The following is a 57,482-nucleotide window of genomic DNA, read 5'->3' as shown; positions in this document are numbered from 1 at the left end:
TTGTTCGCGTCGATGCCCACGGCATAGGTCAGGTCGGTGAAGCCGTGGCGCGCGAAGTAGGCGGCCTCGGCCACGGTCGACACCGTGAGCCCGCCGGGCTGCTCGCGCGTGGCGCGCCGCGCCACCTCCGCCGACTTGGCGGTCTTCAGGTGCGGGCGCAGCGCCACGCCGTGGCGCGCCGCGCGCTGCGCCATCGCTTCGCAGTTGCGTTCGAGCACGCCGACGTCGAGCAGCAGCGCGGGCGTGGTGAGTTCGGCCAGGGGCGTCATCGGCCGGTTCCGGAGGCGATCTGCGCCATCACGCCGTCGATTTCCTCGGCCACGCGCTGCACGAGCGGCGGCAGCAGCACCAGCGTCATGTGCGCAGCGCCTTCGATGCAGGCCAGGCGGCGTTGCGTCGACAGCGCCGCATGCGCTTCCTGGAACTCGGGCCAGCGCTGCTGCACCGCCGCAATGGCCGGGTCGGCGCCGGCCGGCAGCGGCTGCTGCTTCGCCCACAGCACGGCCAGCGGACGCGCGCCGAAGTCGGGCGAGGCCGCGGCCTGGCGCGCGACGTGCGGCAGGCCGCGCACTTCGGCCACCATGGTGTCGAGCGCTTCGGGCGTGTAGGTCGCCTTCATCTGGCGCAGCACCTGCGGCATGTCGGCGAACAGGGCCTCGATGGGCGCCTGCTCCGGCGGCGGCGGGCCGCCGGCCTGGAAGTCCGCGCGCTTGACGCGCTCGGCCGCGAACTGCGATTCGGGCGGGTACTCGTACATCGCGAACTGGTCGGGGTGGCTGGCATCGAGCATCACGACACCGGCGACCTGCTGCGGATACAGGCCCGCGTAGACCCGGTTCAGCAGGCCGCCGAGCGAATGGCCGACGAGCACGATCGGACCCGTCACGCCGGCGGCTGCGAGCAGCGCGTGCAGGCGGTGCGCGGTCCGCTCGCCGTCGAAGGGCGCGTCGTCGGCTTCGCTCCAGCCCATGCCGGCGCGGTCGTAGCTGATCACCGGGTGCTTGGCCGCCAATGCCTGCTGCAGGCGCGCATAGGTCGGCGAGGCGCAACCGCCGCCGGCTTCGATGACGAGCGTGGCCTGCGCGGCGCTGGCCGGCACGGGGCCGCTGCGCTGCAGGTGCATGGCGCGGCCATCGATGGTGTAGAGCTCGCCGGGCGCGGCCATGTGGTGCGGGCGACCGGGCTGTTCCACGCGCGGCCAGTAGTCCAGGTCGCGCACGCGGTACGGCAGGTTGGCGAAGTCGGTGCTCAGCGAGGCCGGCGTCGACACGTACAGCACCGACTTGGCCAGGGGCCCGAACTCCGCGTGGAAGTGCTGCGCCGACTTCACGATGACCAGCTTCTTGGCCGTGAGGTCGATGCCCAGGCCCGTGAAGAGGTCGGCGCCGATGACCTGGTTGCGCTTGCTGATGAGCACGATGTCCACGCCGTCGGCGGCCTGCACCCACACGCACGGGCCCATGGGCGTGCGCACGCCCGACAGGCCGCCCTGCGAGTGCGCCTCCACCACGTTCATCACGGTCACGTGCAGGTCGATCGGGTCGCCCGAGGCCGGGCCGCACTTGCCGCCCAGGCGCAGCTCGAAGCTCGCGCCCACGCCCGCGTCGCGGCACAGCTGCACCGCGCCCAGGTCCCACACGCCGCCGAAGGCCACGTCGCCGATGCCGCGCTCGACCACGGCGCGCAGCATGAAGGTGCTGTCGCTGGTGGCGCCGCCGCCGGGGTTGTCGGCGGTGTCGGCGATGACGACGGGGCCGCCCTGCACGGCCATGGCTTTGGCGAGCGTCTCCTCGATCGAGAGCGAGGGCACGCCGGTCTCGTGGCGCAGGTCCCAGAAGCCGCGGCCGAGTTCTTCGGCGAGCTTGGCGGCCAGCGCGGGGTCGTTGTCGGTCACCACCCACAGCTTGGCGCCCGACTCGGGCACGTCGGCCCAGGGGAAGCCATGGCCCAGCGACACCGAGAGCACGCCCGGCAGCTTCTCGGCGTCCTGCATGCGGCGCACGAAACCGGCCATCGGTTCGCGCGTGGTGTGCCACTTGCCGACCATGCGGCAGTCGTGCACGGCGGTCACGGGCTTCACGCGGCCCTGCGCGGTGTCGACCACGATGCGGATCAGCTCGGTCAGGCGCTCGAAGGCATCGGTGTGCGGATATTCCTTGTAGCAAATGATGGCGTCGGCCGTGTTCACCATCTTCTGCGTGAAGTGGCAGTGCAGGTCGAGCGACACGCCGATGGGCACGTTCGGCCCGACGATCTCGCGCACGCGCGAGATCACGTCGCCTTCGCAGTCGTCGTAGCCGTCGGCCACCATCGCGCCGTGCAGCACGAGGATCACGCCGTCGACCGGGCCGGCCTTGCGCAGGTCGTCCAGGATCTCGTCGCGCAGGCGCTCGTACACGCTGCGCACGGTGCGCCCCAGCGGCTGCGCAAAGGCCAGCAGGCTCTCGACCGTTTCATGGCCTTCGGCGGCCAGCTGCCGGCGCACCTCCACCGCGTACAGGCCGTAGCCGGTGGCGTCGCGCGTGCTGGCGTCGCCGCGGAAGATGCCGTATTCCTCGTAGCTGCCCAGGCCGGTGGGGGCCGAGACGAAGGTGTTGGTCTCGGTGGCGAACAGGGTGGTGAAGAACTTCATGCGCGGGGCTCCTGGCGGGCAAGGTGGATGTTTCGCGAGCGCGTGGTGGCAAACAGCAGTCCCACGACCCGGCCGCCCTTGCGCTCCACGTTGAGAACCGATTTGCCCAGCTGGGCCAGCACCGGGTCGACCGAGGCGAGCGTGGCCACGTCGGCCGACAGCGGCGTCAGCACGCACGCGTGCTGGCCGTGGCGCCCCTGCACCGTGAGCTGCAACCGGCCGTCCACCAGCACCATCCGCGCGGTGGCGTCGAGGTCGGGGCTGGTGTAGTCGCCGCACAGTTCGTCGGCGAGCGACGCGGCATCGGGCGCGGTCTCGGGCAGGCGCTCGAAGCGGCGCGGCTGGCCGCCTTCGTGCAGCACGAAGGCATCGGGTGCGCGTTGCGGGTCGATGTCGGTGGTGTCGATCACGAGGTCGTTCGTCGGCAGGTCCTGCAGGCCCAGCCAGAGCTTGCCGTCGCCCTGGTTCAGGGGCCTGGCCTCGCCGGCCTGCCACGACAGCGCCAGCTTGCCGGCCACGTCCGCAAAGCCCAGCAGGCCGCCGGTGGAGGGGGCGTGGTAGCGCTGGCCGGGCAGCGCGGGGAAGGCGCTGGCCAGCGGGCGCACCTCGGGCGGCGCGAGCGCGTCGCCCAGCAGCAGCTCGATCACCTTGAGGGCCAACGCCGACGGCGAGACCGGCGCGCCGTTCACCATGGCGATGATGTCCAGCCCGTGGCTGGGCACGCTGATCATCTGCGACTGCGCGCCGAGCACGGCGCCCGCGTGGTGGACGATCTCGACGCCGCGGTACGGGTGGCGCGCGAGGCCGAAGCCGTAGTTCACCTGCGAGCCCGACGACAGCGTGGTGGGCGCCGACAGCAGGGCCCAGCTCTTGGCGCTGCCCACGATCTTCTCGCTGCCGTGCATGTGGGCGAGCCAGCGCAGCATGTCGTCCGCCGTCGACACCAGCGAGCCGCCGCCGTCGAGTTCGCACGGGTACAGGCCGCGGCGCCAGCCGCCGCCGGGCGCGGGCATGTACAGGCCGGCCATGCCGGGGACCACGTCCAGGTCGGTCACCACCGACGAGGTGTCGGCCATGCCCAGCGGGTCGAACAGGCGCGCCTTCAGGAAGTCGTTGAAGCTCTTGCCGCTCACGCGCTCGACGATCTTGGCCAGCAGGAAGTAGCCGCCGTTGCTGTAGACCATGTGCGTGCCGGGCTCGAAGTTCAGCTCGCTCTGGCGCGCCATGGCGGGCAGGCCCGGGCCGGGCAGCGTGAACGTGAGGCCGTGCGCAATGGCCCACAGCTCGTCGTGGCCGCGCCAGCCGCTGGTGTGCGTGAGCAGGTGGCGCAGCGTGGGGCCGTTGGCGCTCAGTTGCGGCAGCTCGGGCAGGTATTTCTGCACCGGGTCTTCCACGTCGAGCAGGCCGTCTTCGGCCAGCAGCAGCACGGCCATGGCCGTGAAGTGCTTGCTGGTGGAGGCGATGCGCATGCGCGTGGTCGGCGTGAGCGCCACGCCCATCTCCAGGCTGGCCATGCCGACGGCGCGGCGGTACAGCAGGCGGCCATGCTGCGCGATGGCCAGCACCAGGCCGGGCGCGTCGCTGCGGTTCAGGGGCGCCACCAGCGCGTCGATGGCGGCCAGTGCGGAAGCGGTGTCAGGAAGAGAGGCTGAAGGGTGTGGTTGTGACATGGAGGAACAACGAACGATGAAAGGGGGGAGCGGAATCTCGACGCAGCAGGCTCAGTTCGGCTTCGCCTCGCGCATCAGGCGAACGAACGGGCCTTCGGCGGCGCGCAGCACCATGGCGCCCAGGCTGCCACCGACCAGCGTGGTCACGACGATGGACACCGCCAGCCCGTTGGGCATCGACTTGAGGGCGTCCGACAACATGCCGACCACGAGCGGCCCCACCACGCCGAAGGGCAGGCTGGCCAGCGTGAGCATGGCGATGGTGCGGGCGCGCAGGTGCGGCGGCGCCGCGTCCTGCAGCACGTTGGGCAGCAGCACCGCGCTGCCGATGAGCGGCACCACCAAGAGGCCCAGCAGCGCGAAGTTGTGGTTGGCCGAGCTCGTGAACAGCAGCAGCGTCGACATCAGCGCCGCCGAGAGATTGCCCAGCATGATCAGCCGCAGCGCCGCGGCCGGCCCCATGCGCGGCTGCACGTAGCGCATCGACAGCACGCCCAGCAGGCCGCCGGCCACCGTGCCGCACAGGAAGGCCAGGCCCATGCCCTGCCCCATCTGCACCGGCGTGACGCCGTAGGTGCGCGCCGTGAGGATCGGCAGCCAGGTGCCCAGCGAGCTCAGGCCCACGCTGGTCAGGCCCACGCCGACCACCAGGCCCGCGAAGGTGCGCCAGTGCTGGCGCAGGTGCTGGCGCAGGGTCGTGGCGCCCGGCGCGTCGGCGGCCGGTGCCCCGGGCTTTGCCTTGGCTTCCAGTGCGCCGCCGCGCGGCGTGCGTCGGATCGACAGCACCAGCAGCGTCACCGGAATGCCGGCGCTGGCCAGCACGAAGAAGGTCAGGCGCCAGGCTTCGAGCTGCTGCATCGCGACGGGCAGCCAGGGCCGCAGATCGTCGGTGAGGTGCACGATGGTGCCGCCCAGCAGCGCGCCCAGCGCACTGCCGAAGATGGCCGACAGCGCGAACACCGCATTCGCCAGCACCCGCTGCGCCCGCGGGAACAGGTCGGGGATCATGCTGTTGGTGATGGGCGTGAGGCCCGCCTCGCCCACGCCCAGGCCGACGGAAGCGACGAACAGCACGCCGTAGTCCATGGCCGTGCCGCGCATGGCGGTGGCGGCGCTCCACAGCACCACGCAGGCCGCGAGCACCACGCGCCGGTCGTAGCGGTCGCTGAGCCAGCCCAGCGGCAAGGTGGCGATGCCGGTGAACAGCACGATGCCCGCGCCCTGCAGCAGCCCGAGCTGCGTGTCAGAGAGCGACAGCGTCTGGCGGATCGGCTCCGTCAGCAGCGTGAGGATGACCTTGTCGATCGAGCCCAGCACCGTCGCGATGATGAGCACCGCCAGCGCATACCAGGCGCTGGTGGGCGCCTTGCGGGTCGTTTCCAGGGCCGCAGGGGCGGCCGCATCCAGCGGCATCGGTGCCGCGAACGGTGGGAGGCCCGACATGTCAGAACGGAACGTTGACGTTCACGCCGATGGTGCGCGCCGGCACGAGCGCCGCGGTCACCAGGTTCGGGTTCGCGTTGAGTCCGGTTTCGATCGACACGATGCCGCGCTTGTTCGTCAGGTTGCGCACGTAGGCCGAGACGCTGAAGCGCTTGAAGTCGATGCCCGCCTGCAGGTCGACCAGCGTGTAGGCCGGCATGTTGATGCTCGGAATGGCCGTGCTGCCGCGGTAGCCCGCATCGCGCTTGCCGGTGTAGCGCGCGCTGATGCCGACGTAGGCCGGGTGGTCGGCGAGGCTGAAGTTGCGCGTCACGCCCAGCGTGGCGGCAAAGCGCGGCGTGTGCGGCAGGCGCGCGCCGGCCTTGGCGCCCAGGCCCTTGGCATCCTCGGTCAGGCGCGCATCGACGGCCGCGGCATTGGCGGTGAAGCGCCATTCCTTGCTGGGCTTCCAGTTGAGCGTGACCTCGCTGCCCTTGATGCGGGCCGCGCCCGCGTTGGTGACGAACACGAAGGCGCCGCTGCGCGTGGGCTGCTGCACGCCGGTCCACTCGATGTCGTACAGCGCCGCCTCCAGCGACAGCGTGCGGTCCAGCAGGTCGGCCTTGTAGCCCAGCTCGTAGCTCCACAGCGAGTCGGAGTTGTACATCGGCTGCACCACGTTGCGGTCGGTGTCGGCCTTGAGCACGTTGGGACCGCCGGGGCGGTAGCCGCTGGCCGCGCGGAAGTACATGGTGCTCGTCTCCGACAGCGTGTACTTGGCGGCGGCCAGGTAGGTGGTCGGGCTTTCCGACGAGGTGCCGGCGGCACTGGCGGCGACCGACCCGACGAGCTGGCCGGTCTGGCGGCTGGCGTACTTCTGGTTGTTGCGCGCCAGGCGCACGCCGCCGGTGAGCGAGAACCTGGGCGTCACGTTCCAGGTGACGTCGCCGTAGGCCGCCTCCTCGCGGTAGCGCGAGGACTGCGTCGAGGTCAGCAGGCCGAGGCTGCGGCCCCCGATCAGGTTGGCGTCCATGACGCCGTTGTTGCTGCCGCGTTCGCGGTTCAGGTACAGGCCCGCCAGCCACTCGATGGTGGTGCCCGAGCGCGAGGTCAGGCGGAACTCCTGGCTGACGCGGTGCTGCTCCACGGCGCTGTTCACCGGCACCGAGGCCACCGGCACGCGCAGCGCGCTCAGCAGCGGCCCGTAGCGGCCGGTGACGTCGACGACGTTGTTGATCTTCACGTCCTGCGCGGAGGTGATCGAGTTCAGGCGGGCCCAGCCGAAGTCGTATTCCACGTCCAGTCCGAACAGCTGCGTGAGGTTGCTGTACGACTCGTTGGCCGACAGCTGGCGCGTGCGCTCCCGCGTCCAGGGGCGCAGCGTGCGCTGGTCCATGTCCTCGAAGCCCAGGCCCTTGCGATGCACGTCCTGCACGGTGCCCGTGAGGCGCACCGTGAGTTCGCGCGTGGGTGTGAGCAGCAGCGAGACCCGGCCGCCGTCGGTGTGGCCGCGGTCGATGTTGCGCCCGCGCGCCAGGCCCGTGGCGTCGTAGCTGCCGCCGAACTGGTCGGTGAAGGCGGCGAAGCGCACGGCCGCCACGTCTTCCTTGAGCGGCACGTTGAGCACCGCGCCGGTCGTGAAGCCGGGGCCGCCGCCCTGCGTCCACGAGGTGCCCAGCTTCACCGAGCCCGCGAACTCCATGGTGTCGGGCTGATTGGTCACGTACTTGAGCACGCCGCTCATGGCGCCGGCGCCGTACAGCGTGCCCTGCGGGCCGCGCAGCACCTCGATGTGGCTGAGGTCGAGCATGCCCATGTCCAGCGGCGTGTTGCCGCCGCTCGCGCCGGCCGAGCTCAGGCCGGTGGCCACGTCGTCCACGTACACGCCCACGGTCGCGATGCCCTGCACCGGGCCGGTGGTCAGCCCGCGCATGGTGAGCGTGCCGCCGACGCTGCCGCTGCTGGTGAGGTTCACGCCCGGCTGCTCGGCCACGTAGTCGGCCAGGTTCTTGGCGCCCGCGCGTTCCAGCGCCTGCGCCTTCATCACGTTGACCTGCATCGGGATCTCGCGCACCGGCTCGCGGCGGCGCGTGGCGGTGATGGTGACGCTGTCGAGCGACTGCGGCGCCTCGTCGGCCTGCGGCTTGGCAGCAGCGGCGGCCGTGTAGATCACGATGGCGCCGTCGTCACCGCGGCGCGTCTGCAGCGGCGTGCCTTCGAGCAGCCGCGCCAGCGCGTCCTGCGGCGACAGCGCGCCCTTCACGCCGCGCGTGGCCACGCCCTTCACGTCGTCGACCTTGTAGAGCAGCTGCACGCCGCCCTGCGCGATGTAGGCGTCGAGTGCGGTCTTGAGATCGCCACCGCTCACGTCGAAGCCCTGCGGCGGGGCCTGCGTCTGTGCGTGCGCGGCCATGCCGCTGGCCAGCGCCCACGCGCCGCCGATGACCCAGGGGCGCAGTGCGCCGTACGTTCGCTTCTTCTTCTGGGGCGGCAGGCCGGTGCGGGGCGCGGTGCGATTCATTGTGTGTGTCTCCAGCGTGGTTATTTGTTTGGGTACCCACTGAGACGAATGCCCCGTCACATTCCGGTAATTTACGGATTCGAAATTCTGATTTCGTTGCCGCTCTCATGCGCGGCAAGACCGAAGCCCTGCTTGAGAAGCCCCACGAAGCCGCTCATGTTGTTGGCATCGAAGCTGCCGCCGATGCGCACCTGCGCAATGACCGGGTCGGCGATCACCAGCTTGCGCAGGTTGTAGCGGTTGAACTGCGCGGCCGCGTCGCCCAGCGTGGTCTGGTCGAACACGAGCTTGCCTTCGCGCCAGCTGAGTTCGTCGTCGACCTGCTTGGGTGCCTTGGACATCACGAGCACGTTGTCGGCATGCGTGACCGCGGCCTGGTTGCGCGTGAGCACGGTGGGCTCGGCGCTTCGGGCATCGGGCTTGGCCGCGGCGATCTGCACGCGCCCTTCCTCCACCGTCACGTTCACCTGCTCGCCCTGGCGCCGCACGAGAAAGCGCGTGCCCAGCACGGTGATGCGGCGGTCGCCGGCGATGACGACGAAGGGATGGTTCTTGTCGTGCGCGATGTCGAAGTAGGCCTCGCCCGCGTCCAGCCACACCTTGCGCCCGCTGTCGTTCACGGCCGTGCGCACCTGCGTGGCGGTGTTCAGCGTGAGCTTCGAGCCGTCGGACAGCGCGACCGACTGGCGCGCACCTACGGCCGTGGCGTAGTGCTGGCCGCGTTCTTCCTGCGTGTACTGCCAGCCGAGCCAGGCGGTGCCGGCGGCGGCCACGAGCACGCCGGCGGCGATGCGTTGCAGCGAGAAGCGCGACAGGCGCGGGGCCGGACGTGCGGCCTGCGGTGTGGGTGCCGGCGCCGGCGTGGGCAGGGGAATGGGAATCGCCGGCGTGCGCAGCGCGCCCAGCCGGTCGCCGCGCTCCCACGCGCTGGACAGCCGCAGCCAGGCCACGCGGTGGGCGATGGAGGCGGCGATCCAGGCGTCCAACTGCTGCTGGTCGGTGTCGGTCCAGTCGCCGCTGTCGCGGCGGGCCAGCCAGTCGGCGGCCAAGGATTCAATGCGCTGGGCTTCGCTCATGGTGAGAGCCTCCGCTCGTTCTGCGCTCGCCCGAAGGCCTTGGTGTCCAGCTGCACGCCGCCCGACAGCAAGGCGTCGGCCAGGGCGCGCACGCCGCGCGAGACCTGGCGCTCGACCGTGTCCTCGGTGATGCCCAGCTGCGTGGCGACCTCGCGCTGCGAGAGCCCGTCGATCTTGCGCATCTCGACCACGCGGCGGCACTTGGAGGGCAGCGCGTCGAGCGCCGTCTGCAGCAGCCGCAGCTCGCCGCGGCCGGCGGCGTGGCGTTCGGGCGTGAGCTCGTCGGCCGAGAAATCGAGCGCGTCGAGGTCGGCAATGATCTCGATGGAAACGATCTGCGCGCGCCGGGCGCGGTCGATCAGCAGGTTGCGCGCGGTGGCAAAAACGAAGGGCTTGACCTGGTCGGGCATGGATCTGGAGGCGGACTCGTAAATGCGCACGTAGACGTCCTGCCGCAGGTCGGGCACTTCGGCGTCGTCGCGCCAGTTGCGGCGAAGGAAGCGCGTGAGCGCGGCTTCCATCGGCAGCACCTCGCTGACGAACCAGGCATCCAAGTCACTGAGAACCACGAAGCGCTCCTGGAAATTGAAGGGCCGACACACAAAGCGGCAGGTCGCCGGGATTGGCGACAGACAGTGAGACGAACGGCCCGAAGATTTCCGGTAACGCGCGAAGGCCCGCCGGCGAAATTTCCTTGAATTCCCGTGCCCGGCGGCGGACCCGGAAATTCTAGAAGGCCGGGCCCGAGGGCTTTTCCCCCTTGCCCCGTTACCGGAAAGTGCGCTCGAACTCGTCTCACCGGGGGCAGAAGAAAAACCAATTCGCGGAAAACAGACCGACATGATTCGAATCCGGAGGCAGCCCCCCACCTTCCTTGCCCTCTTGCTCACCCGCCCCCGCCTTGCCCTCGTGGCCGCCGCCGGCCTGCTGGCGACGGGGCTGGCCTGCGCCCACGCGCGGGAGTTCGACGTGAAGGGCGGCGAGCTGCGGCCCGCGCTCGACGCCTACATCGCGCAGTCGGGCGTGCAGCTCATCTACAAGATGGAAGACGTCAAGGACCTCTCGACCCGGGGCATCAGGGGAAAGGTCGCCGCCGACGCGGCGCTGGAGCGCCTGCTCGACGGCACGCGCCTGCGCGTGCGGCGCGGGCAGGACGGCGCGATGGTGCTCATCGCGCCGGCCCGCTCGCCAGCGGCCGCCCGATCGGAGCCGCCGCCGCGCGTCGAGTAATACGATTGGTTTCCCTCGCGCACCTGCGCAACACTCCGGCCCCCGGGAACCCCGCGAGATGCACCGCAATGGCGCGCATTTCTCGCACTTTCTGACACACTAGCTGCGCAACGCGCGAAGGGTGTGTGCCGTGCCCCCCTGGCCGGCCCGGCCGGTGGTCCCCGCCGCTTCGCTGCACCGCCTGCACGACGCCCATGAAACTCTTCGCGACCGCGAAACGCCGCATCAGCCTGAACACGCGCCTCAGCGTCGGCGTTGCGGCCGTCGTGCTGGCCACCACCTTCATCATCGCCACGGTGGCGCTGCACCTGGTCAAGAGCCGCATGCAGGCCTCGATCGCCAACGAGGAGTTCGCGCGGCTGTCGGCCATCGCGAGCGCGGTGGAGCAGAAGTTCGCCAGCCGGCGCATCCTGCTGAAGACGATCGCCGAGAGCGTGGGCTCGCACGGCATCACGAACGCCGCGCCGCTGCAGGCCTTTCTGGAAAAGCACCAGTCCCTGCGGGCGGCGTTCGACAACGTCGCCTTCCTGGACACGGACGGCGAGCTGGTCGCCAACCTGAACGGCGCGCGACAGATCGGCAAGGTGAACGTGAAGGACCGCGCGTACTTCAGGGACACGGTCGCCGCGCGCACGGGCGTGATCTCCGAGCCTTACCGCAACCGGCTCAACGGCCTGGCGCAGGTCGCCATCACCGAGCCGGTGCTCGATGCGGCCGGCCGGGTGCTGTTCGTGATCTCGGGCTCCATCAACCTGAAGGACCGCAACATCCTGGGCGAGCTGGCCGACGTGCGCTTCGGCCAGACGGGCTACGTGTTCATCACCACCGCCGACGGCATCGTGATCGACCACCCGCTGGCCGACCGCGTGCTCAAGCAGGCCAACATGGCCATGGCCGACGACGCGCCCGACCTGGACCGCGCGATCGGCGGCTTCGAAGGCACCATCGAAGGCGTGAACCATGCGGGCGTGCCCGGCCTGTACGCCTTCAAGCGCATCCGCCAGGCCGACTGGATCATGGGCTCGATGTACCCGCGCCACGAGGCCTTTGCCCGCATCGAAGCCATCGAGCGCACCGCGTGGATCGGCGCCATCGTGCTGGCGCTGCTGGCCGGCGCGCTGGCGCTGGCCGTGGTGCGCCAGCAGCTGCGCCCGCTCACCGGGCTGCACCGCCACATGCTCGACGCCCACGCGGCGCCCGCGCAGGCGGCCGTGGCGCGCACCTACCCGGACGACGAGATCGGCGACCTCTCGCGCACCTTCGACCGGCTCATGCAGCAGCACCAGGCCAGCGAGAAGTTCCTGCGCGACATCACCGACAACCTGCCGGCCATGATCTCGCACGCCGACGCGCAGGGCCGCTACACCTTCGTGAATGCACGGCTGTGCGAGGAGCTGGGCTACAGCGCCGAGGAGCTGGTGGGCCAGCCCGTGCAGAGCATGAGCGGCCTGCACGACGACCCGACGCTCGAGCACAACCTGCGGCGCGTGCTGGCCGGGGAGGCCGTGTCCTTCGAGCGGCGCGGCGCCGCGCACCGCGACGAGGAAGAGCACTTCTTCCAGACCGACTTCATCCCCGAGCTCGACGCGCAGGGGCGGGTGTGCGGCTACTACGCGATGACCTTCGACATCACGCAGCGCAAGCACATCGAGCTCGAGCTGGCGCACAGCGAGGCGCAGATCCGCACCATCGCCGACAACATTCCCGCGCTGGTCTCGCACGTCGACGCCGCGCTGTACTACACCTTCGTCAATGCCAAGGTGCGCACACTGCACCACGGCCAGCCGCTGGTGGGCCAGTGGATGCCGGCCGTGCGGGGCGCGGCCGATTTCGCGGTGGTGCGGCCCCACATGGAGCGCGCGCTGGCGGGCGAGACGGTGATCGTCGAGAAGGCCGGCGACGCGGCGCTGGGCATCGGCGACCGCACCTTCAAGGCCCACTACATCCCCGACCAGGACGCCGAAGGCATGGTGCACGGCGTGTTCGCGATGACCTTCGACATCACCGACGAAGTGAACATCCGCCGCGCCCTCACGCAGCAGGAAAAGCGCCTGCGCGACGTGACCGACAACATCCCCGCGCTGGTCGCCTACTTCGACCGCGACGAGAACTGCCTGTACGGCAACAGCCGCGCGCGGCGCATGGCGGGCCTGGACGAGCGCGCGCCGCTCGAGGGCGTGACGCTGCGCTCGGCCGTGGGCGAGGCGGTGTACGTGCAGCACACGCCCCACCTGCCCACGGTGCTCGCCGGCAGGGCGACGCAGTACCCGGTGCAGGTGCCGATCGACGACCGGGAGGCGCACTTCCAGGTGAACCTGATTCCCGACAAGGACCTGGCGGGCCACACGGCGGGCTTCTACCTCATGACCTTCAACGTCACGGCGCTGAAGGAGGCCGAGCGCAAGCTCATCGAGCTGGCGCGCATGGACGTGCTGACCGGCCTGCCGAACCGCCTGGCCTTCAACGAGCAGTTGCCCGCGGCGATGTCGCGCGTGCGCCGCGCCGAAGGCGGCATGGCGCTGATGTTCCTGGACATCGACCACTTCAAGGCCATCAACGACACCCTCGGCCATTCCACCGGCGACGGCGTGCTGGCCGAGTACGCGCGCCGCCTGCGCGCCAGCGTGCGCGAGACCGACACCGTGGTGCGCCTGGCCGGCGACGAGTTCGTGATCGTGCTGGAGAACGTGCACTCGCAGGACGCGGTGGCGGGCGTGGCGCACAAGATCGTCTCGCAGATCGCGGCGCCGGCGTTCCCCGTGGAAGGCCGGCGGCTGGACGTCACCACCAGCATCGGCATCGTGTTCGTCGAGACGGTCGATGCCACCGTCGGTGCCGGCGAACTGCTCGCGCGGGCGGACACGGCGCTCTACGCGGCCAAGTCGCAGGGCCGCAACCGTTTCGCGTTCTACCGTTAGCGTCGGCACACCCGCCGCGCCCCCACAACCACCAGGAGATCGATCCATGGCAGCCACCGAAGTCGTCATGCCCGAACAGCTCGTGCAGGAGCTCGACCTGCAAAGCCGCATGCCGATCGCGCGCATCGGCCAGGCGCTGATGTCGCTGGGCATGATCACGCAGGCGCAACTCGACGCGGCGCTCCAGCAGCAGCAGCGCGAGCCCACGGTGCCGCTGGGCGAGACGCTGGTGCGCATGGGCGTCGTGAGCCGCGGCCAGCTGCAGACCGCGCTGGTGCGCAAGATGGGCTACCCGCTGGTGAACCTGCATATGTTCCCGGCCGCGGCCGACGCGCTGCGCAAGGTCGGCCATGAGGCCGCGCGGCGCCTGCAGGTGATGCCGCTTATGCTGCACGGCGGGCGCCTGGTGCTGGCGCTCGACGACCCGGTCAACCGGCACGCGGTGATCGACGAGGTGGAGTTCATCGCGCAGATGAAGGTGCTCCCCGTGCTGGGCCAGTGCCTGGACCTGGACGGCGTGCTGCACAAGGCCTACGAGAAGGTCGGCCAGGTGGCGGCCGAGCGCCCGGTGGTCGACATGAACGACCCGATGCGTCCGCTCGAGTTCGACATGACGGGCACCAGCACGCTGCTGAAGACGCTCGAGAAGGAAGAATCGGCCGCCGCGCCCGCCGCCGGCGAGCCGCCCGTGGAGCAGTCGGACAACTCGCTGGTGCGCATGATCAACAGCATGATCCTCGAAGCGCACCGCGAGGGCGCCTCCGACATCCACATCGAGAGCGACCCGGGGCAGGAAAAGACGCGCATCCGCTTTCGCCGCGACGGCCGGCTCTACACCTACCTGGAGCTGCCGCCCAGCTACCGCAACGCGGTGGTCGCGCGCGTGAAGATCATGTGCGACCTGGACATCAGCGAGAAGCGCAAGCCGCAGGACGGCAAGATCAACTTCTCGAAGTACTCGCCGCAGCACCGCATCGAGCTGCGCGTGGCCACCATCCCGACCAACAACGGCCTGGAAGACGTGGTGATGCGCATCCTGGCCTCGGCCAAGCCCATCGCGCTCGATGCGCTGGGCCTGTCCGAGCGCAACCTGGCGCAGTTTTCGCAGGCGGTCGACCGGCCCTACGGCATGGTGCTGTGCGTGGGCCCGACGGGCTCGGGCAAGACCACCACGCTGCACTCGGCGCTCATGCGCATCAACACGCCCGAGCGCAAGATCTGGACCGCCGAAGACCCGATCGAGATCACGCAGCCGGGCCTGCGCCAGGTGCAGGTCAACCCGCGCATCGACTGGACCTTTGCCAAGGCGCTGCGCGCCTTCGTGCGCGCCGACCCCGACGTGATCATGGTCGGCGAGATCCGCGACGCCGAGACCGCCAGGACCGCCATCGAGGCCTCGCTCACCGGCCACCTCGTGCTGTCGACGTTGCACACCAACAGCGCGCCCGAAACCGTGACGCGCCTGCTCGACATGGGCATGGACCCGTTCAACTTCGCCGACTCGCTGCTGGCCGTGCTGGCGCAGCGGCTGGTGCGCTGCCTGTGCCCGCAGTGCGTGCAAAGCCGCCCGGCGACGAGCGAGGCGGTCGAGGAGCTGCTGGCCGACTACATGCATGCCTTCGGCGCACAGGACACGCCGGCCGCGCGCGACGCCGTGCGCGCCGAGTGGGTGCAGCGCCACGGGCGCGACGGCCAGCTGCAGACCTACACCAGCACCGGCTGCAAGCACTGCAACGACACCGGCTTCCGGGGCCGCGTGGGCATCCACGAACTCATGGTGATGTCGAGGGAGCTGCGCCGGCTGGTGCAGGGCGGCGCGCGCGCCGAGGAACTGCAGGACGCCGCGATGCGCGAGGGCATGCGCACGCTGCGTCAGGACGGCATCGAGAAGGTGCTGGCCGGCCGGACCACGCTCGAGGAAGTGCGCGCGACCAGCAACGTCTGACGCACAAGGTCAGAGGTCAGGGAAGGCTCAGGCGGCGGCGTCCCACGCCACCGCCGGCAGCGTGGCGATGGCCGGCCGCGCGAACAGGTAGCCCTGGAACAGCTCCACGCCGATCTCGCGCAGGGCGCGCACCTCTTCGGGCGCCTCCACGCCTTCGGCGATCACGCGGATGCGCAGCTCGTCGCAGGTGGCGACGAAGCCCCGCACGATGGTCAGCCGCACCGGGTCGGCATGGATGCCGCGGATCAGGCTCAGGTCGATCTTCACCACGTCGGGCTGGAACGCGGCGAGCAGCTCGAAGCCCGCGTAGGCCGCGCCGAAGTCGTCGATGGCCGAGGTGAAGCCGTGGCGCTTGAAGGCGCGGAAGGTGTCGGCCAGGCCGTGCAGGTCGCGCACGCGCTCGCCTTCGGTGATCTCGAACATCAGCTGGCGCACGGGGAATTTGCAGCGTTTGGCGGCGGCCATGGCGGTGCGGAAGCACTCGGCCTGTCCCGCGACGTCGTTGGGCATGACGTTGAGGCTCAGGCGCGACTTCATGCCCAGGCGCGAGGCGATCTCGATGGCCTTGACGCGGCAGGCTTCGTGGAAGGCGAAGCGGTCGACCGGATCGACGCGCCCCAGCACCTCGGCGGCGCCTTCGCCCGAGAGGCCGCGCACCAGCGCCTCGTGCGCATAGATCTCGTGCCGGCCCAAGTCCACGATGGGCTGGAACGCCATGGTGAACCCCGAGGCGAGGCCAGCAGGCGCGGCATCAGCATGTATTTCGGCGATCACGTTGGATGGACCTCGCGGGCAAGGTTGCAATGGCGTTGGATGGCGACTCCCAAGAGCGTAAATGTAAACGGTTCTATACACCGCACGCACCACCCCCCTCCGACAAGAGGTCGCGCCCCATGAAGACATCCGACCTAGGCCCGGCCCAGGCTGTAGACCGAAATCACTCATGAGCTCTCCCGGCCTCGAAAAAATCTGTAGCAAGCTGTCGACGACAGGGCTGCGTCCTATGTCCCATCGGGGAGAGATTGGTTAGAAAGGGGGCGCCCACTACTGGAAACGGTGGGTGGGTTTTCACTGTCGTTCCTGGGTTTCCAGTCACCGATGAAAGGTCCCGTCCGATGCGCCACCAGCCTCGCTCCCTCCTTCGCACACTGGCCCGTACCGTGCTGCCCGTCGGTGCCTTGTTGACATTGCTGCCCGCGCAGGCGGTCACGACGACCACGACCTTCCAGGTCACGGCCACCGTGCTCAAGGCCTGCCTGATGACCACGCCGGCCACGCTGGCGTTCGGGCCGTACGACCCGGCGTCAGCCACCGCCCTGGCCGGCACCACCAGCCTCAACGTGACCTGCACCTTCGGCACGCCCTACTCGCTCGGCTTGAGCGCGGGCGGCGGCTCGGGCGCAACGATCACGAACCGCCTGATGACCAGCCCCACGGCGGCCGCCGGCAACAACACGCTGGGCTACGGCCTCTTCAAGGACAGCGCGCACCAGACCAACTGGGACAACAGCGTCGCCGGCACCGGCTACGTCGGCAACGGGACGCCCCAGACGCAGACGATCTACGGCCTGATCCCCACGGGGCAGTACACCGCGGCGCCGGCCATCGACTACACGGACACGATCACGGTCTCGCTGACCTATTGAGGGCGCCGTTGACCGCCTTCACCGCAGGCCGCCACGGCATGCGTCGCGCCCTGCTGCCAGTCGCATGGGGGGCCGGCCTGCTGCTGGCCGCCCTTGCCCCCGCTCCCGCCGCGGCCACCAGCCTCAGCGTGGCGCCGCTGCGCATCGTGCTCACGCCGCAGCGCCCGGTCGCTTCGCTCACCATGGGCAACGCCGAGGACACCGAGGTCGCCGTGCAGGCCGAGGTGGTGGCGTGGTCGCAGCAGGACGGACGCGATGCCTACGAACCCACACGCGACGTGCTGGTCAACCCCGCCATCTTCCGCCTGCCGCCGGGCGGGCGACAGATCGTGCGCCTCGGGCTGCAGGTGCCGGCCGACGCCGGCGAGCGCAGCTACCGCGTCTTCCTGCGCCAGCTGCCGCGCGACCAGGCCCTGCCGGCGGACGGTGCCGAGGGCGCGAAGGTGCAGACGCTGCTGCGCATCGGCGTGCCGATCTTCGTGCCGCCGCTGCAGCTGCGCCGCGCGCTGCAATGGTCGCTGCAGCCTTCGGGGCGCGCCACCGGCACGGCAGGCACGGCCTGGCGGCTGGTGTTCGACAACCAGGGCAGCGAGCACATCCAGGTCACGCAGCTCGTGGTGCGCCGCGAGGACGGCACCGAGCTGCTGCGCAAGAGCCTGTCGCAGTACGCGCTGGCCGGGCAGTCGGCCGGCATCGACATCGAACTGCCCGCCCTGCCGCCCGACACCCGGCTGCAGGTCGAGGCCGCCACCGATGCCCCCGAGGCGTCGTCCAGCGCCACCGTGCGCGTGCCCCGTGCGCCCGCCACGCCACGCTAGCTTGTGGGTCTGCTGCGGCTGGCTGGGCCTGCGCGTGGCCTGCGCACAGACGTCACCCGCTGACATGGCGGGCGAGGTGCAGCCCGCGATCCTCGACGTGCGCATCAACGGCCTGAGCCAGCCCGCGCCGCGGCCGCTCTTGCGGCGCGGTGCGCAACTTCTGGCATCGGCGCCCGACTTCGCGGCCTGGCGCCTGGTGCGGCCCGCCACCGCGGCGCTGCAGCGCGATGGCACCGACTACTACGACCTGCGCGCGCTGCCCGGCGCGCAGCTGCAACTCGACGAAGGCGCCCAGAGCGTGGACCTGAGCGTGCCCGCCGAGGCGTTCACGCTGGGCACCGTGCATGCGCACGCGGGCGACCGCCCGCCGCTGTCGGCCTCGGCCTTCGGGGCTTTTCTCAACTACGACCTGGCCTTGCAGCACGACCGCGAGGGCACACGTGCCTCGGGCTACTTCGATGCGGCGGCCTCGGGCGACTGGGGCCTGGTGGGCACGAGCCTCGTCGCCGGCCAGTCCGCGTTCGGCGGGCGCGGCACGACGCGACTGGACAGCTACTTCCGCCGTGACGACCCCGCGCGGCTCACGCGCCTCACGGTGGGCGACACGATCACGCAGGCTGCGGCGTGGTCGACACCCTTTCGTTTCGGTGGCGTGCAGTTCGGCACCCGTTTCGGCTTGCAGCCCGGCTTCATCAGCTACCCGATGCCGACCCTGCGCGGCGGCGCGGCCGTGCCGTCTGCGGTGGAGGTGTATGTGAACGACACGCTGCGCTACCAGCGCCGTGTCGATGCCGGCCCGTTCGCGCTCAGCGACGTGCCCGTGCTCACCGGCGCGGGCGAGATGCGCTTTGCCGTCACCGACGCGCTGGGCGTGCAGCGCACCGTGACCACGCCCTACTACGTGAGCTCCAACCTGCTGCGCGCGGGCCTGTCCGACTACTCGCTCGAAGCCGGCTGGACGCGCCTGCGCTACGGCGAGCGCAGCTTCGACTACGGCCCGCCCTTCGTCGCCGGCACGTGGCGGTACGGCGTGAACGACAGCGTGACCGTCGAGACACGCGGCGAAGCCAGTGCGCGCAGCCAGACCGCGGGCGCCGGCGTGACCTGGGTCTGGGGCACGCTGGGCGAACTCTCGCTGCACGGCGCCGCCAGCCGCAGCAGGGACGGCGACAGCGGACGCCTCTGGCGCGCCGCCTACACGCGCACCAGCGACGAGTGGAACTTCTCCGTGAGCCGCCAGGTGGCCAGCCGCGGCTTCACGCAGATCGCCTGGCACGACAGCCCCGTGCACACCGACGCGCAGACGCAGCTCTTCGCAGGCCGCTCGCTCGGCCGCTACGGCACGCTGGGCGCGAGCCACACGCGGCTGCGCTACAACACCGGCGAGCACATCGGCGTGACCACCGCCAGCTGGTCGATCGGCCTCGGCGGCAACGCCTGGCTCGGCACCTCGGTGGCCCACACGCGCCAGGACGGCAAGCGTTCCATCACCTCGGTGAACGTCAGCCTCAGCTTCACGCTCGGCGAGCGCCAGCACGCCACGCTCTCGGTGCAGCATCAGAAGCCGGGCGGCCACTCGGCCGTGGCCGAGTGGGTGCAGCAGCCGCCCAACGACACCGGCTGGGGCTACCGGCTGCGCGCCGCCGACGGCGAGAACGCGCGCAGCGAAGCCGCGGTCGATTGGCGCGGTCGCTACGGCATGCTGACGGCCGAAGCCGCGCGCGCCCAAGGCCAGACCGCGGTGCGCCTGCGCGCCAGCGGCGCCGTGGGCTTCGCGGGCGGCGTGGGCTTTGCCACGCGCCAGTCGGACGACGCCTTCGCACTCGTGACCGTGCCCGGCGCCGCCGGCGTGAAGGTCTATCGCGAGAACCAGCCCTGGACCACCACTGACAGCCAAGGCCGCGCCGTCGTCTCGGGCCTGCGTGCCTACGAGCCCAACCACATCAGCATCGACAACGGCGACCTGCCGATCGAGGCGCAGGTGCGCAGCGACGTGCTGCGCGTGGTGCCGCGCTACAAGGGCGTGGCGCAGGCCAGCTTCGACATCGCGCGCGACGCCATCGCGAACGTCACCGTGCTGCTGCCCGACGGCAGCCCGCTGCCGCCGGGCATCGACGTGATGCGGCCGGCGCGCGGCACCTCGCTGCTGTCGGGCTTTCATGGCCTCGTGTCGGTCGACGACCCGCAGCCGAACGAGCGCTTCGAGGCGCGATGGAAGCGCGGGCATTGCCGCTTCACGCTGGGCACGCCCGACCGCGCCGCCGGCGCCTTGCCTTCAATGGGGCCCTACCGATGCGAACCCGTGTCCTCGTCCCCGCGCTGACGGCCGTCCTGGCGTTGGCCGGGCTGCTCACCCCGCGTGCGTCGCTGGCCGCCTGCACGGGTGCGGGCGCGTTCACCTGCACCGTCACGGTCAGCGCGGCAACGCCGTTGGCATTCGGCAACTACGACCCCGCCGCCACGGCGCCCAAGGACAACACCACGATCATCACCGTCGTCGGCAAGGTCTCCGGTTTGATCGCGCTTCTGGTCAGCGTGTCGTACACGATCAGCCTCGACGCGGGCCCGACCGGCAGCATCGCCAACCGGCAGATGACGGGCCCGGTCGGCGGCACGCTGGGCTACAACCTCTACACCGACAACGCGCGAACCGCCGTCTGGGGACTCAACAGCGTCTCGGACAACTACAACATCACCGCCTCCGTGCTGGGCACGACGGTGACGCGCAACTACACCGTTTACGGCCGCATTCCCGCGGCTCAGTACGTGGTGCCGGGCGGCTACGCCAGCACGATCACGGTGACGGTGACCTACTGAGGCTCAACCCCTCAGCATGCCCGCCAGGCGCTTCGCGATGAGCTCGTCCGCCTGCGCCATGATGCGGTCGATAAGCTCCGCGCAGCTCGGCACGTCGTGGATCAACCCAGCCACCATGCCGCAGCTCCAGGCGCCGGCGTCCATGTGGCCCTCGGTCATCACCTTCGGGTAGATGCCGGCGACCTGGTCCATGATGTCGTCGATCTTCAGCGCGTCGCCCTTGGCGCGCTCGATCTCCATGAGGCGCTCCACGCCCGCGTTGTTGATCACGCGCTCGGTGTTGCGCAGCGAACGCATGATCAGGCGCGTGTCGAGCTCCGAGGCGTTGACGATGGCCTGCTTCACGTTGGCGTGCACCGGCGCTTCCTTGGTCGCGATGAAGCGCGTGCCCATGTTCATGCCCTCGGCGCCCAGCGCGAGCGCGGCCACGAGGCTGCGGCCGTCGGCCATGCCGCCCGAGGCGACGAACGGGATCTTCAGTTCTTCTGCCGCGCGCGGCAGCAGGATCATGTTGGGCACGTCGTCCTCGCCGGGGTGGCCGCCGCACTCGAAGCCGTCGACGCTCACCGCATCGCAGCCGATGCGCTCGGCCTTGAGCGCGTGGCGCACCGAGGTGCACTTGTGGATCACCTTGATGCCCGCGGCCTTCAGCGCCGGCATGTAGGCCTCGGGGCTGCGGCCCGCGGTTTCCACGGCCTTGATGCCGCCCTCGACGATGGCCGCGATGTACTCGGGGTACGGCGGCGAGGCGAAGGTCGGCAGGAAGGTGAGGTTCACGCCGAAGGGCTTGTCGGTCATCTCGTGGCAGCGCGCGATCTCGCGGGCCAGCAGCTCGGGCGTCTTCTGCGTGAGGCCCGTGATGATGCCCAGGCCGCCGGCGTTGGAGACGGCCGCGGCCAGCTCGGCGAAGCCGACGTAGTGCATGCCGCCCTGGATGATGGGGTGGCGGATGCCGAAGAGTTCGGTGATGCGGGTTTTCAAGGGAACGTCCTTTGGTCGGGGTTGCTGGGAAGGAAAGAGAGAGAGAGAAAGAAAAAATCAGGGCGGCGAGATGATGCGCAACACGTCGCGCGCCATCGCCTTCATCCAGGCCGTGTCGCTCTTCAGCGCAGGCTCGGCGAAGGTCTTGGCGAAGGTGGGCCGTGCCATCTTGGCGTAGTTCAGCGTGCCGAAGATGAGCGTGAGCACCACCACGGCCGACAGGTCGTCGCGCACGAGGCCGGCCGCCTGCGCCGCGGCCACCAGGCCCAGGCTGGCTTGCAGAAAGCCTTCGAGCGGCCGGGTCTGCGCGTGCTGGATGCGCTCGGCGTTGTCGAGCAGTTCGCGCGTGACGAGCTTGAAGCCCGTGGGCCGCGCGTGCATCCACTCGACCTGCAGCGCAACGAACGCCTGCAGCCGCGCAGGCAGGTCGGGGGCCGCCTCGACGCGCTTGCAGATGCGCGCCGTCAGGTCCTCGGCCTGCTTCTCGAGCACGGCGCGGTACAGCACCTCCTTGCTCGCAAAGTGATGCAGCAGCCCCGGATTGCCCACCTCGCAGTCGCGCGCGATGGCCGACAGCGATGCGCCCTGGAAGCCGTGGTCGGCAAAGTGCTGCTCGGCGCGCGCGAGGATCGTTTCTTTTCGGGAAGGGGCAAGGGTGGCCATCGGGCGGTTCTGGAAAGCGTCACGCAGAGCGCATGCCGCGAAGACGCGACCGGCGATCAGACGCGATGCGCGCCATTCTTTCTTGTGTCTTGGGGTCTGGTTGTTGCACGCGCGACACCCTCGCGCGTCAGCGTGCGGCCGGCATCGCCGCCACCTGCTGCGCGAGCTGCGCGTGGAAACGCGGTGCGCTGTACTCGAAGGTGCCGAAGCTGAGCGCGTCGTTCGCGCCCGACGCCAGCCCGGCCTGGATCGACTCGGCCAGTGCGTAGTCTTCCGCGAGCGTGCGCCGGTACAGCGCCACGTTCGCGTCCCAGTGCGCCGTCGCCTTCTCCGACGCCGGTGCCTCGGGAATCAGCGTGAGCTCGTGCACGCGCGTGCGCGTGGCGCCCAGCGGCTCCAGCATGCTGAGCTGCGCGTGGTCGGGCTGCACGAGGATGGTCGTGTTGGGAAAGAAGAAGTAGGTCAGGTTGCCGTAGCGGCGCGGATCGAAACCGGTGGCATCGGGCCGGTGTTCCTGGAACTTCGCCTTGAGCAGGTACAGGCGCCGGTTCAGGTCGAACTCGTCGATGACCTGCAGGTTGTGCAGGAACATGTGGGCGATGGTCTCGCGGTGCGCCACCTTGAAGTGGTAGGCCTCGAAGGACCCGTCGACCAGCAGCTTCCAGTTGGCTTCGACCTCGTACGTGCGCGGCGCATAGGCCACGGGCGCGCGCAGCCCGGCCAGCGACTCGAGGTTGTCCATGAGCGCGCCCAGGTGCGCGCTGGGGTCGCTGTCCGCCTGCGACGGATCGCACACGACCCAGACCACGCCCGCGCGCTCGACCGTCGCCAGCCGGCGCAGGCCCGACTCGTCCTGCTTCAGGCAGGGAAAACCGAAGGACTCGGGCACGCCGCGCAAGGCGCCGTCGGGCTTGTAGGTCCACGCGTGGTACGGGCAGACGAAGGCACGCGCCTCGCTGCCGCTGCCCTCGGGCACCACGCGCGCGCCGCGGTGGCGGCACACGTTGAGAAACGCCTGCACCTGCCCGTTCTCCTGGCGCACCAGCAACAGCGGCACGCCCGTGTGCGTGAGCGACAGCCACGCGCCGGGCGAGGCGAGCGATGCGCTGGCCGCCACCGGCTGCGGATGCCGCTGCAGCAGCCGCCGCTCGTCGCGAGCGATGGCCTCGTCGGTGTACTGGCCGACCGGCACGCGGTCGCCCTCCCCTTGCGCGTCGGCGCGCCCGGCCTGCAGGGCCGTGGTCGCTCGGCGATGGAGTTCGGCTGCGAAGTTCTCGCTCATCGGGGGCTTTCGGTTCGATGCGATGCAGCCCGGTGAGCTGCGCGATCGGCCCAGTCTACCGACTGACCAGTCGGTACGTCAACCGCCCCCCGGGAAGCGATGGACGCGGTATCAGGCCGGCTTGCGCAGGAAGCCCTGCTGCGCCCCGTTGCGGTTGGGCGCGAAGCCGTTGGCCTGCAGCGTCTCTTCGGTGGTCTCGTAGAACACGCCGATCTGCATGATCTCGCGCGCCTGCTGCGCGGTGGCGATGGGGCGGCCGAACTCGGTCGCGATGCGCACGAGCTGTTTGATCTGCTCGACCGAGCTCATCTTGCCGGTGCGGGTCTGGTTCCACAGCACGTCCTCGATGCCGCAGCGCACGTGCAGGCCCAGGGCGATGCCGATCATGTTCACGGGCAGCACGTTGAGCACCGAGCTCTCGACCGTGACCACCGCGCCGTCGGGTGCGGCGCGCAGGAAGTTGGCCAGGTTGTAGATGTTCGCCTGGTCCATGCCGCCGCTGATGGCCACCCAGTTCATCACCAGCGGGCCCTTGTAGACGCCGCGGCGGATCATGCGTTCGATGGTCTCGAAGCTGTTGATGTTGTAGCACTGGAACTCGCTCTGGATGCCCGCGGCCGTGAGGCGACGGATGTGCTCTTCCACCCAGCTGGGGTTCGAGGGCACGATCATGTCCCGGTAGGTCGAATACAGCCGCGGGTCGCCGCGCGACAGGCCCTTGAAGTCGTCCAGCCCCGCGTGCTCGGTCACGTTCATCTGCGTGGTGTTGACGGTCACGGTGACCTGGTCGGGCCTGGGCGTGAGCTCGGCCAGCATGTGGCGCGTGTCGTCGCTGAGCCACTTGGCGGCGGCGCCGTCGTCCTCGGGCGCGAAGCTGATGGAGCCGCCCACCTGGATGATCATCTCGGGCACGCGGGCGCGCACGCCGGCGATCAGCTCGTTGAACATCGACAGCCGTTTGCTGCCCTTGCCGTTGGCCTCGCGCACATGCAGGTGCAGCACGGTGGCGCCGGCCTCGTAGCAGTCGACCGCCTTCTGGATCTGCTCTTCCATCGTGACCGGAATGTCTTCCGGAAAGTCGGCGGGAATCCAGCCCGGCGCATAGGGCGCGGCCGTGATGATCAGGGGCTGCTGGTTCTCGGGATACAGGTGGCCGTCGAGGAAGTTCATGGGGTTGTCTCCGGTGAAAAGGTTGCGCTTGCAGCCAAAGTTTCTGGCGCAGCTGCGAAAACTTCTTGCTCATCGGGGGCGCGGTTTTGTCTTTTTGGGGCATTGAAACGGCGCGTGCAAAGACAGGTGTCGCTGTCGCGATCCGGTAAGTGGCCGACGCGTGGCGCCAAGCATTCCCAGGAGGTGGCGCCGCAGAATCCGCTCGCCTTTGTCTCTTCCACCTGAGGACGAACCATGTGTGTGCATCTGCTGCGAGCCTCCCTCCTCTTCCTGGCCGCGCTGTGCTGCGGCACGGCGTCGGCCCAGGCCTGGCCCGACAAGCCCCTCCGGCTGATCGTTCCCGCGCCGCCGGGCGGCATCTCCGACGCGGCGGCGCGGCTGCTCGCCGAACAGCTGCGCACGAACCTCGGCCAGACCGTGCTGGTGGACAACAAGCCGGGCGGCTCCGCCGTCATCGCCGAGCGCGCGCTGATGGCCGCGCCGGCCGACGGCTACACGCTGATGGTCGGGCCGTCGAGCGTGCTGTCCGACATTCCGCTCACGGTGAAGACGCCCTTCGACCCGCTGAAAACCTTCACCTACGTCGGCGAGGTGACGGGCATGTTCCATGTGCTGGTGGCCAACGCCGGCTTCCCGCCGAACACGGTGAACGACCTGCTGGCGCATGCCAAGGCGCACCCGCGCTCGGTCAGCGTGGCCAACCTGAGCACGGGCACGCGCTCCAACCTGCTGGGCGAAATGCTGCGCGCGCGCAGCGGCAACGACATCCTCGTGGTGCCGTACAAGGGCTCGGCGCCGGCGCTGGTCGACCTCATGGGCAACCAGGTGCAGCTGACCTTCGAGGTGGTGAGCAACGTCACTTCGCTGATCCGCAGCGGCAAGATCAAGGCGCTGGCCGTGGCGTCGTCCAAACGCTCGCGCTTCCTGCCCGACGTGCCCACCTTCGGCGAGCTGGGCCTGCCCGACTTCGTGATGCCCGACGCCAGCGTGGGCGTGTTCGTGCTCAGCAGCATGCCGCCGGCGCTGCAGGAGAAAATCCGCGCCGAGGTGGCCCGGGCCGTGCAGGCGCCGAAGTTCCGCGAGGCGCTGCTCGCGCAGAATTACGATCCGCCGCGCGAGGCGACGCTGGTGCAGCTGCGCCAGACACTGGACGCCACGACCGCCCACAATCGGGCCATCATCGAGAAACTGCAACTCAAGATCAGCCCCGAGTGAACACGGGGCCCTTTCCACAGCCACCATGAAGCACCTCGGTCGACTGATGCGCAGCGCGAGCCTCAGCGGCTACGTGGAGCTGGTGCAATCGCTCGGCCGCGACCCGCATGCCTTCATGCGCACCGTGGGGCTGAAGGCGCAGCTGCTCGAGCACCCCGAGACGCTGATCCCCGGCGACGCGGTGCGCGAGCTGCTCGAGATCACCGCGCGCGCCACGCGCACCGAAGATTTCGCGCTGCGGCTGGCGGCGCAGCGCAAGCTCTCGGCGCTGGGCCCCATCAGCGTCGTGCTGAAGGAAGAGCCCACGCCGCGCGACGCGCTCGACACGCTGGGCCGCTACCTCAAGCTGGTGAACGCCTCGCTGAGCTTTCGCCTGGAGGACACGGGCGACATGGTCATCATCCAGGAAGACCTGCTGCCCAGCCCCGGGCTGCCGATGCGCCAGTCGATGGAGCTGGCCGTGGGCATCATGTTCCGCATCCTCGGCGAGCTCATCGATCCGCAGTGGCGCCCGCAGCAGGTGTGCTTCACGCACCGCCCGCCGGCCGACATGGCGGCGCACCGCGCCTTCTTCGGTCGCAACGTCAAGTTCAACCAGGATTTCAACGGCCTCGTGTGCCTGGCGGCCGACCTGCGCAAGCCGCGCGAATCGGGCGACCAGGGCGTGGCGCGTTTCGCGCGCGAGTACCTGGAGGCCGCGCTGAAAGACCGCGGCGAGAGCACGCGCGAAGCCTGCCGCGAACTCATCCTGGCGCTCATGCCCGGTGGCGGTTGCACGGCGCAGGAAGTGGCGCGGCACCTGCGCGTGGACCGCCGCACGCTGCACCGCCGGCTCGAGGCCGAAGGCCTCACCTTCAGCCGCCTGCTCGACGACGTGCGCTCCGACCTCGTGAAGCGCCACCTGCGCGACAGCGACCTGCCGCTGAGCGAGGTGGCCGAGCTGCTGGGGTTTTCGGGGCCCAGCAGCTTCAGCCACTGGTTCCGCCACCACTTCGGCTGCAGCGCCTCGCAGTGGAGCAAGCAGACGGCCGGCGCGGTGGCTCAGGGCGCAGTGCGCGCGTTCTGAACCAGGTCTTCGTGGCGCAGGGCATGCGCGATGCCCTCCAGCAGGCGCCAGGCGGCGCGCGTGAAACGCCTCGTCATCGCCATCGTCCTTCTCAGGCCGCCTTGCGCAGGAAGCCCTGGTTGCCTCCGTTGCGGTTCGGCGCGAAGCCGTTGGCCGCGAGCGACTCTTCGGCCGTCTCGTAGAACACGCCGATCTTCGAGATCTCGCGCGCCTGCTGCGCCGTGGCGATGGGGCGGCCGAACTGGCGCGAGATGGCCACCAGTTGCTCGATCTGCGCCACGGTGCCGATCTTGGCGGTGCGCGTCTGGTTCCACAGCACGTCCTCGGTGCCGCAGCGCACATGCAGGCCCATGGCGATGCCCATCATGTTCACGGGCAGCACGTTGCGCACCGAGCTTTCCACCGTGAGCACGGCGCCGTCGGGCACGGCGCGCACGAAGTTGGCCAGGTTGTAGATGTTCGGCGCGTCCATGCCGCCGCTGATGGCCACCCAGTTCATCACCAGCGGTCCCTTGTAGACACCGCGCCGCATGAGCCGTTCGACCGACTCGAAGCTGTTGATGTTGTAGCACTGGAAGGCGCTCTGGATGCCCGCCTTCGTGAGGCGGCGGATGTGCTCCTCGACCCAGCCCGGCTGCGCCGGCACCGTCATCTCCTTGTAGGCCTCGAAGATGGCCGGGATCTCGCGCGAGGTGCCCTTGAAGTCGGCCAGCTCGGCGTGCTCCGTGACGTTCATCTGCGACGTGTTGACCGTCACCGTCACCTGGTCGGGCGTGGGCTCGAGTTCGGCCAGCATGTGGCGCGTGTCGTCGCTCAGCCACTTGGCGGCGGCGCCTTCGCTCTCGGGCGCGAAGCTGATCGAGCCGCCCACCTGGATGATCATCTCGGGTACGCGCGCACGCACGCCGGCGATCAGCTCGTTGAACTTCGAGAGGCGCTTGCTGCCCTTGCCGTCGAGTTCGCGCACATGCAGGTGCAGCACCGTGGCGCCGGCGTTGTAGCAATCGACCGCCTTCTGGATCTGCTCTTCCATCGTGACCGGGATCTCGCCCGGGAAGTCGGAAGGCAGCCAGCCCGGTGCATAGGGCGCGGCGGTGATGATCAGCGGCTGCTGGTTTTCGGGAAAGAGGTGGCCGTCGAGGAAGTTCATGGCGTGCGTCTGTCAGGTGGCGAGGCGGGGGGCGGATGCGGCGGCGATGTTCAGTACGGCACGTCGCCGACGATGCCGGCGCGTTCCATCTTTCGTGGCGCGGGCCAGTAGTCGTTCAGCGCGTAGTGCTGCGTGCTGCGGTTGTCCCAGACGACCACGTCGCCCGGCTGCCACGACCAGCGCACCTGGTACTCGGGGATGGTGGCGCGGCTGAGCAGGTAGTTCAGCAGCAGCGCCGCGCCCGGTGTCTTGTCGATGCCGTGGCGCACGTTCTCGGGGGTGCTGTAGTTCACGAAGTGGGTGGTGAAGCTGCCCACGTAGAGCACCTTCTCGCCGGTCTCGGGGTGCGTGCGCACCACGGGGTGCTCCACGGGCGGATGGTCCTGGCCCAGCTTGAGGCGCGCTTCCATCGGCATCACGGCGCCGAACGAATGCTCGATGCTGGCCTTGGCGCGCAGCTTGCCGATCTTCTGTTTGATCTCGTCGGGCAGCTCGTCGTGCGCCTGCACCATGTTCACCCAGATGGTGTCGCCGCCGACCTCGGGGCATTCGATGCAGCGCAGCACCGCGCCCATCGCGGGGCTCTGGCGCCACAGGCCGTCGCAGTGGTAGGTGTTCTCGTAGCTGTGCTTGTTGTCGCTGCGGTAGATGCGCACGAGGCCGGGGTGCTCGGGGTCGCTGCCGACCACGGGGTGGTCTTCCAGTTCGCCGAAGCAGCGTGCGAAGGCGACGTGCTCGGCGCGCTCGATGTCCTGGCCGCGGAAGAAAAGCACCTTGTGCTTGAGCAGCGCGGCGCGGATCGACGCGAAGCACTCGGGGTCGCGCGAGGCCTCGCCCAAATGGACGTCCGAGATTTCGGCGCCGATGGACGGCGTGAGGGGTCTGATCTTCATGAGAGGTCTCCGATGGAATGGCGAGCGACGCTCAGTTCGCCTGGATGCGGTACTTCTTGACGATGGCCGCGTTGCGCTCGGACAGCGCGCGGGTCTCGGCGATGAGCGCGGGCGTGTCGACGCTGAGCTCGGGCTCCAGGCCCACGTCGAGCAGCTTCTGCTGCACGGCGGGCGCCTGGCCGGCCTTCTCGATCGCGGCATGGAGCTTTGCCATCACGTCGGCCGGCAGCTTGGCCGAGCCGATGAAGCCGACCCAGCCGCGGAACTGCAGGTCGGGGTAGCCCAACTCGGTGGTGGTGGGCAGCTCGGGCAGGAAGCGCGAGCGGGTCTTGCCGGTGAAGGCATAGGGGCGCAGCTTGCCGGCCTTGATGAGCGGCATCGAGGTGAGCATGCCGTCGAACATCAGGTCGACCTGGCCGCCCAGCAGGTCCTGCAGCGCGGGCGGCGAGCCGGGGTAGCCGATGTGCTGCAGGTCGAGCCCGGCGCGGTCGCTGAGGATGAGGCCCGCGTACTGCGACACGGTGCCGGGGCTGTAGCTGGCGAAGCTGGCCTTGCCCTTGCGCGTCTTCAGCTCGGCGACGAGGCCCTGGAAGTCCTTGGCCGGAAAGTTCGCGGCCGTGACGAGCACCACGCCCGAGCGCGCCACCGAGCCGATGGGCACCACGTCCTTCAGCGGATCGAAGGGCATCTTCACGACCTGCGGTGTCTCGGCCAGCACGTTGCTCGCGGCCATCACGATGGTGTTGCCGTCGGCCGGCGCCTGCAGCATGGCCTGCAGGCCGATGGAGCCGCCCGCGCCGGGGCGGTTCTCGACGATCACGGGGCGGCCGATGTCCAGCGCCATCTGCTGCCCGACCACGCGGGCCACGATGTCCATCGTGCCGCCCGGCGGCGCGGGAACGATGAGCTTGACGGGCTTGTCGCCCAGCGCCCAGGCCCCGAGGGCCATCGAGCATCCGACCAGCGCCACGGCGGCGGCGCGTGCAAATTGCAGCAGTTTCATGGGGTGTCTCCGGTTGTTGTCTTGCAGGCCTCGGTGGGCCGATGCCGCCAGTATCCGGCGCACCCCGTCCGCATTTCTTGCTTTATTGGGGCATCGATTTGCCAATTTGGGACATCGCCAAGACCACGCTTCCCGCCGCCGCCACGCGCCGCAAGAATCCGTTCCATCCCAGCCCCGCACACCCCAGGAGACGCACCATGAACCAGGCCATCCGCTTCCACGAAACCGGCAGCGCCGACGTGCTCAAGCTCGAACACGTCGAGGTCGGCGAACCCGGCCCGGGCCAGGCGCGCGTGCGCCACAGCCTCATCGCCGTCAACTTCATCGACATCTATTTCCGCACCGGGCGCTATCCGCTGGCACTGCCCAATGGCCTCGGCTCCGATGCCGTGGGCGTGGTCGAGGCCGTGGGGCCGGGCGTGACCGACATCCGCGTGGGCGATCGCGTGGGCTACCTCATCGGGCCGCAAGGTGCGTACTCGCAGGTGCGTGTGATGCCGGCCGATGTGTTGATCCCGCTGCCCGATGGCATCTCCGATCGCACCGCTGCCACGCTGATGATGAAGGGCATGACGGCGCAGTACCTGTTCCGCCAGGTCTATCCGCTCCAGGGTGGCGAGACGATCCTGTACCACGCAGCCGCAGGTGGTGTTGGTCTCATCGCTTGCCAGTGGGCACGCGCGATGGGTGTCACGATGATCGGCACCGTCAGCACCGACGAGAAGGCTGCGGTCGCCAAGGCCAACGGCTGCACGCACACCATCGTGACTTCGCGCGAGAACATCGCCCAGCGCGTGCGCGAGATCACCGAGGGCAAGGGCGTGCCGGTCGTGTACGACTCGGTGGGGAAAGACACGCTGGAAGCCTCGCTCGATTGCCTGCAGCCGCGCGGCACGCTGGTGAGCAACGGCACGTCGTCAGGCGCCGTGGTCCTCGACACCAAGCTGCTGGCCGCGAAGGGCTCGATATGGCTCACGCGGCCCGCGATGGTGCACTACATCCATCCACGCCCGCACATGCTGTCCATGGCCGACGAACTCTTCGGCCACGTGCTGGCCGGCCGCATCGTGAGCGAGCCCCAGCAGAGCTTCGCACTGGCCGATGCCGCCGAGGCGCACCGCGCGCTCGAAGGTCGCAAGACCACCGGCGCCACCGTGCTCGTGCCCTGAGAACTGCCACGTGCGGACTTGCGATGTCCTCCCTGGTCCGCGCGGCAAGCCTCACCCACTACAGCGAGGTCGCCCGCGCCAGCGGCCTCGACCCGGCGCGCATGCTCCTGGACGCCGGCCTGAGTCCCCGCGTGCTGGACGAGCCCGACCTGATGATCCCGGTCGACCGCGTCGCCGCGCTGCTGCAGGCCTCGGCCGAGCGCTCGGGCAACGACAGCTTCGGGCTGTGCATGGCCGAGGGGCGGCGGCTGTCGAACCTCGGGGCCGTCGGCCTGCTGGTGCGCGAGCAGCCGACGCTGCGCGATTCGCTCGACGTGCTGATGCGCTACCAGCCGCTGCTCAACGGCTCGCTGTCGCTGATGGTCGAGGCCTTCGGCCAGGTGGTGGTCATCCGCGAGGAAGTGCAGCCCGGCAAGGCGCACCGCGCCACGCGCCAGCGCATCGAGCTGGCGTTGGGCGTGATGCTGCGCCTGCTGCGCCAGTTCCTCGGCGCCGACTGGCAGCCCCGGCGCGTGTGCCTGGCGCACCCCGCGCCGCGCGACCTGCGCACGCACCACCGCGTGCTGGGCGCGGCCGTCGCCTTCGACCAGGACTTCCACGGCATCGTCTGCGCGCGCGACGACCTGGACGCGCCCAACCCTTCGGCCGACCCGGCCATGGCGCGCTATGCGCGGCAACTGCTCGACGCGGCGGCGCCTGCGCCCGGCGACGCGCTGCCGGGCGACGTGCGGCGCGCGGTGCTGCTGCTCCTGCCCAGCGGGCGCTGCAGCATCGCGCAGGTGTCGGCGCACGTGGGCGTGGAATGCCGCACGATCCAGCGCCGGCTGGCGGACGACGGGCGGAGCTTCTCGGCCATCGTCAACGACGTGCGCAAGGAACTCGCCGTGCGCCATGTGCTGGAGGGCGACCGCCCGCTGGCCGAGGTCGCGGGCCTGCTGGGCTTCTGCGCGCCCAGCGGGCTGTCGCGCTGGTTCCATGCGCAGTACGGCTGCAGCGCGAAGGCCAGCCGCGCGCGGCGGGGGGCGCCGCGCCGCGCTTCGGCCTCGCGCGATTGACGTGGAGAATCGGGCCCGTTCTTTCCTCCACGAGCACGAACGAGCCTTGGCCACTTTCCCGCCCCCCGATGCGAGCGGCGCCCCGCGCGACCTGCTGCTCAAGGTGACGCCGCCCCGTGTCCCGCGTCACCTGGTCTCGCGCGCGCGGCTCCTGTCGAGCGCCGACGCGCTGCGCGACCACGCCGTGTGCGTGGTGCAGGCGCCCTCGGGCTTCGGCAAGACCTCGCTGCTGGCGCAGTGGCGGCTGGAGTACCTGGGCCTGGGCGTGCCGGTCGGCTGGGTCTCGGCGCAGAGCCAGGACGACCCGGGCCGGCTGGTGCAGAGCCTGGCACTGGCGCTGCGCGTCGCCATGGGCCGCCCCGCGTTCGGGCGCAGCCTGTTCCAGGACGACCGGCCCGGCACGCTCGGCAGCGTCACGGCGCTGCTGGCCGAACTGGCGCAGGCGGCCTTGAACGTGGTGCTGGTCATCGACGAAGCCGACCGCCTGCCGCCCGCCTCGCGCGAGGCGCTGGCCTACCTGCTGCGCAACGCGCCGCCCAACGTGCGCACGCTCATTGCCACGCGCCCCGACGGCCGGCTCGACATCGAGGACCTCGTGGCCTACGGGCAGTGCGTGGAGATCGGCCCGGCGCTGCTGAAGTTCAGCCTCGACGAGACGCTGCAGCTGGTGCAGGCGCGCTTCGGCGCGCGCGTCGACCGCAACACCGCCGCCCGGCTGCACGAGCTGACCGAAGGCTGGCCGCTGGGCCTGCAGCTGGCCACGACCATCATCGCGCGCGGGGCCGACGCGCACGCCGCGCACACGGTGCTGGGCGACATGACGGCCGCCGCCGGCGAGCTGCAGGGCGAGCTGGTGCGGCTGCTGCTGGTCAACCTCGACCCCGACGACCGCGACTTCCTGGCCCGCATCGCCGTGCTCGACCTGCTGCACCCCGAGCTGTGCCGCGCGGTCTCCGGCGTCGACGACGCCGCGGCGCGGCTGGCGCGGCTGAGCAACGACACGCCGGTGTTCGCCGCCGCCGAAGGGGGCGAGTGGCTGCGCATGCATGCGCTGGCGCGCGACGTGCTGCGCCAGCGTTTTGCCGCGCTCGACGCCGCCGAGCAGGTGGCGGCGCATGCGCGCGCGGCGCAGTGGCTGGCCGCGCACGAGCTGCTCGACGAGGCCGCCCACCACGCGCTGAGCGCGGGCCAGCACCAGACCGCCTACGAGCTCGCGGAGCGCAGCCTCTACGAATCGCTCATGCGGCGCGGCCGGCAGGCCACGGTGCTCGAATGGATGGCGCAGATGCCGGCCGACGAACTCGATCGCCGCCCGCGCCTGCTGCTGGCCGCGGCATGGACGCTCGCATCGAGCGAGCGGCATGAAGAAGCCGGCCGCTTCGTGGCGCGCATCCTGGCGCAGCCCGATGTGAGCGATGCGCTGCGCTGCGAATGCGCGCTGATCCTCGGCGGTGCCGCCGTGTTCGCGGACGACCCCGACCTCTTCGTCGAACTGCATGCGCCCTGGACCGAGGCCGTGCCGCTGACCGACCCGCTGCTGCTGCAGTCGCATGCCAACCGCAAGGCCTACCGCGCGCTGCTCGAGGGCGAGCCGGCGCTCGCGCGCCTGCGCCAGCAGCAGGCCCTGCGCGGGCATCCGGGCCACGGCGTCGACTACATCCGGCGCTGGAGCGAGCTGGTCATCGGCCTGAGCTATGCGTGGGAGGGCCAGGTGCTGCTGGCCGAGCAGCTGCTGCGCCCCGCCGTGGCCGGCGCCGAGGCCGAGATGGGCCGGCGCCACCGCTTCAGCTGCAACCTGGCCGCGCTGCTCGCGTCGGTGGCCTGGGAGCGCGACCTGCCGGGCGACGCCGCCACGCTGCTGGCCGACCGCCTCGACGTGCTGGAGCACAGCGGCCTGCCCGAATCGCTGCTGCAGGCCTACCGCACGGCGGCGCGCATCGCGGCGGCCGAAGGCGCCGAGCACCGCGCGCTGGAACTGCTGGACGCGCTGGACGCGGCAGGCGTCGCGCGGCGCCTGCCGCGGCTGCGCATCGCCAGCCTGGCCGAGCAGGTGCGCCTGCATGCGCAGCGCCACCGCGCCCAGACCTGCCGCGAGCTGTGCGAACGCATCGACGCGCAATTGGCCGACCCCACGCTGCCGCAGGGCCCGCTGTGGCGGCGCAGCGTGGAGGCGCTGCGCGACGTGGCGCGCGCCCACGCGGCCATCGCCGCGCGCGACTGGCCCGATGCCCTCGCGAAGCTGGCGCGTGCCGACGAACAGGCGCGCCAGCGCAAGCAGGGCGGCCTGCACATCGAGCTGCTGGGGCTGCGCGCGCTGGCGCTGGAGCGCTGCGGCCAGCCGGCGCAGGCGCTGCTGCGCGAGGCCATGGACCTGGCGCGCGCCTACGGGTTGCAGCGCGTGTTCTCCGACGCGCACCCCGAGCTGGGCGCCTGGGTCGGCACGCTCGCGGCCGAGGGCGCGCAGGCCGAGATCGCGGTCGCCCCTCTCGCACCCGCCGTGCCGCCTGCACCCACGCCTGCGGCACCGGCCTCGCCCGGCGCCGTGCTCACGCCCAAGGAGGGCGAGGTGCTGGTGCTGCTGGCGCGCAACCTGTCGAACAAGGAAATCGGGCGCGCCATGCAGGTGGGCGAAACCACCGTCAAGTGGCACGTGAAGAACCTGTTCGCCAAGCTCGACGCGGGCACGCGCACGCAGGTGGTGCAGCGCGCGCGCATCCTGGGGCTGCTCGCCGCGGGGCACTGAGGGCTCGCCGCCAGGCACTGAGGGTTTCTCCCTCCCCTCCAGGGCCGCCTCCCCCTCCTGCGAGGAGGGGGCGCGCGCAGGGGCCCCGACCTATTCTTGCTTCCAGCACGGTCACCGCCGCACAGCGGCACTCCCCGACCGGCACAGGAGACAAGACACATGGGTTCCACGATCCAGCCAGGCCTCTCGAACGGGGCCCCCGCCGTGCACACGCGCGGCATCCAGGTCCACCCCGTGACCTGCGCCATCGGCGCCGAGCTGCGCCACGTGTCGCTGGCCGAAGCCTCGCGCGACGCCGGCCTGGCGGCCGAGATCCGCGCGCTGCTGGTCCAGCACAAGGTGCTGTTCTTCCGCCAGCAGGAACTCACGCGCGCCGAGCACGTCACCTTCGCCCGCCACTTCGGCGAGCTGGAAGACCACCCCGTGGTCGGCAGCGACCCCGAGCACCCGGGCCTGGTGCGCATCTACAAGAACCCCGAGACGCCGGTCGACCGCTACGAGAACAGCTGGCACACCGACGCCACCTGGCGCGAGAAGCCGCCCTTCGGCTGCGTGCTGCGTTGCGTCGAATGCCCGCCGGTGGGCGGCGACACCATGTGGGCCAACATGGCGCTGGCCTTCGAGAAGCTGCCCGCGCACATTCAACAGCAGATCGCCGGGCTGCGCGCGCGCCACAGCATCGAGGCCACCTTCGGCGCCGCGATGCCGATCGAGAAGCGCCTGGCGCTGAAGGCCCAGTTTCCCGACGCCGAGCACCCGGTGGTGCGCACGCACCCCGACACGGGCGAGAAGATTTTGTTCGTCAACGGCTTCACGACCCACTTCACCAACTTCCACACGCCGGCCAACGTGCGCTACGGGCAGGACTACCAGCCCGGCGCCGCCCTGCTGCTGGCCTACCTCGTGAGCCAGGTGCAGATCCCCGAGTACCAGGTGCGCTGGCGCTGGCAGCCGGGCGACGTGGCCATGTGGGACAACCGATCGACCCAGCACTACGCGGTCATGGACTACCCGCCCTGCCATCGAAAGATGGAACGCGCCGGCATCGTCGGCGACGCGGTCTTCTGAGCGGGCACGTCCTGCGCCCTCTCCCTTCCTTCTTCCTTTCTCCCGAGGTCCTGCCATGAACTTTCTCGACGGCCATCTGTTCCCCGAAAACCAGCAGCCGCTGGTCATCACCGCCGCGCCCTACGCACCGTCGTGGGTGCCTGCCGACTTTCCGGAAGACATTCCCGTCACGATGGCGCAGCAGATCCAGAAGGCGGTCGACTGCTACAACGCCGGCGCCACGGTGCTGCACCTGCATGTGCGCGAGCTCGACGGCAAGGGCAGCAAGCGGCTGTCGAAATTCAACGAGCTGATCGCCGGCGTGCGCAAGGCCGTGCCCGAAATGATCATCCAGGTCGGCGGCTCGATCAGCTTCGCGCCCGAGAGCGACGGCGCTGCCGCCAAGTGGCTGAGCGACGACACGCGCCACATGCTGGCCGAGCTGGAGCCCACGCCCGACCAGGTGACGGTGACCATCAACACCTCGCAGATGAACGTGGTCGAGCACTGGGACGACGCCGACACCCGGGGCACCTCGATGGAAGACCCCGAGGTCTACCGCGCCTACAAGGAAATGACCGTGCCCGCGCAGCCGGGCTGGGCCGAGGAGCACATCCGCCGCCTCACCAAGGCGGGCATCCAGAGCGCCTTCCAATGCTACAACATCAACAGCTTCGACTCGGTCGAGCGGCTGATGCGCCGTGGCGTCTACAAGGGCCCGCTGGTCATGAACTGGGTGGCCATCGGCGGCGGCATGGACGTGCCCAACATCTACAGCCTGGCCAACTTCGTGCGCGCCGTGCCCGACGGCGCCGTGCTCACGGTGGAGAGCTCCATGCGCAACGTGCTGCCCGTGAACATGATGGGCATCGCCATGGGCCTGCATGTGCGCTGCGGCATCGAGGACAACCTCTGGAACCAGTCGCGCTCCGCCAAGATGGGCACGGTGGCGCAGGTCGAGCAGCTGGTGGCCATCTCGCGCCAGTTCGGGCGCCCCATCGCCACCGCCAAGCAGGCGCGCGAGATTTCGAAGATCGGCGTGTTCTACGACACCGTCGAGGAATCGCTGGCCGCCAACGGCTTCGCGCCGAACCGCAACGGCGCGCAGCAGGGCTTCCTGCGCAAGGCGGCCTGAGCACCGCACACCCCGGCACCGGAACATCTGGAGACATCGCGATGAAAAAAACCCACAACATCCTTCGCCGCCTGAAGCCCTGGGCAGCCGCCCTGGCCGCCGCGCCCCTGCTCGCCCATGCCTGGACCACCAAGCCGGTGCGGATCGTGGTGCCGGCGCCCGCGGGCGGCACCATGGACGTCGTGGCCCGCGTGTTGTCCGATGCGATCTCGGCCGAGATCGGGCAGCCGGTGATCGTCGACAACAAGCCGGGCGCCGGTGGCGCCATCGGGGTGCAGGCGCTCAACAGCGCGCCGCCCGACGGGCAGACCATCATGTTCATGGTCAGCAACATCCTGACCGAGATTCCCCTGGTGATGAAGACCAGCTTCGACCCGGTCAAGGACGTGAAGCCGGTGACCATGGTGGCGCGCTCGGCGATGGTGCTGGTGAGCGCGCCGTCGGTGCCGGCCAACGACCTGAAGGGCCTCATCGCCTACCTGAAGACCGGCAAGGGCAGCCCGGGCAGCTACGCCTCGTACTCCGCGGGAACCAGCTCGCACTACGCCGGCGCCATCTTTGCCCGCAAGGCGGGGCTGGACCTGCAGCACGTGCCGTTCCCGGGCTCGCCGCCGGCGCTGCAGAACCTGATGGGCAGCCAGGTCGACATCCTGTTCGACGGCATCGTCACCTCGCTGCCGCTGATCAAGGCCGGCAAGGTGAAGGTCTTCGGGGTCGGGGCCAAGACCCGGCTGGCCCAGCTGCCGGAGGTGCCCACGATGGCCGAACAGGGCTTCGACGAGATCGACTTCTCGAACTGGGCCGGCGCCATCGTGTCGGCCAGGATGCCCGACGACCTCGTCAAGCGGATCAATGCGGTCCTCACGAAGGCCGCCTCCTCGCCGAAGGTGCGGGAGCGGCTCATCGCGCAGAACTTCGTGCCGATGACCAGCGAGAGCCCCGAGCAGCTCGCGAAGATCACGCACGACGAGTACGAGCGCAACGCGCGGATCGTCAAGACCTACAACATCCAGCTCAACCAGTGAGGGCGCAGGCCGACATGACTGCTCCCACCGTCCTCATCGTTCCGGGCCTGCGCGACGCCGTCGCCAGCCACTGGCAGACCCTGCTCGCCGCACGCCTGCCGCGCGTGCGCGCGGTGCCGCCCATGGGCCGCGACGACCTCGACTGCGCCGCGCGCGTGGCGGCCATCGAGCGCGAGGCGCAGGCGGTCGAGGGGCCGCTGGTCGTCGTGGCGCACAGCGGCGGCGTCGTGATGCTGGCGCACTGGGCGCAGCGCACGCGCCGGCCCGTGCGCGGCGCGCTGCTGGCCACGCCGCCCGACTTCGAGCGGCCGATGCCCGAGGGCTACCCCAGCGTGGAAGCCCTGCGCGCCGGCGGCTGGCTGCCGGTGCCGACCGGGCCGCTGCCGTTCCCGAGCATCGTGGCGGCCAGCCGCAACGACCCGCTGGCGCCCTTCGATCGCGTGGTGCAGATGGCGCAGGGCTGGGGCAGCCGCCTGGTCGACCTCGGCGAGGTCGGCCACCTCAACCCCGCCTCGGGCTACGGCGAATGGCCGGGCGCGCAGGCCTTCATCGACGAACTCTCGGCGGACTGAGCCCTTTCTGCCCGCCTGCCCTTCCTACCGAAAGAAACTCCCCATGGTCCAAGCCATCCGCTTCCACGAGACCGGCAGCGCCGACGTGCTCAAGCTCGAACACGTCGAGGTCGGTGAACCCGGCCCAGGGCAGGCGCGCGTGCGCCACAGCCTCATCGCCGTCAACTTCATCGACATCTATTTCCGCACCGGGCGCTATCCGCTCGCACTGCCCAATGGCCTGGGCTCCGATGCCGTGGGCGTGGTCGAGGCCGTGGGGCCGGGTGTGACCGACATCCGCGTGGGCGATCGCGTGGGCTATCTCATCGGGCCGCAGGGGGCGTATTCACAAGTGCGCGTGATGCCGGCTGACGTTCTGATCCCGCTGCCCGATGGCATCTCCGATCGCACCGCTGCCACACTGATGATGAAGGGCATGACGGCGCAGTACCTGTTCCGACAGGTCTATCCGCTCCAGGGTGGCGAGACGATCCTGTACCACGCAGCCGCAGGTGGTGTCGGCCTCATCGCCTGCCAGTGGGCACGCGCGATGGGCGTCACGATGATCGGCACCGTGAGCACCGACGAGAAGGCTGCGGTCGCCAAAGCCAACGGCTGCACGCACACCATCGTGACCTCGCGCGAGAACATCGCCCAGCGCGTGCGCGAGATCACCGAGGGCAAGGGCGTGCCCGTGGTCTACGACTCGGTGGGGAAAGACACGCTGGAAGCCTCGCTCGATTGCCTGCAACCACGCGGCACGCTCGTGAGCAACGGCACGTCGTCGGGCGCCGTGGTCGTCGATTCGCAGGTGCTGGCCGCCAAGGGCTCGATCTGGCTCACGCGACCGGCGATGGTGCACTACATCCACCCGCGCCCGCACATGCTGTCGATGGCCGACGAGCTGTTCGGCCACGTGCTGGCCGGTCGCATCGTGAGCGAGCCCCAGCAGAGCTTCGCGCTGGCCGATGCCGCCGAAGCGCACCGCGCGCTCGAAGGTCGCAAGACCACCGGCGCCACCGTGCTCGTGCCCTGAGGTTTCCATGACCGCCTTGTCTGTCGCCGCATGGCCGGCGCGCGGCCGCCTGCTCTTTCCCGGCGTGCTCGCCTGCGCGGTGGTCGCCGCCGCGTCCACCTTCCTGTCGCAGCACTACGGAGCGCCGGTGATGCTGTTCGCGCTCATCCTCGGCATGGCGATGAACTTTCTTTCGGCCGAAGGCCCGTGCAAGCCCGGCATCGAGTTCACCGCGCGCCATGTGCTGCGCTGGGGCGTGGCGCTGCTGGGGTTGCGCATCACGGCCGCGCAGGTGGTGGCGCTGGGCTGGCACCCGGTGCTGCTGGTGGCGGTGTCGCTGGTGCTGACCATCGGCGTGTCGATGGTCGTGGCGCGGCTGATGGGCTTCAACGTGCTGTTCGGCCTGCTCAGCGGCGGCGCCACCGCGATCTGCGGCGCCTCGGCCGCGCTGGCGCTGGCCGCGGCGCTGCCGCCGCATCCGCTGAAGGAACGCGCCACGCTGTTCACGGTGGTGGGCGTGTCGGCGCTGTCGACGCTCACGATGATCGCCTACCCCCTGATCGCGCGCGCCCTGGGCATGGACGCGCACACGGCCGGCGTGTTCCTGGGCGCCACCATCCACGACGTGGCGCAGGTGGTGGGCGCGGGCTACGGCATGTCGCAGGCCACGGGCGACACGGCCACGCTGGTCAAGCTGATGCGCGTGGCGGCGCTGCTGCCGGTGATCCTGTTCGCCGTGATGTTCACGCGCGCCACCGGCAAGGCCGTGGGCGGCCAGCGCCCGCCGCTGCTGCCGTGGTTCGCGGTGGCCTTCGCCGCGCTGGTGGCGCTCAACAGCACGGGCTGGCTGCCGCCGTCCCTCGCCACCGCGGGCAGCGACCTGTCGCGCTGGTTCCTGGTGGCGGCCATGGCCGGCATCGGCATGAAGACGCAGCTGCGCGAGCTGGTCGACGTGGGCCTCAAGCCGGTGGTGCTGATGGTCGGCGAGACCGTCTTCATTGCCGCGCTGGTGCTCGCGCTGCTGCGCTGGGCGCCCTGACACGCAGCCCCCACGACGACAGAGACGACCACACACACAACAACCAGGAGACAAGACCATGAAGAAGAAGACCCTCATCGCCGCCGCAGCCGCGACCCTCGCGGCCGGCAGCGCCCTCGCCCAATCCTCGCTCACGCTGTTCGGCGTGATGGACGCGGGCGTGAGCCACTACCGCACCACCAGCAGTTCGTACAACCCGCTGCGCCCGGCCGAGCTGCGCCAGAGCCAGACCGTGCTGTCGCCCTCGGGCAATGCGTCCAGCCGCATCGGCTTTCGCGGCACCGAGGACCTGGGCGGCGGGCTGGCCGCGAGCTTCTGGCTGGAGGCGCCGCTGAGCAACGACACGGGCAGCGGCATCACGAACTTCGGACGCCGCTCCACGCTCAGCCTCAGCGGGCCCTTCGGCGAAGTGCGCCTGGGCCGCGACTACACGGCCTCGTTCTGGAACGACGCGGTGTTCGACCCCTTCAGCGTCAACGGCGTGGGCACCAACCTGATCGCGGTGGTCAACAGCAACATCGCGGCCTCGCGCGCGCTGGCCACGGGTGGCCTGCTGAACGGCGGGCTCTCGGCCGGCACCGACAGCTACCTGCGCACGAGCAACGCCATCAGCTACTTCCTGCCGCCGAACCTGGGCGGCTTCTACGGCCAGGTGCAGTACGCGCTGCACGAGAACACGAAGGTCAGCAACGTGCCCGACAGCCCCTCGCAGCGCGGGCGCTACGTGGGCGGGCGCATCGGCTGGGCCAGCGGCCCGGCCGACGTGGCGCTGGGCTACGGCGAGAGCACGTTGGCCAGCGCCGCCGCGCAGAGCGAGAAGATCAAGAGCCTGAACCTCGGCGCTTCCTACGACTTCGGCGTGGTGAAGGTGTTCGGCGAATGGTCGCGCGTGCGCGATGTTCGCCATAGCGCCGCGCCCTTCGCCAACGGCGCGCTGCACCTGAGCGACCGCTACGACGGCCTCATGGCCGGCGTGAACGTGCCGCTGGGCGCGGGCGTGGTGCGCGCCTCGTACGCGCGCGTGCGCTTCGTCAACGGGCTGGGCCTGCCCGACGGCAATTCGTCGGTCAACAAGCTGGCGCTGGGCTACGTGCACAACCTCTCCAAGCGCACGGCGCTGTATGCCTCGGTGGCGCGCATCCACATCGCCAACGGCCGCAACAACCCGACCGTGATGGGCGTGACGCCGCTGGTGCTGAGCCTGCCGGCGATCTTCCCGCAGCCGGCCTACGCGACCACCAACGGCATGCAGCCGCACCGGGCGCTGGGCTACGACGTTGGCATTCGCATGGCCTTCTGACGGCCTGAAAACAGCGGCGGCGCCCCCGCGCCGTCGCTTCGGTGTGGCACGATCCACGGATGCTTCAACCGTCCCGCCGCATCCCGTACCGCACCTGGCCGGGCGCGCTCGCGATCCTCCTGGCCATTGCCGCGTACGTCGGCGGCCTCACCTTCTGGAACAACCACACGCCCGGCAGCCGGCCGCTGCCCGCGGGCGAGACCGTGTCGGTCGCCCACGCGCGCTTCGAGCCCGCGCCGGGCTGGCAGATGGACGTGTCGCGCTCCAAGGCCGGCCAGTCGCTCATGCTCTTCAAGGGCGGCCACAAGTTCCTCGTGACCACGCGCCTGTGGATGGGCGGGCCCGACGGCCCGATGGTGCGCCAGCAGCGGCTCATGGAGCGCGGCCAGGGCCTGACCGTCGAAGGCGACGTGTCCGACTTCGTCACCGGCTGGGGCCTGCAGGGCAAGACCTTCGCCTACTACGGCGCCAAGCTCGCCGGCCGCTTCTGGCAGGTGGTCGACACGCCGCGCCGCTCGCTGGTGCAGATCGACGTGTACGGCCCCACCGACGGCTTCAACGAAGCGCTGGCCGACGCCCGCAGGATGCTCGACTCGATGGACCTGGAGGCACCGCTGTGAGCACGACCACCGAAGCGCCCGTCGCGACCCAGGAAGACGCCGACTGGCCCATCGGCACCGACTCGTTCTTCCAGCCGCAACGCGCCGCGTTCTGGCTGCTGGCGGCGCTGATCCTCAACGGGCTGTTCTACACGGTCTCGATGTTCTCTCTGGGCTTTCGCGTGGTGCCCGTCACCGCGCTGCTGGGCCTGCTGGTGTGGGGCGGCTACACGGCGGCCTTCGTGCTGTTTTTCCGCACGCTCGACCTGCTGGAGCAGCACCCGCCCGAGGCCTACGTGCTGGCCTTTGCGTGGGGCGGGCTGGGCGCGGTGTACTTCGCGGCACCGGCCAACATCGCCATCCAGAGCCTGTGCGCCAAGCTGGTGTCGCCGGAGTTCGTGGCGGCGTGGGGGCCGGCCATCGCGGGGCCGATCACCGAAGAGTTCCTGAAGCTCGCGGGCGTGATCCTGCTGGTGCTGATCGCGCGCAACCAGTTCGAAACGTACCTGTCGGTGCTGATCGTCGGCGCCATGGCCGGGCTGGGCTTCCAGGTGATCGAGAACCTGAGCTACACGGTGAACAGCGCCGTGAACTTCCCGCTCGAGAACCAGGTGTACCCGGTGCTCTACCACCTGCTGATGCGCGGGCTGCTGAGCGGGCTGTGGAGCCACGCGGCCTACACGACCATCGCCTCGTTCGGCGTGGCGTGGTTCCTGCTCAACCCGCAGCGTTCGATGGCGGCGCGCATCGGCTGCGCCCTCTTCTACTTCGCGCTGGCGTGGGCGATGCACTTCATCTGGAACTCGCCGCTGCTCGAAGACCGCTTCGACGACGGCTTTGTCGGCATCGCGCTGCTGCTGATCGTCAAGGGCATTCCGGTGGTGATCGCCGCCGCCTTCGTCTGGCGCGCCGCCGCGCGCGAGAACGGCACTTACCTGCATGCGCTGGCCGCCTACTTCGTGCCCGAGCGCGAGCTGATCCGCGACGACGAATGGGTGCGCCTGGGCGCACCGCTGCTGCGCTACCGCGTGCGCCGCGACATGGGCAAGGAATTCGGCAAGCGCGCCCGGCGCCTGAAGGCACAGCTGCAGCGCGAGCAGCTGCGGCTCATCCTGAAAGCCGGCACGCACGGACGCGGGCCGCAGACGCGGCGCCATGAAGTGGCGGTGCGCCGCCTGCGGGCCGAGCTCGACCTGCTCACCCGGCCGCAGGGCTGAGGGCCCGTTGCGCTTACTTCGCCGGCAGGTACAGGCGCGGATCGACGGCCTTGCCGCGGTAGCGGATCTCGAAGTGCAGCTTGGCGCGGCCGCCTTCCGCCGGGCCGATCTCGGCGATCTTCTGGCCGCGCTGCACGCGCTGGCCCTGCTTCACGCCCACGGTGCCCACGTTGGTGTAGATCGACATGTAGGAGCCGCCGTGGTCGACCATGATCACGCTGCCGTAGCCGCGCATCGTCTCCGTCGCGGCCACCGAGCCGGCGCCGATCGCGTGCACGGGCTCGCCGCTGCTGCCGCCGATGTCCAGGCCCTTGTTGCTGTTGCCGTTGAAGCCGGCGATGACCGCGCCCTGCGTCGGCCAACCCCAGTCGCTGCGCCGCGAGGCGGGCGGCACCACGGGGTCGCGCTCGCGGGGTGCGGGCGCGGGCTTGGCTTTTTCGGCCCCGCTGCTGCCGCCACTGCTGCGCGGCGACGGCGTGGCAGCCCCCGTCGCGGCGCCGCCGGGCGGCACCACGCGCAGCACCTGGCCGGCTTCGAGCTGGTCGGGGTCCTTGATCTGGTTCCAGCGGGCGATCTCGGCCGTCGTCCGGCCGTGCCGCTGCGCGATGCGGTACAGCGTGTCGCCCGTCTGCACGACGTACTCGCCGGGGCCCGCCACCGGCGTGCTGGGCGTGGTGGAGCATGCGCCCACCAGCAATGCCGCCGTCAACGCGGCGCACGCGCCCCATCTTCTCCCTGTCACAACCACGCGCTGAGTCCTTTCTGATTCATCCGGATCGCGCGACCTCGCGGGGCGAGGCGCGCCTGAACAATCCGGCAAGGCTACCAGCAGTCGTTGCGCGGACATTGCGTCCGCGGGAGCGTCCCTATTTCTTCGGCTGCAGCAGCTGCTGCAGGTTGGCCATGTTCTCGTTCAGGCGGTCCTGCACCACCTTCCAGCTGTTGTTGCGCGCCTGCGCTTCCAGTTGCGCCAGTTCGCGGAAGTTGTCGACGGCCTGCTGCACGCCGCGCTGCGCGACCTCGGCCTGTTTGGAGATCGCGTCCTTGCCGGTGGCGTCCTTCAGTGCGTCCTGCCACTGGGCCAGCGTGTCGCGCAGGATCTCGCCGCGCCGCTGCGCCAGCGACTGGATGCCTTCGTAGGCCTGCCGGTTGGCCTCGGCCAGCGCCTCCATGTCCTTGCGCTGCCACTCCACGAGCGCGCCGACGTCCACGCCGGGCAGCTTGAGCTGCTCGATCAGCTTGCTGAAATCTTCCATCGACGGCATCGCCGTGGGAAAGAGCGGGTTGGCGTTGGCTGCGTTCTTGCTGGTTGCCATGGATCGAATCTCCTTGTGTGAATGAAATAGCGGGTCACAGAAAATCAGGCCGTCGCGAGCTGCGAGCGGCGCGCGGCGGCGGGCCGCATGACGAGCAGCAGGACCACGCCGGACGACAGCCACAGCCCGATCGCAAGGAACATGCTGTTGTCCGAGCTGCCCGAGGCGGTAGTGATCCATGCGGTGATCACCGGCATCACGGCGGGCCCGAGGTTGCCCAGGCTGCTGATCAGCGCGATGCCGCCGGCCGCCGACTTGCGCGGCAGGTACTCGCTGATGGCCGCAAAGAAGATCGGCGTGTTGGCCGACTGGCCGATGCTCATGACCGCGAGGCCCGCCAGCGCCAGCACCAGGTTGCCGCCGCTGAAGACGGCCACCAGCAGGCCCGCCGAGGCCAGCGCCACGCAGAAGAAGAAATGCTTGCGCCGCTCCAGGTGCTTGTCGGAACTGCGGCCCACGAACACCATGCCCACGGCGCCGAAGACCGCCGGAATGGCCGACAGCAGGCCGACCATGAACACGTCGCCCACGCCCCAGTTCTTGATGAGCGTGGGCACCAGGAACACCAGCGTGTAGTTGGCGCCCAGGAACAGGAAGTACACGAAGGCCATCGTGAACACCTTGGGGTCGCGCAGCAGCGCCCAGAACGAACCGTGCGACGCGGTCTCCACCGCATGCGGCTCGTTGTCCAGGTGATGGCGCAGCGCGACCTTCTCGGACGGCGAGAGCCAGTTGGCCTGCTCGGGCTTGTCCTTCAGGTAGAAGAACGCGACGATGCCCAGCACCGAGGCCGGCAGCCCCTGCACCACGAACAGCCACTGCCAGCCGTGGTGGCCGCCCAGGCCGTTCATGTACTTCATGATCCAGCCCGACAGCGGGCCGGCCAGCAGGTAGCCGATGGCCGTGGCCGTCATGAAGATCGAGATCACCTTGCAGCGCCGCGCCGAGGGGTACCAGTAGGTGAGGTACAGGATGATCCCCGGGAAGAAGCCCGCCTCGAACGCGCCCAGCAGGAAGCGCAGCACGTAGAACTGCGTGGTGGTCTCCACGAACATCATGGCCGAGGCCACGAGCCCCCAGCAGAACATGATGCGCAGCAGCGTCTTGCGTGCGCCGATCTTCTCGAGCATGAGGTTGCTGGGCACCTCGAAGAGGAAGTAGCCGATGAAGAAGATGCCCGCGCCCAGCGCATAGGCCTCGTTGCTGAAGGCCAGCGTCTGCTTCATCTGCAGCTGCGCGAAGCCGATGTTGATGCGGTCGATGAAGGCGACGATGTAGCAGAGGATCAACAGCGGCAGCAGGTGCCAGCTGACCTTCGAAAACAAAGCCTCGTCCGCCGCGTTGTACGGCGCGCGGGCGGGGGCCTGCGCAGAAGTGGGGGTCATGGTCTTGCTTTCCTTTGGGGTCGGTCGGTGAAGTGATCGGCGGGAAGGCTAGGCAGCGGCGGCGGTGCGCTTGCCCTTGGCAGGCGCGGCCGTCTTGCGCGGTGCGCGGGGCTTCTTGCTGGCGCGCGCGGCAGCAGTGGCAGCCGCACGCGGCTTGGCAGCGGCCGGCGCCTTCGCGCGGCGCGGGGCCTTGCCGGGCACGGCCTCGGCTGGCACCTCTTTCGCGACTACCGGCTTGGCCGCGCTCTCGACGCTGGGCAGCCGCTCGATCTGCCGCAGCGCCGCGCGCAGGTGGCCGATCAGCTCGTACGACTCTTCCTGCGACAGGATGCGGCGGCAGGCCGTGAGGCCGAAGTCGAGCGAGCCCGCGTAGCTCTGCACCGTGATGTTCAGCGCGCTGCCGTGGTACGGGATCGACACGGGGTAGAAGTGCATCATCCGCGCGCCCGCCACGTAGAGCGTGGCGCCCGGCCCCGGCACGTTCGAAATGAGCACGTTGGCCGCGGGCGGCACGCGGCGCGCCAGGTTGGAGCGGCCGTACAGCGACGCCAGGCTGGTCATGAGCCAGGGCGAGCCGGTGATCGGCATGTCCACGCCGAGCACGGGCTTGAGCTCGCGCACCACGGCCTTGGCCGCCTCCGACGAGGCATGGATCGCCTTGAAGCGCTCGGCCGCGTCGCCGATGTCGGTCGCCAGGTCCACGCGCACCATCGACACCTGGTTGTTCATCGAGTCGTCGCCCTCCGCGCGCAGGCTCACGGGCACGCCGGCGATCAGCGCTTCTTTCGGCAGCAGGTTGCGCTCCTTCAGGAAGCGGGCCAGCGCCTCGCTGCACATCGCCATCACGATGGTGTTGACGGTGCCGCCCACGCGCTTGCCCAGCGCCTTGAGTTCATCGAAGGGCAGCGACATCGTGCTGTACGAACGCTGGTTGGTGATGGCGTCGTTGAACATGCTCTTGGGCGCCATGCCCAGGCTCAGGCGGCGCTCGCCCTTGCCGGTCTGCTGGCTCGCCAGCACGCTGCCGGCCGCCGTGAGCGCGCGCGCGGCTGCCGGCAGCAGCTCGGCGAGCTTGCGGTACTGGCGCGCCGAGTTGGACACCGCCGCCTGCAGCAGTTCGGCCACGCCGAGCTGGTAGTGGCTGCCGCTGCCGCGCTTGCGGCGCGCGGGCGGCACTTCGCGCATCTGCGCCGTGGTGTCGTAGAGCACCTTGGCGAGCTCGGTGCCGGCCTTGCCGTCGACGCCGCTGTGGTGGGCCTTGGTGTAGAAGGCCACCTGGCCGTTCTCCAGGCCTTCGATGACGTACATCTCCCACAGCGGTCGGCTGCGGTCGAGCAGGCTGGAATGCAGGCGCGCCACGAGGTGGTGCAGCTGCTCCATGGTGCCGGGGCGGCGCAGCGTGAGGCTGCGCACGTGGTAGTCCAGGTCGATGTCGTCGTCGTCGATCCACACCGGCTCGGCCAGCTCGAAGGGCATCTGCGCGAGCTTGCGCGTGAGCACCGACGCCAGGTGCAGGCGCTTGCCCAGCATGCCCTTCACGTCTTCGTAGTAGTCGCCCCGGTAGCCCTCGGGCAGGTCCAGGAGCATGAGGCTGCCGACGTGCATCGGCGTCTCGGGGGTTTCAAGGTGCAGGAACGACGCGTCCATGCTGCTCAGGTGGTCCATGGCGTGGCCTCTTTCGTCGGTGGGATCGGTGGGAATTCGGGAATGCGCGCGCTCAGGCGGTGGCCGTGGCGACGGCCTGCTTGCGCAGCTCTTCGTCCACGAGGTCTTTCTTGGAGAGCTTGCCCACCGCCGTCTTGGGCAGCGCGGCGCGGATCTCCAGGGCCTGCACCATCTCGTGCTTGCCCACGCGCTCCTTGAGAAAGCTTTGCAGGGCCTTGATGTCGAAGGCCTCGGCGCCGGGCTTGAGCGTGACGAAGGCCTTGGGCGACTGGCCGCGGTATTCGTCGGGCACGCCGATCACCGCCACCTCATGCACGGCCGGGTGCTGGTAGATGGCCTCTTCGAGCACGCGCGGATAGACGTTGTAGCCGCTGCACAGCAGCATGTCCTTGCAGCGGTCGACGATGAAGACGAAGCCGTCCTCGTCCATGTAGCCCACGTCGCCGGTGCGAAAGAGGCCGTCGAAGGTGGTGCTGTCGGCCGTGGCCTCGGGCTTGTTCCAGTAGCCCTTCATCACGTTGGGGCCCTGGATGCACATCTCGCCCTTCTCGCCCAGCGGCACGTAGCGCGTGGGATCTTCGAGGTCGAGCATCTTGATGACCACGCCCGGGTGCGGAATGCCGCACGAGCCCGCCTTGCGCTGGCCGTGCGCGGGCGAGAAGGTGCCGGTGGGTGAGGTCTCGGTCATGCCCCAGCCCTCGGCCAGCCAGGTGCCGGTGATGGCGCGGAAGCGCTCGCCGACCTCCATCGGCAGCGGCGCGCCGCCCGAGTTGCACAGCTTGAGCGAGTGCAGGTCGTACTGCGGCGTGTCGGGATCGCCGATCACCGCGGTGAACATGGTGGGCACGCCGCAGAAGGTGGTGAGCTTCTTCTCGGCGATGTCGCGCAGCGCGGCCTTGGGGTCGAAGCGCAGGTGCTGCACGATCTCGGCCGCCAGGCGCACGCCCAGCAGCAGGTTGACCGTGAGCGCGTAGATGTGAAACGGCGGCAGCACCGCGAGCAGCCGCTCGGTGCCCATCTGCAGCACCGGCGGCGTGCCCGACTGCGTGATCACCACCTGCTCGCAGGCCGACGACAGGTTGGCGTGCGTGAGCATCGCGCCCTTGGGCAGGCCGGTGGTGCCGCCCGTGTACTGCAGGATGGCCAGCGCCTCGCGCGGATCGCCGATGGGGTGCGGCGTGTAGCGGCCGTCGTTGTCGAGCAGTTCGGAAAAACGCAGGTGGTGCTCGTCGCCGGAGATCTCGACCGTTTCGTTCTTCGCCTTCATCTGCGCGGCCACCTGCTCGGGCGCGCCCGTCATCTCGGCGAGGTTGCCGACGATGAGCTTCTTGAGCCGTGTCTTGCCGAGCATGGCGGCCATCTGCGGGTACAGCGCGGCCAGGTCGAGCGTGATGAGGAAGTCGGTCTGGCTGTCCTCGATCTTGTGCTCGAGCACCTTCGCGGCATCGAGCGGCGAGTAGTTGACCACCGTGCCGCCCGCCTGCAGCACGCCGAACAGCGCGACCAGATAGTGCGGCGTGTTGGGCAGGAACAGACCCACGTGCACGCCGGGGCGCACGCCCAGGGCCTGCAGCCCCTTGGCGGCGCGGTCGACCAGCGCGCCGAGCTCGCGGTAGTTCAGCCGCTTGCCCATGAAGTCGATGGCCGGCCGGTCGGGAAAACCGGCCACGGCGTCGGCCAGGATCTGCTGGACCGAAGTGGGCGTGATCGCGTGGTCCCACGCCACGCCTTCGGGGTAGGAAGCCAGCCAGGGCTTGCTGTTCATGTGCGTCTCCAGGAAGTGAGTGAGTGAGTTGGTGATGCGACGCGTCAGGCGGCCTTGCGCACGTCGCGGTGCGGATCGAGGTACAGCAGGCGGCGCAGGCCTTCTCGGCGGAACGGCTTCCACTGGCCCTCGGGCTGCGCGAGCCGGTCGGCGATGGCATAGAGCACCACGGGGTTGTGGCCGAGGCCGCAGTGGCTGCCCTCGACCTCGATGTTTTCCGAGGTCGCGGTCTCGCGTTCGCGGCAGCCCTGCCAGGCCACGATGCCATCGCTGCGGCTGTAGATGGCGCTGGCCGGCACGGGCGGCGGCGTGCGCATGCGTTCGCGCTCGGGCCAGTCCTCGACCTTGCGCTCGCTCACCATCTCGTACAGCCGCCACGCGTTGCTCGCGCGCGGCTCGCCGGCGAACGGGCTGCCCAGCGTGATGACGCTGCGCACCTGCGAGGGCGCGCGCCGTGCCAGCTCGCGTGCGAACACGCCGCCCAGGCTCCAGCCGACGATGCTCACCTTGCGCTGGTAGCGTTCGTGCAGCTCGGCCAGGCGCTCCTGCATCTGGTCTTCCACGCCGGGGCGCGGGCCGAAGTTCGGGCCGAGCTTCCATCCGTGCGCACGGTAGCCGCGGTCGCGCAGGAAGGCGCGCAGCGGTTGCGTCGAGGCATCGCTCGCCGAAAGGCCGGGCAGCACGAGCACGGGATGCCCGTCGCCCGCGGGCGCCATGCGCAGCATCGGGGCCATGGTGAAGAACGCGGACAGCTCCGCCACGGCGCGCCACTCGAGCATCAGCAGGCGGCGGGACGGCGGGGCCATCGAAGAAGATTCGGTCATGGTCATCTCGGGAGTGGAGGGAAAGGGAAAGAGAAAAAAGAGAGGCGAAGAAAAAGCCCGACGTGCAGACGCGATGCACACGGCTACCCGGTCGGGCGGTCGTTCGAGAGAGGATCGAGATCGGGGAAAAGGGGTGAAGGCACCGCGCAACGGCGGCGCCCGGCCTGTGCGGCGGCACGCATGCATGGTGTGAACCCGCCGCGTACGTCCAGTCCGTGCCGGGCATGCCGGCACGCGCGAGGTGCATCCATGTTGTTGTCTCCTGTCGGCCTCGTCCGGGCCTTCAGCGAGGCTCGGATCGGGCACTTTGTTGTCGTTGCTCTGGGCGCCATCTTTTCGCGGCGACGTCGACAAGGAAAGGTGCGATGCGACCACTTCGCGGTGATTTCGGGACGCGTGTTCGAACGCCGCGCAGGCGCGACTCACAACTGCGAACAGATGTGTAGATCGACGGCCACGCGAACGCCGCACGAGGGCGCGCGCGTGCGGATCAGCGGTGATTCACGATGCCCGATGCGGCATCGCGCAGGCGATGCTCAGGCCTTCGCCGCGCGGTAGTCCTGCGGGCTGCGACCGGTCCAGCGCACGAAGGCGTGGCGGAAGTTCGAGGCGTCGCTGTAGCCCAGCCGCTCGGCGATTTCCTCGGTGGTCATGCGCGTGGTGCGCAGGTACTCGATGGCCAGCACGCGGCGCACGTCGGCCAGGATGCCGCGATAGGTCGTGCCTTCGGTCTCGAGCCGTCGGCGCAAGGTGCGCGGATGGATCGACAGCTCCGAAGCCATCGGCTCGATGGTCGGAAAGCGCCAGGGCATGTGGTCGATCAGCGTGCGCCGCACCACCGACGAGACACCGCCCGAGCGCGGCAGGTCGGCCAGCACCTGCTGGCACATCTCGCTCACCATCGCATGCGTGACCGAGTCGGGCAGCCGCGACGGATGGCCGACCCACGGCGAGCCCACATGCAGTTCGTCGCGCGGCTGGCCGAACGCCACGGGGCAGCAGAACAGCGTGCGGTAGGCGCTCAGATCTTCGGGCTCGGCAAAGCGCACGTGCAGTGCGGAAAGACCGAACGACGGGCCGAAGAGATCGCGCCCCAGTCGAAGGTGCACCGCAAAGGCGAACTCGAGCGCGAAGCGGTACAGCGGGTCTTGCGGGTCGGACGACAGCAGCACCTCGTAGGGCAGCACCGCGGTGCCGCCGCTGCAGGTGTACGACACCGGCCCGGCCACGGGGCCCATGACGCGGTTGTACTTGATGGTGAAGTCCATCAGGTCGGCATGCGTGGGGCTGCTCAGCAGCCCGTAGCCGTACATGCCGTAGGCCGTGAGGTGCATGCGGATGCCCGCGCGAAAGGCGATGCTGGGGCCGGGCGCCAGACGCACCGCGTTGCGGAAGACCACGGCCGCCTGCTCGTAGGAAATCCGCGTCGCCGGTGCGCGCAGCTGGTCTTCCGTCAGGCCACTTCCGCTCAGGGTTTGTTCCGGTGCGATGCCTTCTTCGACCAGGGTGGCGACGATGGCTGCGACGCGCTGGGGTCCGTAGACGCGTGACGCGAAGTCGGGTGGCGAACGATGCACGACGATTCAATCCCTTCAGAACACATGCCTTCGATGGCGAGGCCGCCACTGGCCTCGCACTCCAAGGTCGTCGCAGGATATCGAAGCGTTCTGCACGCGCAGACTCGGAGTTTCCCGATAGCGCCAAATTGTCCCGAAGTCACTCCCGGTTGGTCTGAACGAACCTTTCTCGCTGCGGGGCCCCACGGAAAGATCGTCCACGAAACACCGTCCCGGCCGCAGGGCACCAAGCGCAACGCGCGACGGTTGCCTTTCGCTTCTCTTCCTTTCTCTCCCCTTCCTTTTCACCGCCACGCCCCATGCAACGCGACCCCTCTTCCCCTTCGTTCGCTTCGTCCAACGGCATCGAGCTGGCCTACGACTGCTTCGGCGATCCGGCGGCGCCACCGCTGCTGCTCATCATGGGCCTGGGCACGCAGATGATTGCGTGGGACGAGGCCTTCTGCGAGCGCCTGGCCGGTCGCGGCTACCGCGTCATCCGCTTCGACAACCGCGACATCGGACTGTCCACGCGCCTGAGCGCCGCGGGTATTCCCGACGTGGCCAAGCTGCTCGGGCAGGCGCTGGCCGGCGTGCCGGTGAGCGCGAGCCAGGTGCCGTACACGCTGGCCCACATGGCCGACGATGCGGTCGGCCTGCTCGACGCGCTGGGCATCAGCAGCGCCCACATCGTCGGCGCCTCGATGGGCGGCGCCATCGGCCAGGAGATCGCGCTGCGCCATCCGGCGCGCGTGCGCACGCTGGTGTCGACCATGGCCACCAGCGGCGCCCCCGACCTGCCGCCGCCCCAACCGCAGGCGCTGCAGGTGCTGCTCACGCCCACGCCGCTGGACCGCGACGGCTACATCGCGCGCCAGCAGCAGGTGATGAAGGTGCTGCGCGCCGGTTCGCATCCGGAGGAAGAGGCGCTCGACGCCGCGCGCGCGGAACGCAGTTTCGAACGCGGCCTGCACCCGGCCGGCTATGCACGCCAGCTCGCGGCCATCATCGCGTCAGGCAGCCGCAGGGAGCGGCTGGCGTCGCTGAAGGCGCCGACGCTGGTGATCCACGGCGATGTCGATCCGCTGGTGCCGATCGAATGCGGGAAGGACGTGGCGCGCCACGTGCCCGGCGCCAGGATGGTGACCATCGAGGGCATGGGGCATGCGCTGCCGAAGGTGACGTGGGCGCCGGTGATCGATGCGATTGCGGGGCACGCGGTCGAGAGCCGCTGATTTCTTTCGGGCCTCGGGCGGCCCGGCCCGTCAGCGCATGCGCGCCCGGTGCGCCGCGCCGGCGCGCTCGACGAGGTCGAGGTCGAACGCCGTCAGCTCGGCGATGCGCACGTCGGCCAGAGCGAGCACCTCGGGACCGAGCGGGAACTCCGGCCCGGGCGCCGCGATGATGCCCATGCCGGCCGCATGCAGCGAGCGGATGCCGTTGCCGGAGTCCTCGACGCCGACGGCATGCTCGGGCTTCACGCCGATCTTCTGCAGCACGTCGAGGTAGATGTCGGGCGCGGGTTTGCCGTGCGCGACATCGTCGCCGTACGTGGTGGCCAGGAAGACCTTGTCGAGGCCCGTCACCTTCATCACGTGCGCCGCCAGTTCGTTCGGTGAGCCGGAGGCCAGCGCGACCTTGTAGCGGGTCGCCGCCAGGCGCACCGCGGCCATTGCCCCTTCGCGCTCGGGAAGGTGCACCTCGTACTTCGCCAGCAGGCGCGCCTTGATCTCGCGGGCGATCGCGGCCTCGTCCATGCCGAGCCTGGCGCGCAGGTCGAGCCGCTCGACCATGAGGCGCGACCACATGCGGGTGTTGCAGCCCATGGTGGCTTCCTGGTCCTCGGCGCTCCAGGTCATGCCGTGGTCGGCGGCGAACTCTTCGCGGGCCTGGCGCCAGAGCACTTCCGAGTCGATCAGGATGCCGTCCATGTCGAAGACGACGGCTTGGATGATGGTCATGAAAAAGGCTTTCCTTGCGTGTGACAGTCGAATTCAGGGGGCCAGCCGGCGCTGCAGCGAAGCCGCCAGCGTCTGCAGGATCAGGCAGCACGAGGTGGCGCCGGCGTCGAGCACGCCGATCGAGCGCGCACCCAGCCGCGCCGAACGGCCGATGCGGGCCTGCAGGTCCTTGGTGGCGTCGCGCCCCTGCTGTGCAGCAGCACTCATGGCTTGCAGGCAGGCAGCGAAGTCCGGGCCATTGGCAAGTGCGGCGGCGTAGGCATCGCGCGCCGGCACGAGCGTGTCGATCAGTGTCTTGTCGCCGACCTGGGCATTGCCCATCGCCTGCACGTTGGCGACGGCCACGGCCAGCGCCTCGCCGAACAGCGCCGCATCGAGTTGTTCATGCGGCGCCAGGGTGTCGACAAAGCCGAGGAAGAAGCGGCCATAGAGCGGCCCCATCGAGCCGCCGATGTCGTCCATCAGCGCCTGCGACAGCTGCTCGAGCGCACCGGGCAGCGACGCGGCGCGCGGGCCGAGCGCGTCCAGGCGCGTGCCGCAGCCGGTGAAGCCCTTGGCCATGTTGATGCCGTGGTCGCCGTCGCCGATCAGGCCGTCGATCTCGCTCAGGTGCTGCCGGTTCGCGACGATGGCCTCGATGAGGTCGCGCACCACGGGGCCCGCTTCCGCGAGGGCCAGCGTGGCCCCGCTCACCGTGCGTGCGCGCGCGCCGGCGCCCGAAGACGCGGCCGCCGTGGCCACGGCAGGGTTCATGCGGGCGCTCCCGCTGTAGGTGCGGCCGTGCGCGGCGTCGCCGGGCACGCTCAGCCCGACGCTGCGGCAGGGATGCTTCAGGCAGGTCTCGAGTTCGTCGTCGAGCTTCATGAGGGTCAGCGTCACGCCCATCATCTCGAGCGAGGTGAAGAGGTTGCCGACCTGGTTGAACGCCACCGTGATGCCCCGGTCCCGCAGGCGCTGCGCGATCTCTCCGTAGAGGATGTACTGCTCCATCACCGGCGTGGCGCCGAGCCCCGAGATCAACACCGCGACCCGGTCACCGGCGTCGAACGGCAGGTCGGGCAGCACGACATCGAGCATGAGCTGCGCCATCTCGGCGGCGCTCGCCGTCGCCCGCACGTCGATGCCGGGTTCGCCGTGGTGTCCGATGCCGACCTCCATCGTGCCGGGCTCGATGTGGAAGTTGGCCTTGCCGACCGCGGGGATCACGCAGGCGGACAGGCCCACGCCGATGCTGCGCGTGTTCGCGATGGCCTACCACCCCTACATCGCGCAAAGCGGCGAGCGCGGCCCCTTTGTCGATGCGAGCGCCCGTGCGCAGCTCAGCGGCTTCAGTGCCACGCTGGGCGTGGCGGGCCTGTCGCGTGCGGTCTTCGAAGGCATCGCGATGGCCACGCGCGACTGCTACACCGCGCTCGGCGCGCTGGGCTAGCCTCCTGACTCCCTACAAGGCAGTAAGTTGGTAAGGCCAATTACCTTGGTAAACCTTGACACCTCGTCGGCTCAGACGAAGGGGAATACCCCTCCCGCACCCCACGCCCCGTTGGCCCAAGATGAGCTCGGAATCGCGCAACAAGATCAGTCCTCGAAGTCGTAGGGGGCGAAGCTCCAGCCGTAGTCCAGGCGGCTCGCGTGCCGCGGGTGCCCCGTCGCCGTCAGCTCACCGAAGCGCAACCACTGCGGCTCGAATCGGGCGAGACGGCGGTGCAGTTCGTCACGCGCACGTAGGAAGTAAGCGTGATGCACCACCGGCTGCCCCCATGCCGCCCAGATTACGGGCTCAGCCTGCGCGGCCACCACCTCCTCGATGGCGGCGAGGTTTCGGTCGAAGGCTGCCCTATTCACCTTGGCCGGCAAGGTTCGGTAGTCCGTCGCCCTGACCGGGTACAGGTTCGTCATCACGAATCCGTCGAAGCCGTTCCGCTTCGCGACCTCGTCCACGCGCGCCACCGTCGGGTCGCTGCGCTCCTGCGTGGCGGTCGAGGGGTTCAGGCCGACCGTCACTAGAGTGCGTCGGCCCACGCGGCCCAGCAGGTAGCGCCACTGGTCGTTCTCGTCGTTCGAATAGATGTCGTACAGCATGGGGCAGCTCTGGTCAGCCCTTGGCCGCGAGTTGTTTCGCACGGGCCTCGGTGAGCTTCGCCTTGCAGCCGGCGACTTCGAGCGTCATGGCAGAACCACCCGCCACGTCACCGCCACTCTCGGCTGTGATCTTGGCCTCGCTGCAGGCCGCGTCACGGGCGCTGATCCATGCGCGCTGCTCGTCGCGCAGGGCCGTCTTCCCCGCATCGTCTAGCCGGGCGCGTGCGGCAGCATAGGCGGCGTTCAGCACCTTGTCGGCCGCCGCGTATCGATCTTCCGCGCTAGCCTGCTGCTCGGGGACTGTGGCGCTTGACGGTGCGGCAGCATCGGGCGACGCGGGGAGGGTGGCAGGCTCTGCCGCGCCGCCGGCCTTCGCCACCTTCTCGGCCTCGCGTCGGGCATATAGCTCCGCATTACTGAACGCCAAGCTGAGGCCAGCGAGGGCCAACGTGTAGGGCTCGATGCCACGAGCCGACACGCGAATGCTCTGGCCGTCGTCCGAGGGCTGCACGGTGTAATGCACGGTGCCCAGTAGGTCCTTCCCTCGCACCGTCACGCTCGGGTCGATTCGTGCTGCGCGCTGGAGCCAACTGCTGTCGGCGTTGAGGTCATGCGTGTCCGTGGCGGCGACGGTCGCCTCGCAGGTCGGGCGAGCGCCGTTCTGGCCGGGGACGGTGGCGATGCCCTGAAGGCTGATCTTGAAGTGATCCTTGCCTGCCGCGGTCACGTCCGGCACGCGGTCGGCGAACAGTTCGGTGGTGACCGCCTTCCCGACGCCCTCCCACACCAGCTGTTCGATGAGTTCCTTCGCGTCCGGCGAAGAACAGCCGGCGCGGTCGCTCGGAGAGGCCGATGCAGCCAACACCGGGACCGATGGCGCGCCGGGCGCTGCCCCCTGCGGTGTGCCCTCAGGCGAAC

At 69.8% G+C, this 57,482-nt stretch carries 48 protein-coding genes and 1 pseudogene (2 of these 49 only partly in view); 23 read left to right on the top strand and 26 right to left on the bottom strand.

Features of this window, described 5'->3' with window-relative positions:
* The 7 genes from AC1RAD_RS26315 to AC1RAD_RS26285 form a co-directional block, all read right to left on the bottom strand.
* Positions 1-269 carry the 5' portion of an alanine racemase gene (locus AC1RAD_RS26315; protein ID WP_492738016.1) on the bottom strand. Its footprint begins 895 nt before the window's first position, so the window shows 269 of its 1,164 coding nt (coding positions 1-269); the start codon lies at positions 267-269; its stop codon lies off the left edge, out of view.
* Positions 266-2,632: an alpha/beta fold hydrolase gene (locus AC1RAD_RS26310; protein ID WP_492738014.1), complete on the bottom strand. Its 2,367-nt coding sequence runs from the start codon at positions 2,630-2,632 to the stop codon at positions 266-268. Before AC1RAD_RS26310 ends, AC1RAD_RS26315 begins: the two co-directional genes overlap by 4 nt.
* Complete coding sequence (locus tag AC1RAD_RS26305; RefSeq protein ID WP_307587147.1) at positions 2,629-4,302, bottom strand: serine hydrolase domain-containing protein; 1,674 nt, start codon at positions 4,300-4,302, stop codon at positions 2,629-2,631. The genes AC1RAD_RS26310 and AC1RAD_RS26305 overlap by 4 nt, the downstream gene beginning before the upstream one ends.
* Positions 4,303-4,353: 51 nt before the next feature.
* Entirely contained in the window at positions 4,354-5,745 is a 1,392-nt protein-coding gene (locus tag AC1RAD_RS26300) for an MFS transporter (RefSeq protein WP_492738013.1), read from the bottom strand.
* 1 nt (position 5,746) lies between these two features.
* The gene (locus AC1RAD_RS26295; RefSeq protein ID WP_492738012.1) at positions 5,747-8,245 is read right to left on the bottom strand and encodes a TonB-dependent receptor; all 2,499 of its coding nucleotides are present in this window, start codon (positions 8,243-8,245) and stop codon (positions 5,747-5,749) included.
* A 71-nt stretch (positions 8,246-8,316) separates the two neighbouring features.
* A complete protein-coding gene (locus AC1RAD_RS26290) occupies positions 8,317-9,321 on the bottom strand; it encodes a FecR family protein (protein ID WP_492738011.1) in 1,005 nt (334 codons plus the stop codon).
* Positions 9,318-9,890 (bottom strand): RNA polymerase sigma factor, encoded by a 573-nt coding sequence (locus AC1RAD_RS26285; protein WP_223301388.1) that lies wholly within the window; start codon positions 9,888-9,890, stop codon positions 9,318-9,320. The genes AC1RAD_RS26290 and AC1RAD_RS26285 overlap by 4 nt, the downstream gene beginning before the upstream one ends.
* A gap of 313 nt (positions 9,891-10,203) precedes the next feature.
* Between AC1RAD_RS26285 and AC1RAD_RS26280 the strand changes: the two genes are divergently transcribed.
* The 3 genes from AC1RAD_RS26280 to AC1RAD_RS26270 all read left to right on the top strand — a co-directional run bounded on the left by AC1RAD_RS26280 (position 10,204) and on the right by AC1RAD_RS26270 (position 15,414).
* The gene (locus tag AC1RAD_RS26280) at positions 10,204-10,551 is read left to right on the top strand and encodes an STN domain-containing protein (protein ID WP_354342414.1); all 348 of its coding nucleotides are present in this window, start codon (positions 10,204-10,206) and stop codon (positions 10,549-10,551) included.
* A gap of 194 nt (positions 10,552-10,745) precedes the next feature.
* A complete protein-coding gene (locus tag AC1RAD_RS26275) occupies positions 10,746-13,469 on the top strand; it encodes a sensor domain-containing diguanylate cyclase (RefSeq protein ID WP_492738010.1) in 2,724 nt (907 codons plus the stop codon).
* A gap of 46 nt (positions 13,470-13,515) precedes the next feature.
* Entirely contained in the window at positions 13,516-15,414 is a 1,899-nt protein-coding gene (locus AC1RAD_RS26270) for a GspE/PulE family protein (protein WP_492738009.1), read from the top strand.
* 27 nt (positions 15,415-15,441) lie between these two features.
* Here the strand turns inward: AC1RAD_RS26270 and AC1RAD_RS26265 are convergent, their stop codons facing one another.
* The gene (locus tag AC1RAD_RS26265) at positions 15,442-16,131 is read right to left on the bottom strand and encodes an EAL domain-containing protein (RefSeq protein ID WP_062477265.1); all 690 of its coding nucleotides are present in this window, start codon (positions 16,129-16,131) and stop codon (positions 15,442-15,444) included.
* Between the two features lie 398 nt (positions 16,132-16,529).
* Between AC1RAD_RS26265 and AC1RAD_RS26260 the strand changes: the two genes are divergently transcribed.
* Genes AC1RAD_RS26260 through AC1RAD_RS26245 form a run of 4 tightly spaced genes read left to right on the top strand, consistent with a single transcriptional unit; the run spans position 16,530 to position 20,695 of the window.
* Entirely contained in the window at positions 16,530-17,060 is a 531-nt protein-coding gene (locus tag AC1RAD_RS26260; protein ID WP_070062075.1) for a Csu type fimbrial protein, read from the top strand.
* An 8-nt stretch (positions 17,061-17,068) separates the two neighbouring features.
* Complete coding sequence (locus AC1RAD_RS26255; RefSeq protein WP_492738008.1) at positions 17,069-17,878, top strand: fimbrial biogenesis chaperone; 810 nt, start codon at positions 17,069-17,071, stop codon at positions 17,876-17,878.
* A 1-nt stretch (position 17,879) separates the two neighbouring features.
* On the top strand, positions 17,880-20,201 hold the full coding sequence (locus tag AC1RAD_RS26250) for a fimbria/pilus outer membrane usher protein (RefSeq protein ID WP_492738006.1): 2,322 nt from the start codon (positions 17,880-17,882) through the stop codon (positions 20,199-20,201).
* Positions 20,171-20,695, top strand: coding sequence for a Csu type fimbrial protein (locus tag AC1RAD_RS26245; RefSeq protein WP_492738005.1), 525 nt, complete (start codon positions 20,171-20,173; stop codon positions 20,693-20,695). The genes AC1RAD_RS26250 and AC1RAD_RS26245 overlap by 31 nt, the downstream gene beginning before the upstream one ends.
* 3 nt (positions 20,696-20,698) lie before the next feature.
* Here AC1RAD_RS26245 and AC1RAD_RS26240 read toward each other — a convergent pair whose 3' ends face one another.
* The 4 genes from AC1RAD_RS26240 to AC1RAD_RS26225 form a co-directional block, all read right to left on the bottom strand.
* Entirely contained in the window at positions 20,699-21,676 is a 978-nt protein-coding gene (locus AC1RAD_RS26240) for an NAD(P)H-dependent flavin oxidoreductase (protein WP_062477251.1), read from the bottom strand.
* A gap of 57 nt (positions 21,677-21,733) precedes the next feature.
* On the bottom strand, positions 21,734-22,339 hold the full coding sequence (locus AC1RAD_RS26235) for a TetR/AcrR family transcriptional regulator (RefSeq protein ID WP_492738004.1): 606 nt from the start codon (positions 22,337-22,339) through the stop codon (positions 21,734-21,736).
* Positions 22,340-22,466: 127 nt separating this feature from the next.
* A complete protein-coding gene (locus AC1RAD_RS26230) occupies positions 22,467-23,621 on the bottom strand; it encodes an aromatic ring-hydroxylating oxygenase subunit alpha (RefSeq protein ID WP_492738002.1) in 1,155 nt (384 codons plus the stop codon).
* A gap of 111 nt (positions 23,622-23,732) precedes the next feature.
* Positions 23,733-24,791, bottom strand: coding sequence for a beta-keto acid cleavage family enzyme (locus AC1RAD_RS26225; protein WP_095948779.1), 1,059 nt, complete (start codon positions 24,789-24,791; stop codon positions 23,733-23,735).
* Positions 24,792-25,025: 234 nt separating this feature from the next.
* Here AC1RAD_RS26225 and AC1RAD_RS26220 point away from each other — a divergent pair, with 234 nt between their 5' ends.
* Together AC1RAD_RS26220 and AC1RAD_RS26215 are read left to right on the top strand one after the other, a co-directional pair.
* Positions 25,026-26,006 (top strand): Bug family tripartite tricarboxylate transporter substrate binding protein, encoded by a 981-nt coding sequence (locus AC1RAD_RS26220; RefSeq protein WP_492738001.1) that lies wholly within the window; start codon positions 25,026-25,028, stop codon positions 26,004-26,006.
* Between the two features lie 25 nt (positions 26,007-26,031).
* A complete protein-coding gene (locus tag AC1RAD_RS26215; protein ID WP_062477242.1) occupies positions 26,032-27,072 on the top strand; it encodes an AraC family transcriptional regulator in 1,041 nt (346 codons plus the stop codon).
* 91 nt (positions 27,073-27,163) lie between these two features.
* Here AC1RAD_RS26215 and AC1RAD_RS26210 read toward each other — a convergent pair whose 3' ends face one another.
* From AC1RAD_RS26210 to AC1RAD_RS26200, 3 genes are read right to left on the bottom strand one after another with little or no spacing between them, the layout of a single operon-like run.
* Complete coding sequence (locus AC1RAD_RS26210) at positions 27,164-28,222, bottom strand: beta-keto acid cleavage family enzyme (RefSeq protein WP_070062068.1); 1,059 nt, start codon at positions 28,220-28,222, stop codon at positions 27,164-27,166.
* Positions 28,223-28,272: 50 nt separating this feature from the next.
* Positions 28,273-29,115, bottom strand: coding sequence for a TauD/TfdA dioxygenase family protein (locus AC1RAD_RS26205; RefSeq protein WP_070062067.1), 843 nt, complete (start codon positions 29,113-29,115; stop codon positions 28,273-28,275).
* A gap of 31 nt (positions 29,116-29,146) precedes the next feature.
* On the bottom strand, positions 29,147-30,118 hold the full coding sequence (locus tag AC1RAD_RS26200; protein WP_492737999.1) for a Bug family tripartite tricarboxylate transporter substrate binding protein: 972 nt from the start codon (positions 30,116-30,118) through the stop codon (positions 29,147-29,149).
* A 197-nt stretch (positions 30,119-30,315) separates the two neighbouring features.
* On the opposite strand from AC1RAD_RS26200, the gene AC1RAD_RS26195 reads away from it, so the two are divergent.
* The 12 genes from AC1RAD_RS26195 to AC1RAD_RS26140 all read left to right on the top strand — a co-directional run bounded on the left by AC1RAD_RS26195 (position 30,316) and on the right by AC1RAD_RS26140 (position 44,013).
* Complete coding sequence (locus tag AC1RAD_RS26195; RefSeq protein ID WP_447746796.1) at positions 30,316-31,287, top strand: quinone oxidoreductase family protein; 972 nt, start codon at positions 30,316-30,318, stop codon at positions 31,285-31,287.
* Positions 31,288-31,310: 23 nt separating this feature from the next.
* Positions 31,311-32,342, top strand: a complete 1,032-nt coding sequence (locus AC1RAD_RS26190; protein ID WP_492737998.1) for an AraC family transcriptional regulator — start codon at positions 31,311-31,313, stop codon at positions 32,340-32,342.
* Positions 32,343-32,388: 46 nt separating this feature from the next.
* A complete protein-coding gene (locus AC1RAD_RS26185) occupies positions 32,389-35,085 on the top strand; it encodes a winged helix-turn-helix domain-containing protein (protein WP_492737996.1) in 2,697 nt (898 codons plus the stop codon).
* Between the two features lie 219 nt (positions 35,086-35,304).
* The gene (locus tag AC1RAD_RS26180; RefSeq protein ID WP_492738101.1) at positions 35,305-36,153 is read left to right on the top strand and encodes a TauD/TfdA dioxygenase family protein; all 849 of its coding nucleotides are present in this window, start codon (positions 35,305-35,307) and stop codon (positions 36,151-36,153) included.
* Positions 36,154-36,208: 55 nt separating this feature from the next.
* Positions 36,209-37,267 carry a beta-keto acid cleavage family enzyme gene (locus tag AC1RAD_RS26175; protein WP_492737995.1) on the top strand — a complete coding sequence of 353 codons (1,059 nt, stop codon included), beginning with the start codon at positions 36,209-36,211 and terminating at the stop codon, positions 37,265-37,267.
* A 41-nt stretch (positions 37,268-37,308) separates the two neighbouring features.
* The gene (locus tag AC1RAD_RS26170) at positions 37,309-38,292 is read left to right on the top strand and encodes a tripartite tricarboxylate transporter substrate binding protein (RefSeq protein WP_307587191.1); all 984 of its coding nucleotides are present in this window, start codon (positions 37,309-37,311) and stop codon (positions 38,290-38,292) included.
* A gap of 14 nt (positions 38,293-38,306) precedes the next feature.
* Positions 38,307-38,864, top strand: a complete 558-nt coding sequence (locus tag AC1RAD_RS26165; protein WP_159275475.1) for an RBBP9/YdeN family alpha/beta hydrolase — start codon at positions 38,307-38,309, stop codon at positions 38,862-38,864.
* Positions 38,865-38,907: 43 nt separating this feature from the next.
* Positions 38,908-39,879, top strand: coding sequence for a quinone oxidoreductase family protein (locus AC1RAD_RS26160; RefSeq protein ID WP_447746806.1), 972 nt, complete (start codon positions 38,908-38,910; stop codon positions 39,877-39,879).
* A 7-nt stretch (positions 39,880-39,886) separates the two neighbouring features.
* The gene (locus AC1RAD_RS26155; RefSeq protein ID WP_369645936.1) at positions 39,887-40,897 is read left to right on the top strand and encodes a YeiH family protein; all 1,011 of its coding nucleotides are present in this window, start codon (positions 39,887-39,889) and stop codon (positions 40,895-40,897) included.
* 58 nt (positions 40,898-40,955) lie between these two features.
* Positions 40,956-42,197 carry a porin gene (locus tag AC1RAD_RS26150; RefSeq protein ID WP_492737992.1) on the top strand — a complete coding sequence of 414 codons (1,242 nt, stop codon included), beginning with the start codon at positions 40,956-40,958 and terminating at the stop codon, positions 42,195-42,197.
* Positions 42,198-42,256: 59 nt separating this feature from the next.
* Entirely contained in the window at positions 42,257-42,817 is a 561-nt protein-coding gene (locus tag AC1RAD_RS26145; RefSeq protein WP_062482400.1) for a hypothetical protein, read from the top strand.
* Entirely contained in the window at positions 42,814-44,013 is a 1,200-nt protein-coding gene (locus AC1RAD_RS26140) for a PrsW family intramembrane metalloprotease (protein WP_447746812.1), read from the top strand. Before AC1RAD_RS26145 ends, AC1RAD_RS26140 begins: the two co-directional genes overlap by 4 nt.
* A gap of 13 nt (positions 44,014-44,026) precedes the next feature.
* On the opposite strand, the gene AC1RAD_RS26135 is transcribed toward AC1RAD_RS26140, so the two are convergent.
* The 7 genes from AC1RAD_RS26135 to AC1RAD_RS26105 form a co-directional block, all read right to left on the bottom strand.
* On the bottom strand, positions 44,027-44,704 hold the full coding sequence (locus AC1RAD_RS26135; protein WP_492737991.1) for a peptidoglycan DD-metalloendopeptidase family protein: 678 nt from the start codon (positions 44,702-44,704) through the stop codon (positions 44,027-44,029).
* A gap of 175 nt (positions 44,705-44,879) precedes the next feature.
* Entirely contained in the window at positions 44,880-45,329 is a 450-nt protein-coding gene (gene phaP / locus AC1RAD_RS26130; protein ID WP_492737990.1) for a TIGR01841 family phasin, read from the bottom strand.
* A gap of 44 nt (positions 45,330-45,373) precedes the next feature.
* On the bottom strand, positions 45,374-46,714 hold the full coding sequence (locus tag AC1RAD_RS26125) for an MFS transporter (protein ID WP_492737988.1): 1,341 nt from the start codon (positions 46,712-46,714) through the stop codon (positions 45,374-45,376).
* Positions 46,715-46,762: 48 nt separating this feature from the next.
* On the bottom strand, positions 46,763-48,379 hold the full coding sequence (locus AC1RAD_RS26120; RefSeq protein WP_492737987.1) for a wax ester/triacylglycerol synthase family O-acyltransferase: 1,617 nt from the start codon (positions 48,377-48,379) through the stop codon (positions 46,763-46,765).
* Between the two features lie 52 nt (positions 48,380-48,431).
* Positions 48,432-50,144 carry a long-chain-fatty-acid--CoA ligase gene (locus AC1RAD_RS26115; protein WP_492737986.1) on the bottom strand — a complete coding sequence of 571 codons (1,713 nt, stop codon included), beginning with the start codon at positions 50,142-50,144 and terminating at the stop codon, positions 48,432-48,434.
* A gap of 44 nt (positions 50,145-50,188) precedes the next feature.
* Positions 50,189-50,968 (bottom strand): esterase/lipase family protein, encoded by a 780-nt coding sequence (locus tag AC1RAD_RS26110; protein ID WP_095948796.1) that lies wholly within the window; start codon positions 50,966-50,968, stop codon positions 50,189-50,191.
* 536 nt (positions 50,969-51,504) lie between these two features.
* Entirely contained in the window at positions 51,505-52,545 is a 1,041-nt protein-coding gene (locus tag AC1RAD_RS26105) for an AraC family transcriptional regulator (RefSeq protein ID WP_159275467.1), read from the bottom strand.
* A 299-nt stretch (positions 52,546-52,844) separates the two neighbouring features.
* Between AC1RAD_RS26105 and AC1RAD_RS26100 the strand changes: the two genes are divergently transcribed.
* A complete protein-coding gene (locus tag AC1RAD_RS26100; RefSeq protein WP_492737985.1) occupies positions 52,845-53,759 on the top strand; it encodes an alpha/beta fold hydrolase in 915 nt (304 codons plus the stop codon).
* A gap of 30 nt (positions 53,760-53,789) precedes the next feature.
* Here the strand turns inward: AC1RAD_RS26100 and AC1RAD_RS26095 are convergent, their stop codons facing one another.
* Complete coding sequence (locus AC1RAD_RS26095; protein ID WP_492737984.1) at positions 53,790-54,485, bottom strand: HAD family hydrolase; 696 nt, start codon at positions 54,483-54,485, stop codon at positions 53,790-53,792.
* A 33-nt stretch (positions 54,486-54,518) separates the two neighbouring features.
* Positions 54,519-55,736 (bottom strand): annotated as a pseudogene (gene dhaL, locus AC1RAD_RS26090) (dihydroxyacetone kinase subunit DhaL); the annotation flags it as partial.
* Between dhaL and AC1RAD_RS26085 the strand changes: the two are divergent.
* Positions 55,630-55,914, top strand: a complete 285-nt coding sequence (locus AC1RAD_RS26085; protein ID WP_492737983.1) for an FGGY-family carbohydrate kinase — start codon at positions 55,630-55,632, stop codon at positions 55,912-55,914. The pseudogene dhaL and the gene AC1RAD_RS26085 overlap by 107 nt on opposite strands.
* A gap of 146 nt (positions 55,915-56,060) precedes the next feature.
* Here the strand turns inward: AC1RAD_RS26085 and AC1RAD_RS26080 are convergent, their stop codons facing one another.
* Both AC1RAD_RS26080 and AC1RAD_RS26075 read right to left on the bottom strand, forming a co-directional pair.
* Complete coding sequence (locus tag AC1RAD_RS26080; RefSeq protein WP_492737982.1) at positions 56,061-56,564, bottom strand: DUF1643 domain-containing protein; 504 nt, start codon at positions 56,562-56,564, stop codon at positions 56,061-56,063.
* Between the two features lie 13 nt (positions 56,565-56,577).
* Positions 56,578-57,482, bottom strand: the 3' portion of a protein-coding gene (locus AC1RAD_RS26075; protein ID WP_492737981.1) for a lysozyme inhibitor LprI family protein. The gene runs 61 nt beyond the window's last position; only the last 905 of its 966 coding nucleotides appear in the window; the start codon falls outside the window, past its right edge; the stop codon is at positions 56,578-56,580.

The sequence above is a fragment of the Variovorax sp. GW823-FHT04B03 genome (assembly GCF_058796495.1).
Note: the sequence above shows the minus strand (reverse complement) of the source record. Positions and strands in the feature narration are given on the sequence as shown.

Bases quoted from the DNA above. Each gene is read 5' to 3' on its own strand.
- AC1RAD_RS26310 (WP_492738014.1), bottom strand. From the start codon at position 2,632: ATGAAGTTCTTCACCACCCTGTTCGCCACCGAGACCAACACCTTCGTC.
- AC1RAD_RS26305 (WP_307587147.1), bottom strand. From the start codon at position 4,302: ATGTCACAACCACACCCTTCAGCCTCTCTTCCTGACACCGCTTCCGCA.
- AC1RAD_RS26300 (WP_492738013.1), bottom strand. From the start codon at position 5,745: ATGTCGGGCCTCCCACCGTTCGCGGCACCGATGCCGCTGGATGCGGCC.
- AC1RAD_RS26295 (WP_492738012.1), bottom strand. From the start codon at position 8,245: ATGAATCGCACCGCGCCCCGCACCGGCCTGCCGCCCCAGAAGAAGAAG.
- AC1RAD_RS26290 (WP_492738011.1), bottom strand. From the start codon at position 9,321: ATGAGCGAAGCCCAGCGCATTGAATCCTTGGCCGCCGACTGGCTGGCC.
- AC1RAD_RS26275 (WP_492738010.1), top strand. From the start codon at position 10,746: ATGAAACTCTTCGCGACCGCGAAACGCCGCATCAGCCTGAACACGCGC.
- AC1RAD_RS26270 (WP_492738009.1), top strand. From the start codon at position 13,516: ATGGCAGCCACCGAAGTCGTCATGCCCGAACAGCTCGTGCAGGAGCTC.
- AC1RAD_RS26265 (WP_062477265.1), bottom strand. From the start codon at position 16,131: ATGGCGTTCCAGCCCATCGTGGACTTGGGCCGGCACGAGATCTATGCG.
- AC1RAD_RS26260 (WP_070062075.1), top strand. From the start codon at position 16,530: ATGCGCCACCAGCCTCGCTCCCTCCTTCGCACACTGGCCCGTACCGTG.
- AC1RAD_RS26245 (WP_492738005.1), top strand. From the start codon at position 20,171: ATGCGAACCCGTGTCCTCGTCCCCGCGCTGACGGCCGTCCTGGCGTTG.
- AC1RAD_RS26235 (WP_492738004.1), bottom strand. From the start codon at position 22,339: ATGGCCACCCTTGCCCCTTCCCGAAAAGAAACGATCCTCGCGCGCGCC.
- AC1RAD_RS26230 (WP_492738002.1), bottom strand. From the start codon at position 23,621: ATGAGCGAGAACTTCGCAGCCGAACTCCATCGCCGAGCGACCACGGCC.
- AC1RAD_RS26225 (WP_095948779.1), bottom strand. From the start codon at position 24,791: ATGAACTTCCTCGACGGCCACCTGTATCCCGAGAACCAGCAGCCCCTG.
- AC1RAD_RS26220 (WP_492738001.1), top strand. From the start codon at position 25,026: ATGTGTGTGCATCTGCTGCGAGCCTCCCTCCTCTTCCTGGCCGCGCTG.
- AC1RAD_RS26215 (WP_062477242.1), top strand. From the start codon at position 26,032: ATGAAGCACCTCGGTCGACTGATGCGCAGCGCGAGCCTCAGCGGCTAC.
- AC1RAD_RS26210 (WP_070062068.1), bottom strand. From the start codon at position 28,222: ATGAACTTCCTCGACGGCCACCTCTTTCCCGAAAACCAGCAGCCGCTG.
- AC1RAD_RS26205 (WP_070062067.1), bottom strand. From the start codon at position 29,115: ATGAAGATCAGACCCCTCACGCCGTCCATCGGCGCCGAAATCTCGGAC.
- AC1RAD_RS26200 (WP_492737999.1), bottom strand. From the start codon at position 30,118: ATGAAACTGCTGCAATTTGCACGCGCCGCCGCCGTGGCGCTGGTCGGA.
- AC1RAD_RS26195 (WP_447746796.1), top strand. From the start codon at position 30,316: ATGAACCAGGCCATCCGCTTCCACGAAACCGGCAGCGCCGACGTGCTC.
- AC1RAD_RS26190 (WP_492737998.1), top strand. From the start codon at position 31,311: ATGTCCTCCCTGGTCCGCGCGGCAAGCCTCACCCACTACAGCGAGGTC.
- AC1RAD_RS26175 (WP_492737995.1), top strand. From the start codon at position 36,209: ATGAACTTTCTCGACGGCCATCTGTTCCCCGAAAACCAGCAGCCGCTG.
- AC1RAD_RS26170 (WP_307587191.1), top strand. From the start codon at position 37,309: ATGAAAAAAACCCACAACATCCTTCGCCGCCTGAAGCCCTGGGCAGCC.
- AC1RAD_RS26165 (WP_159275475.1), top strand. From the start codon at position 38,307: ATGACTGCTCCCACCGTCCTCATCGTTCCGGGCCTGCGCGACGCCGTC.
- AC1RAD_RS26160 (WP_447746806.1), top strand. From the start codon at position 38,908: ATGGTCCAAGCCATCCGCTTCCACGAGACCGGCAGCGCCGACGTGCTC.
- AC1RAD_RS26155 (WP_369645936.1), top strand. From the start codon at position 39,887: ATGACCGCCTTGTCTGTCGCCGCATGGCCGGCGCGCGGCCGCCTGCTC.
- AC1RAD_RS26150 (WP_492737992.1), top strand. From the start codon at position 40,956: ATGAAGAAGAAGACCCTCATCGCCGCCGCAGCCGCGACCCTCGCGGCC.
- AC1RAD_RS26145 (WP_062482400.1), top strand. From the start codon at position 42,257: ATGCTTCAACCGTCCCGCCGCATCCCGTACCGCACCTGGCCGGGCGCG.
- phaP (WP_492737990.1), bottom strand. From the start codon at position 45,329: ATGGCAACCAGCAAGAACGCAGCCAACGCCAACCCGCTCTTTCCCACG.
- AC1RAD_RS26125 (WP_492737988.1), bottom strand. From the start codon at position 46,714: ATGACCCCCACTTCTGCGCAGGCCCCCGCCCGCGCGCCGTACAACGCG.
- AC1RAD_RS26120 (WP_492737987.1), bottom strand. From the start codon at position 48,379: ATGGACCACCTGAGCAGCATGGACGCGTCGTTCCTGCACCTTGAAACC.
- AC1RAD_RS26115 (WP_492737986.1), bottom strand. From the start codon at position 50,144: ATGAACAGCAAGCCCTGGCTGGCTTCCTACCCCGAAGGCGTGGCGTGG.
- AC1RAD_RS26110 (WP_095948796.1), bottom strand. From the start codon at position 50,968: ATGACCGAATCTTCTTCGATGGCCCCGCCGTCCCGCCGCCTGCTGATG.
- AC1RAD_RS26100 (WP_492737985.1), top strand. From the start codon at position 52,845: ATGCAACGCGACCCCTCTTCCCCTTCGTTCGCTTCGTCCAACGGCATC.
- AC1RAD_RS26095 (WP_492737984.1), bottom strand. From the start codon at position 54,485: ATGACCATCATCCAAGCCGTCGTCTTCGACATGGACGGCATCCTGATC.
- AC1RAD_RS26085 (WP_492737983.1), top strand. From the start codon at position 55,630: ATGCCGACCTCCATCGTGCCGGGCTCGATGTGGAAGTTGGCCTTGCCG.
- AC1RAD_RS26080 (WP_492737982.1), bottom strand. From the start codon at position 56,564: ATGCTGTACGACATCTATTCGAACGACGAGAACGACCAGTGGCGCTAC.